The sequence below is a fragment of the Microbacterium sp. AC035 genome, assembly GCF_979258485.1.
The window spans coordinates 2,258,388-2,316,058 of record NZ_OZ409858.1 but is presented as its reverse complement, the minus strand read 5'-3'; the positions used below and the strand labels follow the sequence as shown (position 1 = coordinate 2,316,058).

Sequence of the window (57,671 nt, the reverse complement as noted above, 5' to 3'; positions counted from 1 at the left end):
CCGGTGTCGTATGCATTTCTTTTTTACGGAGAGTTTGATCCTGGCTCAGGATGAACGCTGGCGGCGTGCTTAACACATGCAAGTCGAACGGTGAACACGGAGCTTGCTCTGTGGGATCAGTGGCGAACGGGTGAGTAACACGTGAGCAACCTGCCCCTGACTCTGGGATAAGCGCTGGAAACGGCGTCTAATACTGGATACGAGTAGCGACCGCATGGTCAGCTACTGGAAAGATTTATTGGTTGGGGATGGGCTCGCGGCCTATCAGCTTGTTGGTGAGGTAATGGCTCACCAAGGCGTCGACGGGTAGCCGGCCTGAGAGGGTGACCGGCCACACTGGGACTGAGACACGGCCCAGACTCCTACGGGAGGCAGCAGTGGGGAATATTGCACAATGGGCGCAAGCCTGATGCAGCAACGCCGCGTGAGGGATGACGGCCTTCGGGTTGTAAACCTCTTTTAGCAGGGAAGAAGCGAAAGTGACGGTACCTGCAGAAAAAGCGCCGGCTAACTACGTGCCAGCAGCCGCGGTAATACGTAGGGCGCAAGCGTTATCCGGAATTATTGGGCGTAAAGAGCTCGTAGGCGGTTTGTCGCGTCTGCTGTGAAATCCGGAGGCTCAACCTCCGGCCTGCAGTGGGTACGGGCAGACTAGAGTGCGGTAGGGGAGATTGGAATTCCTGGTGTAGCGGTGGAATGCGCAGATATCAGGAGGAACACCGATGGCGAAGGCAGATCTCTGGGCCGTAACTGACGCTGAGGAGCGAAAGGGTGGGGAGCAAACAGGCTTAGATACCCTGGTAGTCCACCCCGTAAACGTTGGGAACTAGTTGTGGGGTCCATTCCACGGATTCCGTGACGCAGCTAACGCATTAAGTTCCCCGCCTGGGGAGTACGGCCGCAAGGCTAAAACTCAAAGGAATTGACGGGGACCCGCACAAGCGGCGGAGCATGCGGATTAATTCGATGCAACGCGAAGAACCTTACCAAGGCTTGACATATACGAGAACGGGCCAGAAATGGTCAACTCTTTGGACACTCGTAAACAGGTGGTGCATGGTTGTCGTCAGCTCGTGTCGTGAGATGTTGGGTTAAGTCCCGCAACGAGCGCAACCCTCGTTCTATGTTGCCAGCACGTAATGGTGGGAACTCATGGGATACTGCCGGGGTCAACTCGGAGGAAGGTGGGGATGACGTCAAATCATCATGCCCCTTATGTCTTGGGCTTCACGCATGCTACAATGGCCGGTACAAAGGGCTGCAATACCGCGAGGTGGAGCGAATCCCAAAAAGCCGGTCCCAGTTCGGATTGAGGTCTGCAACTCGACCTCATGAAGTCGGAGTCGCTAGTAATCGCAGATCAGCAACGCTGCGGTGAATACGTTCCCGGGTCTTGTACACACCGCCCGTCAAGTCATGAAAGTCGGTAACACCTGAAGCCGGTGGCCTAACCCTTGTGGAGGGAGCCGTCGAAGGTGGGATCGGTAATTAGGACTAAGTCGTAACAAGGTAGCCGTACCGGAAGGTGCGGCTGGATCACCTCCTTTCTAAGGAGCATCTGACTCTTCGGAGTCCAGAACCCAGATCGAAGGCATACGTTCTTCGCTGGGAGCTCATGGGTGGAACATTTGACATGGTGCGAAGGATGAAGGTTTCTCTTAGTACACCGCTTGCGGTGGGAACGGGGAGGGTTTCGGAGGTCGCATCTGCACGCTGTTGGGTCCTGAGGGACCGGATGCGATCTTCGGATCGTTTCTGTACCTCTGGGCCTCTTGTTGTTTCCCCTGTGGGGGAGGTGAGAAGGGGTACCGCCCGTACTTTGAGAACTACACAGTGGACGCGAGCATCTTGCAGCCGGCTTCGGTCGGTTGCACAAGATGATCTTAAAGATCATTAGTCAATTTCAAGCCAGGCCTTTGTGTCTGGTGTCGATTCTGATTCAAACTCATGTGATTTATCAAGTCTTTAAGAGCAAACGGTGAATGCCTTGGCATCTGGAGCCGAAGAAGGACGTAGCAATCTGCGATAAGCCTCGGGGAACTGATAAGCAAGTTTTGATCCGAGGGTGTCCGAATGGGGAAACCCCGCTGGGCGGCGTGCCGACCTAGTGACTCCCGCCTGAATATATAGGGCGGGTAGAGGGAACGTGGGGAAGTGAAACATCTCAGTACCCACAGGAAGAGAAAGCAACCGCGATTCCGTTAGTAGTGGCGAGCGAAACCGGAACAGGCTAAACCTAGCGTGTGTGATAGCCGGCAGGCGTTGCACGTTGGGGGTTGTGGGACTTTTCAGTCATCTCTGCCGAGATGGCGGCGTTACAAGAAGGTATAGACGAACGGTCTTGAAAGGCCGGTCATAGAGGGTGACAACCCCGTAGTCGAAATGCCTCCCTTGGCGCGAAGAGTATCCCAAGTAGCACGGGGCCCGTGAAATCCCGTGTGAATCTGTCAGGACCACCTGATAAGCCTAAATACTCCCAGATGACCGATAGCGGACAAGTACCGTGAGGGAAAGGTGAAAAGTACCCCGGGAGGGGAGTGAAATAGTACCTGAAACCGTTTGCTTACAAACCGTTGGAGCAGCCTTAGTAGCTGTGACAGCGTGCCTTTTGAAGAATGAGCCTGCGAGTTAGCGATATGTGGCGAGGTTAACCCGTTGAGGGGTAGCCGTAGCGAAAGCGAGTCTGAATAGGGCGATTCAGTCGCATGTCCTAGACCCGAAGCGAAGTGATCTATCCATGGCCAGGTTGAAGCGACGGTAAGACGTCGTGGAGGACCGAACCCACTTAGGTTGAAAACTGAGGGGATGAGCTGTGGATAGGGGTGAAAGGCCAATCAAACTTCGTGATAGCTGGTTCTCTCCGAAATGCATTTAGGTGCAGCGTTGCGTGTTTCTTGCCGGAGGTAGAGCTACTGGATGGCCGATGGGCCCTACAAGGTTACTGACGTCAGCCAAACTCCGAATGCCGGTAAGTGAGAGCGCAGCAGTGAGACTGTGGGGGATAAGCTTCATAGTCGAGAGGGAAACAACCCAGACCACCAACTAAGGTCCCAAAGCGCGTGCTAAGTGGGAAAGGATGTGGAGTTGCCTTGACAACCAGGAGGTTGGCTTAGAAGCAGCCACCCTTGAAAGAGTGCGTAATAGCTCACTGGTCAAGTGATTCCGCGCCGACAATGTAACGGGGCTCAAGCACGCCACCGAAGTTGTGGCATTGACATTATTGGTAGGCCTTCGTGGTCCAGCCGTGTTGATGGGTAGGAGAGCGTCGTGTGGCCAGCGAAGCGGCGGTGTAAACCAGCCGTGGAGGCTACACGAGTGAGAATGCAGGCATGAGTAGCGAAAGACGTGTGAGAAACACGTCCTCCGAAAGACCAAGGGTTCCAGGGTCAAGCTAATCTTCCCTGGGTAAGTCGGGACCTAAGGCGAGGCCGACAGGCGTAGTCGATGGACAACGGGTTGATATTCCCGTACCGGCGAAGAACCGCCCAAGCTAATCCAGTAGTGCTAAGTGTCTGAATCCCAGTGACTGATCCCTTCGGGGTGACGCGTTGGGCCTAGCGCACGACCCCATTCTGGTGCGGTTAGCGTATTAACAGGTGTGACGCAGGAAGGTAGTCCAGCCGGGCGATGGTTGTCCCGGTGCAAGTGCGTAGGCCGAGAGATAGGCAAATCCGTCTCTCACATAGGCTGAGACACGATGCGGATAGAAAGTGGATGATCCTATGCTGCCAAGAAAAGCATCGACGCGAGGTTCAAGCCGCCCGTACCCCAAACCGACTCAGGTGGTCAGGTAGAGAATACCAAGGAGATCGAGAGAATCGTGGTTAAGGAACTCGGCAAAATGCCCCCGTAACTTCGGGAGAAGGGGGGCCTTCGGCGTATTAGGACTTGCTCCGAAAGCGTTTGGAGGCCGCAGAGACTAGTGGGTAGCGACTGTTTACTAAAAACACAGGTCCGTGCCAAGTCGCAAGACGATGTATACGGACTGACGCCTGCCCGGTGCTGGAAGGTTAAGAGGACCGGTTAGCCGCAAGGCGAAGCTGAGAATTTAAGCCCCAGTAAACGGCGGTGGTAACTATAACCATCCTAAGGTAGCGAAATTCCTTGTCGGGTAAGTTCCGACCTGCACGAATGGCGTAACGACTTCCCAACTGTCTCAACCGCGAACTCGGCGAAATTGCATTACGAGTAAAGATGCTCGTTACGCGCAGCAGGACGGAAAGACCCCGTGACCTTTACTATAGCTTTGTATTGGTGTTCGGTGTGGCTTGTGTAGGATAGGTGGGAGACTGTGAAGCATGGACGCCAGTTCATGTGGAGTCATTGTTGAAATACCACTCTGGTCACTCTGGATATCTAACTTCGAACCGTAATCCGGTTCAGGGACAGTGCATGGTGGGTAGTTTAACTGGGGCGGTTGCCTCCCAAAAAGTAACGGAGGCGCCCAAAGGTTCCCTCAACCTGGTTGGCAATCAGGTGTCGAGTGTAAGTGCACAAGGGAGCTTGACTGTGAGACTGACAGGTCGAGCAGGGACGAAAGTCGGGACTAGTGATCCGGCAGTGGCTTGTGGAAGCGCTGTCGCTCAACGGATAAAAGGTACCTCGGGGATAACAGGCTGATCTTGCCCAAGAGTCCATATCGACGGCATGGTTTGGCACCTCGATGTCGGCTCGTCGCATCCTGGGGCTGGAGTAGGTCCCAAGGGTTGGGCTGTTCGCCCATTAAAGCGGTACGCGAGCTGGGTTTAGAACGTCGTGAGACAGTTCGGTCCCTATCCGCTGCGCGCGTAGGAAATTTGAGAGGATCTGACCCTAGTACGAGAGGACCGGGTTGGACGAACCTCTGGTGTGTCAGTTGTTCCGCCAGGAGCACCGCTGATTAGCTACGTTCGGGATGGATAACCGCTGAAAGCATCTAAGCGGGAAGCCGGCCTCAAGATGAGATTTCCATACCTTCGGGTGAGAGGCTCCCAGCCAGACTACTGGGTTGATAGGCCAGATGTGGAAGTGCAGTAATGCATGCAGCTGACTGGTACTAATAAGCCGATGACTTGATAACACACCGTTTGTTGGTGCTACGCGTCCACTGAGTGGTTCTCGATGTACGGTCGAGAACCGCATGACAATGACTTTGTTATGTGTTTTGATTGAAACATCTATAGTGTTTCGGCGGCCATAGCGTGAGGGAAACGCCCGGTTACATTCCGAACCCGGAAGCTAAGCCTCACAGCGCCGATGGTACTGCAGGGGGGACCCTGTGGGAGAGTAGGACACCGCCGGACTTCTTTTAGACAGAAAAGCCACCCAATGTTGGGTGGCTTTTCTGCGTTAACGTGCGCACACGACAGATGCCGGGCGTACAGGACACGTGATGCTCGCGGTCGGCGATCGACGCCATACGTCTCGCCTCACGCATGACGCTCGAGTCACCGCTTGAGTCGTGATTCGAGCACCGCCGCCGTCTCGTGTACAGCCTCTGCGAGGGTGCTCTCGTCGAGATCCGCTCCCGCCCAGGTCACGGCCACAGCTGCGACGGGCCAGCCGGCGTGATCGCAGACCACCGCGCCGACGCTGCGCAGGCCCTCCGCCACCTCGCTGTCTTCGGTCGCATAGCCTCGTGCCCGCACTGTGCGCAGCACCTCGCGCAGTTCGCTCGGCGTGCGCGGCCCTAACCCGGTGCGATCGGGAAACGCTGAGGCACCCGGGTAGAGCGCGCGCACCTGCTCGCGAGGGAGCGCCGCCAGCATCGCCCTACCCGATGCCGTCAGGTGTGCAGGAAGCCGAACTCCGACGTCCGTGATCAGGGCCTGACGCCGTGGCGCCCGCTCCTCGACGATGTAGAGCACGTCGCCGCCGCTCATCACCGCGAGGTGGGTGCTCTCACCGAGCCTGTCCGACAGCGCGGCGACGAGAGGACGCCCCAGACGCGCGAGCGGCTGCTGCCTCGCGTATCCGCCGGCGAGCTCGAAGGCTGACGTCCCGAGCCCCCACCGACGGTCCTCCTTCATGTGCAGCACGAAACCGTGAGCGGCGAGCGTCGTGAGCAGGTGATACACCGTCGATCGGGGCAGCTCGAGTTCCCGGGCGATCGCCGATGCCGCGACCGGTGCGGGTCGGCCGGCGAGATATCGCAGGATGCGCAGGGTGTTATCGGCCGCGGGCACCTGCACGGCGGCGTCCGATGTGTCTGGGATCACAGACACAGGATCCCATGAACCGCTGTCGCCCGCGACCCGGCGGGTGTGGAATCGAGACATGACCGAACTGCTCCCCGTCCTCGTCGGCGATGCCCCCCTGAGCCACGCCGATGTCGTCGCGGTCGCTCGCCACGACGCTCCCGTCACGATCAGCCCCGCAGCTCTCGGTCGGGTCGACGAGACCCGCCGCGTGATCGACGGCCTCGCTGCCGACCCCCATCCGCACTACGGCGTCTCCACCGGATTCGGCGCACTCGCCACGACCTTCATCGCTGCGGATCGCCGGCTGCAGCTGCAGGCGAGCCTCATCCGCTCGCACGCCGCCGGCACGGGCGCCGAGGTCGAGCGCGAGGTCGTGCGCGGACTCCAGCTGCTGCGCCTGCAGACCCTGACATCGGGGCGCACGGGCGTCCGCCCCGTCGTCGTCGAGACGTATGCCGCGCTGCTGAACGCGGGCATCACACCGATCGTTCGTGAGTACGGCTCGCTCGGTTGCTCCGGCGATCTCGCGCCGCTCGCGCACATCGCGCTCGCGACGATGGGAGAGGGCGACGTCCGCGACGCGGAAGGACAGCTCATCCCGGCGTCCGATGCTCTGGCAGCTGTCGGCATCGAGCCGCTCACTCTCGTCGAGAAGGAGGGCCTCGCTCTCATCAACGGCACTGATGGGATGCTGGGCATGCTGGTGCTCGCGCTGCACGATCTCGAGACGCTGCTGATCACCGCCGACATGGCCGCGGCGATGTCGGTGGAGTCGCAGATGGGGACGGATGCCGTGTTCGCGGCCGATCTCATGGCACTGCGCCCACAGTCCGGCCAGGCTGAATCGGCGTCGAACCTGCGGTCGTTCCTGCGCGAATCGCCGATCGTGCACAGCCACAAGGGCCCCGAAGACGGCCGGGTGCAGGACGCGTACTCACTGCGCTGCTCGCCTCAGGTCCACGGAACCGCGCGCGACACGATGGGCTACGCCTCGACCATCGCCGAGCGCGAACTCGCGAGCGTGATCGACAACCCGGTCATCACCCTCGACGGCCGCATCGAGTCGAACGGCAACTTCCACGGCGCACCCGTCGCGGCCGTCCTGGACTTCCTGGCGATCTCCGTCGCCGACGTCGCCTCGATCTCGGAGCGTCGCACGGACCGCGCACTCGATCCGGCACGCAACCACGGCCTCCCGCCGTTCCTGGCAGACGAGGTCGGCGTCGACTCGGGGCTGATGATCGCTCAGTACGCCTCCGCAGGCATCGTCTCCGAGCTCAAGCGCCTCGCCGTGCCGGCATCCGTCGATTCGATCCCGTCATCGGCGATGCAGGAGGACCACGTGTCGATGGGGTGGGCTGCCGCCCGCAAGCTCCGTCGGGCGATCGATGGACTGGGTCGCGTCATCGCGATCGAGATCCTCACCGGCGCCCGCGCGCTCGACCTGCGTGCTCCGCTGCAGGCAGGGCCCGCCACGGGAGCCGTGCGCGACCTGGTGCGCACCGTCGCCGCGGGTCCCGGCCCCGATCGATTCCTCTCCCCAGACATGGAAGCCGTGACCGCACTCGTGCAGTCCGGCGCAATCGCCCGCATCGCAAAGGAGCACGCGCATGACTGACACCACGACGCCCGACACGACCATGACCCCGACCGCGGCCGCGGCGGGGCCGCGCGTGGTCCGCGCCGCCCGCGGCAACCAGCGCACCGCCAAGAGCTGGGGCGCCGAGGCAGCCAAGCGGATGCTGATGAACAACCTCGATCCCGAGGTGGCTGAGCACCCCGAAGACCTCGTGGTCTACGGCGGCACCGGCAAGGCCGCGCGCAGCTGGGAGGCGTACGACGCGATCGTCCGCACCCTCGACGAGCTCGAGCCCGACGAGACCCTGCTCGTGCAGTCGGGCAAGCCGGTCGGCGTCTTCCGCACGCACGAGTGGGCACCCCGCGTGCTGATCGCGAACTCGAACCTCGTGGGCGACTGGGCGACCTGGCCCGAGTTCCGCAAGCTCGAAGAGCTCGGCCTGATCATGTACGGCCAGATGACCGCCGGGTCGTGGATCTACATCGGAACCCAGGGCATTCTGCAGGGCACCTATGAGACCTTCTCCGCCGTCGCTCGCTCGCTCGGCCGGGACTCGCTCAAGGGCACGCTGACGCTCACGGGTGGTGCGGGCGGCATGGGCGGCGCGCAGCCGCTTGCCGTCACGCTCAATGACGGGGTCGTGCTGATCGTCGATGTCGACGAGTCGCGCCTCGCACGCCGGGTGCAGCGCGGATACCTCGACGAGTACACGACCGACCTCGATGCGGCCGTCGCCCGGGTCGTCGAAGCCAAGCAGGCCGGCGAGGCGCTCTCGGTCGGCGTCGTCGGCAACGCGGCAGAGGTCTTCCCCGAGCTGCTGCGCCGGGGCGTGCCGATCGACATCGTCACCGACCAGACCAGCGCTCACGACCCGCTCGCCTACCTGCCGGTCGGCATCAGCGTCACCGAGTGGAAGGCCGAGGCCGAGCGGGATGCCGAGGAGTTCACCCGCCGCTCTCGCGAGTCGATGGCGCAGCACGTCGCCGCGATGGTCGCGTTCCAGGACGCGGGGGCAGCGGTCTTCGATTACGGCAACTCGATCCGGGCCGAGGCACAGTTGGGCGGCTTCGACCGCGCGTTCGAGTTCCCCGGGTTCGTGCCGGCATACATCCGTCCGCAGTTCGAAGAGGGCCGCGGGCCCTTCCGGTGGGCCGCACTCTCGGGCGACCCCGAGGACATCTACAAGACCGACCGTGCGATCGCAGAGCTGTTCCCCGAAGACAAGGCTCTGCACCGCTGGCTCGAGAAGGCGGGCGAGAAGGTGCACTTCGAGGGCCTGCCCGCCCGCATCTGCTGGCTCGGATACAAGGAGCGTCACCTCGCCGGTCTCAAGTTCAACGAGATGGTCGCCTCGGGTGAGCTCTCGGCACCGATCGTGATCGGCCGCGACCACCTCGACTCGGGATCGGTCGCGTCACCTTACCGTGAGACCGAGGCCATGAAGGACGGTTCGGATGCCATCGCCGACTGGCCGCTGCTGAACGCACTGCTCAACACGGCATCCGGAGCGTCGTGGGTGTCTCTGCACCACGGCGGCGGTGTCGGAATCGGGCGCTCGATCCACGCCGGCCAGGTCAGCGTCGCGGACGGCTCGGCTCTGGCTGCCGAGAAGCTCGAACGCGTGCTGACCAACGATCCAGGCACCGGTGTGATGCGCCATGTCGACGCCGGGTACGAGCATGCTCGGGACATCGCCCGTGAGCGCGGCCTGAAGGTGCCGATGCTGTGAGCACCTCTCTGATCACGAACATCGGAGAGCTGACGACCAACGTCGGCTCCTCTGACGGCGACCGCTTCGGCACGCTGCACGATACCGCGGTGCTCATCGACAGCGGGCGGATCGCCTGGGTAGGCTCGGCGGATGCCGCGCCCGTGGCCGACGAAATCCTCGACGCCGGTGGTCGCGCGGTCATCCCCGGGTTCGTCGACAGCCACAGCCACCTCGTGTTCGGCGGAGACCGCGCCGCCGAGTTCGAGGCGCGGATGGCCGGGCAGAAGTACGCCGCGGGTGGCATCCGCTCGACGGTCGCCGCGACGCGAGCGGCGAGCGACGATGAACTGCGCGTGCGACTGCGGGGATTCATCGACGAGATGCTCGCGCAGGGCACCACGACGCTCGAGATCAAGAGCGGATACGGGCTCAGCGTCGCGGTTGAAGAGCGGCTCGTGAGACTCGCCGCCGAGGTCACGCCGGAGGTCACCTTCCTCGGGGCGCATGTGGTGCCGGCGGAGTACGCCGACCGGGCGGACGAGTACGTCGACCTGGTCACGGGGCCGATGCTCGACGCGTGCGCGCCGCACTCGAAGTGGATCGACGTGTTCTGCGAGACCGGGGCGTTCTCGGTCGAGCAGTCGAGGAGGGTGCTCGAGGCGGGAATCGCGAAGGGCCTCCTGCCCCGAGTGCACGCGAGTCAGCTGGGCCCGGGCGATGGAGTGCGCCTCGCCGTCGAGCTCGGCGCGGCATCCGTCGACCACGGCACCTACCTGACCGATGCCGATATCGCGGCGCTCGCCACCTCCGATACGGTGCTCACCCTGCTGCCCGGAGTCGAGTTCTCGACCAGGCAGCCCTATCCCGACGCGCGTCGACTCATCGACGCGGGCGTCACCGTGGCGATCGCGTGCGACACGAACCCGGGGTCGAGCTTCACCTCATCGATGCCGTTCTGCATCGCGATCGCCGTGCGCGACATGGGCATGACGCCCGCTGAAGCCGTATGGGCGACGACCGCCGGGGGAGCGAGGGCGCTGCGACGCGACGACGTCGGCGTGATCGCGGTGGGAGCGCGCGCAGACCTCGTGCTGTTGAGCGCACCCACGCGTATCCATCTCGCGTATCGACCGGGAGTGCCCCTCGTCGATCAGGTGTGGAAGGACGGCGTCGCGGTCCTCGCGGCGTCCGCGACGACTTCAGGAACGGAGAACCATGGCCCTCTCGCACGATGACCTCTGGCCCCGTGCCGGATCCTGGCCCGCCTTCGCCGCCGGAGACGACGCGGATGCTGTGCTGGTCGGCGTCCCGACCTGGCGCACCTCGCTGTCGCCGACCGGCGCGCATGCGACGCCCGCGGCGATCCGGGAGGCGCTGACCCGCTACAGCGCGACGCTCATGGGTCCGCCGGTCATCGACCTCGGGGAGGCGCTGCGCGTGCTCGACGCCGGGGATGTGACCGAGCCCGATGGGGAGGCCGGTGTCGCGGCGAGCGTCGCGCGCGTGCACGAGCTTGCCGAATCCGCGCGTCTCGTGATCGCGCTCGGCGGCGACAACGCGCTGACCTATCCGGTCGCGCGAGGAGCCGGGGCCACAGGGCTGATCACGATCGATGCGCACTTCGACCTGCGCGACGGCATCTCGAACGGGTCGCCGGTGCGGCGGCTGGTCGAGGACGCCCCCGACGGAGAGCGGATCGACCCGACCCGGATCGTCCAGATCGGCATCGCGGACTTCGCGAACTCCGCCGCTTATGCCGCGCGCGCAGCCGGGTGGGGCATCCGGGTGATCACCCTCGACGAGGTGCGGCGCCGCGGGATCTCCGAGGTCGTCGCGGAGGCGACGAGCATCGCCGGAGCGGGTGCCGCCGCCCGCATCCACCTGGACGTCGACGTCGACGCCGCCGATCGCGCCGCAGCGCCCGGCTGCCCGGCATCCGTCCCCGGTGGGTTCGCCGCGTGGGAGCTGCGCGCGCTCGTCCGCTCGCTCGTCGCTGATCCGCGCGTCGTGAGCGCCGACATCGCCGAGGTCGACGCCACCGCCGACACCGACGACATGCGCACGGTCAGGCTCGCGGCGCTCTGCGTGCTCGAGATGCTCGCGGCCCTCGCCACGCGCTGACCGCGGCTGCTAGTCGCGGAGCGTCCACGATGCTCTGCGTCGTCGCGACTTCGTCGCCATGAAGGTCAGGAGACCGGCCAGGCCCAGGAGGCAGAAGGTCCCCAGGGTAAGCCGGATGCTCGGCGCCCACCCCCACAGCTGCATCGACGGATCCATGAGCCCGAAGACTCCGTTCAGCAGCAGGAATCCGGCTCCCGCGCCGAGCAGACCGGCGAGGGCGACGAGCAGCCACAGCATCCGGCGCGTCCAGGAGCGCGGGGCGAACTGGTCTGCGTAGTGCTCGGGTGAGCCGAACGCCTCGAGCGGGTCCTCGCCGGATTCCGCGAGGTGGCTCCGCACCTCCCGGACGATGAGATCCACCTCATCGCTCGGCACGTCGCGCAGCTCGAGCTCGTCCTCGAGGGCCGTGCCGTAGTCATCGTCCCGTGTGCCGCTCATCGTGACTCCTTCTTCTCGCCGAGGACTGCCATCGTCCGGGTGGTGAAATCCGCCCAGGCAGCCCGGTGCTCATCCAGCGCGTGTCGGCCCGCGTCTGTGACCGAGTAGTACTTGCGTCCCGGCCCTCCGTCGCCGTCCCGCCAGGTCGAGGCGAGCGAGCCGTCCTGTTCGAGCCGCGCGAGCAGCGGGTAGAGCGTGCTCCCCTTGATGGTGCCGAACCCCGCCGCAGCGAGACGCTGCGCGATCAGATAGCCGTAAGCATCCTCGTCGCTGACGAGTGCGAGCACGGTGCCCGGAAGGGCGGCCCGGATCCAGTCGCTGGGCCACTGCGTCGAATTCATGACTAGATCATGGCACGGACTAGTCAGAATCTCTACCTAGTGGACGGACAGGGATCGATACGGACCTGCGGGAACCTCAGACGCCGGGTATCAGCAGGTGCGCGATCGTGAAGATCGCGAGGCCCGCGAGGGCGCCGACGAACGTGCCGTTCAGGCGGATGTACTGCAGGTCGCGGCCGACCATGAGCTCGATCTTCTCGGTCGTCTCGACCGGGTCCCAGCGCTCGACGGTGTCGGTGATGATCGACGCGATGTCGTGGCGGTAGCGGTCGACGAGGAAGACGGCGGCATCCGACACCCAGGTGTCGACGCGGTGCTGCAGCGCGGCATCCGTCGTCAGCCTGTCGCCGACCTCCTGCAGGGCCTGAGCCGCGCGGACCCGCAGCCCGCTCTCGGGGTCGGCGAGGGCGGTGAGCAGTCCGTTCTTGGCGGTGTTCCACGCTTCAGCCGCGAGAGCGCCGACTCGGGGGCTGTCGAAGAGCGACGACTTGGCGTTCTCGAGCTTCGCCCTCGTCGCCGGGTCGTTCTGCAGGCTGTCGGCCAGACGGGCGAGGTATCCGTCGACGGCGATGCGGGCCGGATGCTTCGGGTCGGCCTGCACGGCGCGCACGAACTTGACCGCCTCGTTGTAGGCGGTGTCGTCGACGAACCGGTGCGCGAGCTTCGGCACCCACCCGGGGAGCCGTCGCGAGATGAGCCCCGAGAAGGACTCGGCGTTGGCGTCCAACCAGCGGGCGATGCTGTCGGCGGCGAGATCGACGGCTCCGTGGTGGGCGTCTGCCTCGACGATCTTCTCGAGCCAGGCGCCGGCGGGCGGTCCCCACTCGGGGGAGACGAGGTGCTCGCGCGCGAGGTCGGTGATGAGGTCGCGCACGTCGTCATCGCTCAGGGCGTTGAGAACGGCGGTCGCGATCGTCGCTCCCTCGGCGCCGACGCGCTCGGCGTGGGCGGGTTCGCTCAGCCACTCGCCGGCACGCTTGGCGATCGCGGTGCTGGCGAGCTTGGTGCGGACGACGCTCGCCTCGAGGAAGTTCGTCTCGACGAACTCGCCGAGGGTGCGGCCGATCTCGTCCTTGCGGTTCGGGATGATCGCGGTGTGCGGGATCGGCAGTCCGAGCGGCCGACGGAACAGCGCCGTCACGGCGAACCAGTCGGCCAAGGCGCCGACCATCCCGCCCTCTGCCGCTGCCCGGACGTAGCCCAGCCACGGCTGCCGCTCCTGGAACGCGAACGCGAAGACGAAGACGACGGCCATGAAGATCAGCGCGCCGAGCGCCACGGCCTTCATGCGTCGGAGGGCGCGAAGTCGTTCCTGGTCTGCGGGCGACAGGAGCTCCATCGGGGTTCGCGGCATGACGTCATCCTTTCACGGGGAGTCCTCCGTGAGGTCGGCGAGCACCACCATTGCAGGACACGAGTACCCTCGAAACGTGATCGAAGACATCAAGAAGCGTGCACTGCACCGCACCAGCATCCTCGAGGGTCAGATGCGCGGCGTCGCGCGGATGATCGAGAACGAGGAGTACTGCATGGACATCATCACGCAGTCCCGCGCGATCCAGCGCTCACTGGAGTCCCTCAACCGCCTGCTGCTCGAGAACCACCTGCGCACGCACGTGACGCACATGTTCGACGAGGGCGGGGAGGAGCGCGACAAGGCCGTCGACGAGCTGCTCAAGGCGTTCGACTTCGACCGCAAGTAGAGCCGCGCTCCTCCGTCATCATCGCTTGCCGTCGAAGACCTCGCCCTCCATCGCGTCGTAGCCCTCGGCCTGCGGGTCGCCGTGCGAACCGCCCGACAGCGCGTACTCCTCTTCGGGCGAGAGGATGAGGCGGTGTCGGAAGAACAGGCCGAATCCGAGCAGGATGATCGCGTAGACGATCGCGATCGCGATGATCGCCGGGCCGAACGTCGGGTTCAGCAGGAATCCCACGAAGATCAGCACGGCGATCACGAGTGCGATCACTGCGCCGGGGATGCCCCACGGGCTGACGTACGGGCGGTCGACGTTCGGGAACTTCTTGCGCAGGATGATGAACGACACGAGCTGCAGCCCGTAGGCGACGACCGCACCCCAGACGGCGATGTTCAGCACGATCGCACCGGCGACGGTGCCCGCGCCCTCGGAGTCGACGGCGGTGAGCACGTCGAGCACGATCAGGGCGACGAAGCCGATCGCGGCGCCGACCGTGAGGGCGACCCACGGCGTCTGGCGCTTGCCGGTGAGTGAGAGGAAGCGCGGGTAGTACCCGGCGCGAGACAGCGAGTACATGTTGCGTCCGTAGGCGAACATGATGCCCTGCAGCGAGGCGAGCAGGCCGATCAGCGCGAACAGGGCGAGCACGGCGGCGAGCTGGTCGCCGACGATCGCGCGGAAGCCGTCGAGCAGAGGCTCGCCGGCCGTGCCCGTCGCATCGGCGCCGAGCACGCCGGTGTTCAGGAACAGCACCAGGAGGCCCGTGACGATGAGGGTGCCGCGAGCCCAGAATCCCGCCTTGGGGATGTCACGCGTCGGGTTGTGCGACTCTTCCGCAGCGAGCGGGAGCTCTTCGATGCCCAGGAAGAACCACATCGCGAACGGCAGGGCGAACAGGATCGGCAGGACGCCGTGGGGGAGGAAGGTCGACTGGCCCTCGTCGGGGACGATATCCCACAGCGCATCCCACGAGAACGCGCCCGAGAAGATCGCCATGGCCGAGAACACCAGGATGATGCCGATCGAGATCACCGACACGATGATCGCGAAGCGGAACGAGATGGCAGCGCCCGCGGAGTTCAGGGCGATGAAGACGATGTAGAGGATGAGGTACCAGACCCATCCCGGTAGCTCGAGGCCCAGCAGCTCGCTCGTGATGCCGTTGGCATACGACGCCGAGAAGTAGACGATCACCGCCGTGGTCGCGACGTACTCGATGGTCTCCGCGGCACCGGTGACGAGGCCGCCCCAGGGGCCCATGGCCGAGCGGGCGAACGAGTACGCGCCTCCGGTGTGCGGCATCGCGGCCGCCATCTCTCCGATGGCGAAGATCATCCCGTAGTACATCGCGACGAGGATCGCGAAGGCGATGAGCATCCCGCCGAAGCCCGCGAAGTCGATGCCGAAGTTCCATCCCGAGAAGTCGCCCGAGATCACCGCTGCGACGGCGAGCCCCCAGAGACCCCAGACTCCGGCCGACCTCTTCAGGGTGCGTTTCTCGAAATAGTCACTCCCGGCGCGTGTATAGGTCGCTCCGGCGACCTTGCGGGATTCATTGCTCTGCTGGGACATCCGCTCTCCGTTCGCATGCGTGCAGGCGCCGGGTGCACCTTGCGGACGATTGTGACAGTCAATGGTGGTTTCGTCTACCTTTAAACCTCGAGGTGATCTACTCTGAGGGCGAAGCCGGTCGGCCGATCGCTTCACGGCACGAGAACGGAGCGTCACATGGCGGGCAACCTGAGCATCGAACAGCTGGATGCCGGCATCGCCGCCGGCGAGATCGACACGGTGATCGTGGCCTTCGCGGATGCGCAGGGGCGACTGGTCGGCAAACGCGTGTCGGCACGGCTGTTCCAGGAGGACATCCTGGCTCACGGCGCCGAGGCCTGCGACTACCTGCTCTCCGTCGACGTCGACATGAACACGGTCGACGGCTACGCGATGTCGGGCTGGGACCGCGGATATGGCGACATGGTGCTCAAGCCCGACGCCGAGACGCTGCGCAACATCCCCTGGCTCGACGGCACGGTGCTCGTCATGGCCGACCTCGTCTGGCAGAACGGCGAACCGGTCGGACCCTCGCCCCGCGCGATCCTCGACCGGCAGCGCGACCGTCTCGCCGAGCGGGGCTGGACCGCGTACTCGGGCACGGAGCTCGAGTTCATCGTCTTCGACAACACCTACCGCGACGCCTGGGCGCGCAAGTACGAGGGCCTGACGCCCGCGACCGACTACAACGTCGACTACAACCTGCTCGCCTCGACGCGCATGGAGCCGTTGCTGCGCGACATCCGCAACAGCATGGACGGCGCCGGTCTGTACTGCGAGGGCGTGAAGGGCGAGTGCAACTTCGGCCAGCAGGAGATCGCATTCCGCTATGCGGAGGTACGAGAGACCGCCGACCAGCACGCGATCTACAAGAACGGGGCGAAGGAGATCGCCGAGCAGCACGGGCAGTCGCTCACCTTCATGGCCAAGTTCAACGAGCGCGAGGGCAACAGCTGTCACATCCACCTGTCGCTGCGGGATGAGTCGGGCGCCCCGGTCATGGCGGGGGACGGCGAGCATGGCTTCAGCCCGGTGATGGAGCACTGGATCGCCGGCATCCTCGCGACGCTGCGGGAGTTCACCCTGCTGCTCGCGCCCAACATCAACTCGTACAAGCGCTTCGCGAAGGGCAGCTTCGCCCCCACCGGCGTCGCCTGGGGCATCGACAACCGCACGTGCGCGCTGCGCGTCGTCGGGTCGGGCTCGGGGCTGAGGGTCGAGAACCGCGTGCCCGGCGGAGACGTGAATCCCTACCTCGCCATCTCGGCGATCATCGCCGGTGGCCTGCACGGCATCGAGAACGAGCTGCCGCTGCCTGAGCGGTTCACCGGCAACGCGTACGAGGCGGGCGTCGACCGTCTGCCCACGACTCTTCGTGAGGCGGCGAAGCTCTTCAGCGAGTCGACCATCGCACGCGCGGCCTTCGGCGACGACGTCGTGGAGCACTACCTGAACCAGGCCCGCATCGAGGTCGAGGCCTACGACGCGGCCGTCACCGACTGGGAGCGCATCCGTGGCTTCGAGCGCCTCTGACCCCGCGCCGCTGATCGGCGTGACCACGTACCTCGAGCGCGCGCAGCAGGGGGTCTGGGATGTCCGCGCGGCGTTCCTGCCCGAGCAGTACCTCACGAGTGTGACCTCCGTCGGCGGCATCGCGCTTCTTCTTCCCCCGCAGGATCCGGATGCTGCGGATGCGGCGATCTCGGGCATGGACGGCCTCGTGCTCTCCGGGGGCGCCGACGTCGCCCCCGAGCTGTACGGCGAGGACCGGCATCCGCTCACCGACCCCGCCAGGGTCGATCGCGATGCGTGGGAGATCGCCCTCTTCCAGGCGGCGGAGCGCCGTGGCATCCCGGTGCTCGCGATCTGTCGTGGTCTGCAGCTCGTGAACGTCGCCCGCGGCGGCACCCTGCAGCAGCATCTGCCCGAATCGCTCGGCACCGAGAAGTACCGCATCGGCGGGGGTGTCTTCGCCGAGAACGACGTCGAGGTGTCGACCGAGACGCCGCTCGCCGACATCATCGGCGAGACCGAGATGCGGGTGCACAGCTACCACCATCAGGGCGTCGATCGCCTGGGCGAGGGGCTGGTCGCGGCGGCGCACTCCGACGACGGACTCGTGCAGGCCTTCGTCGACACGTCGGCCGGTCACATCGTCGGCGTCCAATGGCACCCCGAGGAGAACGCCGAGGATCGGCGACTCTTCACCGATCTCGTCTCACAGGCCCGTGCGTTCGCCGCACGGCGGAAGGAGGACGCCCGATGAGCGCGTTCACAGTCATCAACCCGTCGACCGGCGCGGCGATCCGCGAGGTCACGCGCGCCGACATCGCAGAGACGGATGCCGCGATCGCGCGCGCCGTCTCGGCTCAGCGCCGGTGGGCGGCGCTCGCGCCCGTCGCGCGGGCCGATGCGCTGCGTGCCTTCGCGCGCACGGTCGAGGCAGCGGTCGAAGAGCTGGCTCAGCTCGAGGTGCTGAACTCCGGGCACCCGATCGGCTCTGCCCGGTGGGAAGCCGGTCACGTCGCCCAGGTCCTCAACTACTACTCAGCCGATCCCGAGCGGCTCTCGGGGCGTCAGATCCCGGTCGCGGGCGGACTCGATGTCACCTTCCACGATCCGTACGGCGTGGTCGGCGTCATCGTCCCGTGGAACTTCCCCATGACGATCGCGGCGTGGGCGTTCGCGCCGGCGCTCGCCGCAGGCAACGCCGTGGTGCTGAAGCCCGCCGAGCTCACGCCTCTCACCGCCATCCGCCTCGGCGAGCTCGCCCTCGAAGCGGGCCTCCCCGAGGGGCTCTTCGAGGTCGTCACCGGCTCGGGCTCGGTCGTCGGGCAGCGGTTGGTCGAGCATCCGGATGTCCGCAAGGTCGTGTTCACGGGATCGACCGAGGTCGGTATCGAGGTCGCAGCAGGCTGCGCGCGTGCGCTGAAGCCGGTCACCCTGGAGCTCGGCGGCAAGAGCGCCAACATCGTCTTCGCCGACGCCGATCTCGAGAAGGCCGTCGCGGCTGTTCCCGGGTCGGTGTTCGACAACGCCGGGCAGGACTGCTGCGCGCGCAGCCGCCTGCTCGTGCAGCGCTCGGTGTACGACCGGTTCCTCGAACTGCTCGAGCCGGCGGTCAAGGCGTGGCGGGTGGGTGACCCGTCGAGCGCGGATACCGACATGGGGCCGCTGATCTCGGCGGCGCACCGCGAGACGGTATCGGGGTTCCTCGACGATGCCGACATCGCGTTCCGGGGCAGCGCTCCCGAGGGCGACGGCTTCTGGTTCGCGCCGGCCGTGGTGTTGGCCGACCCTGCCGACCGGATCGCCCAGCACGAGGTGTTCGGCCCCGTCGTCGCGGTGATACCGTTCGAGGACGAGGCCGATGCGATCCGGCTGGCGAACGACACCGCCTACGGCCTTGCGGGCTCGATCTGGACCGAGAGCCTCGGCCGCGCCGTGCGCGTCTCGCGCGGAGTGCAGAGCGGCGTGCTGTCGGTGAACTCGCACTCCTCGGTGCGCTACGCGACGCCGTTCGGCGGCATGAAGGCCTCGGGCCTCGGGCGGGAGCTCGGACCGGACGCCGCCGAGCACTTCACCGAGACGAAGAACGTCTTCTTCGCGACCGACGAATCCTGACCCGTATCCCCACCTGCAACGGAGAACACACATGACCATCGATCTGACCCAGCGCCTCAAGGACCGTGTCGCCATCATCACAGGCGGCGCGAGCGGCATCGGCTTCGCCACCGCCCAGCGGTTCGCCGCAGAAGGCGCGTTCGTCGTCATCGCCGACGTCGACCCCGCCACGGGCGAAGCGGCGGCGGCCGAGGTGGGCGGAGCGTTCCGCCTCGTCGACGTCGCCGATGAGACCAAGGTGAACACACTCTTCGACGGCGTCGCCGAGGAGTTCGGTCGCATCGACATCGCGTTCAACAACGCGGGCATCTCACCCGCCGACGACGACTCGATCGAGACGACCGAGCTGCCGGCCTGGGATCGCGTGCAGGACGTCAACCTCAAGAGCGTGTACCTCTGCAGTCGTGCGGCGCTTCGTCACATGGTGCCGGCGGGCCGGGGATCGATCATCAACACGGCATCCTTCGTCGCCCTGCTGGGGTCGGCGACCTCGCAGATCAGCTACACCGCGTCGAAGGGCGGTGTGCTCGCGATGTCACGCGAGCTCGGTGTGCAGTTCGCGCGACAGGGAGTGCGCGTGAACGCCCTGTGCCCCGGACCCGTGAACACCCCGCTGCTGCAGGAGCTGTTCGCCAAGGATCCCGAGCGCGCACAGCGCCGACTCGTGCACGTGCCGATGGGGCGCTTCGCGGAGCCGTCGGAGCTGGCCGCCGCCGTGGCCTTCCTCGCCTCGGACGACTCGTCGTTCATCACCGCGAGTGCCTTCGTCGTCGACGGCGGCATCACCAACGCCTACGTCACCCCGCTGTGAAGCGGGATCATGTCGCTGTGACAGGCTGAGAAGCATGAGCGAGCACCCTTCCGACGGCGATCTCGTCGAGGTGCGCCGGGCCGTCTACCGGCCCCTGCGCCGAGGCAACGCGCTCGAGGATGCGGTCGCTCGACTCGTGCAGACCATCCGTCTCGGCGTCGTCGCGCCAGGGGAGTCGCTGCCGCCCGAACGAGAGCTCGCAGCCTCGTTCGGGGTGAGCCGCGACACCGTGCGCGAGGCGATCCGCGAGCTCGCCGACACCGGATACCTCGTGCCCAAACGCGGGCGATACGGCGGCACCTTCGTCGCCGACCCGCTGCCGCAGCCCTCGGATGCCGGGGCCGTGACCGCTGCCGAGTTCGACGACGTGCTGGGTCTGCGTCGGGTGCTCGAGACCGGGGCGGTGCGGGCGGCCGCGAGCCGGACGCTGGATGCCGCGACCCGCGCCGACCTGTGGGCGCGGCACGAGGCTGCACTGCCCGCCGGGCCCGAGGAGTACCGCCGCCTCGACACCCTGCTGCACCTCGCGATCGCGGAGGCCGCCGGCATCCCGTCGCTCGTCGCACTCGTGGCCGAGAACAGGGCAGACGTCAACGCCTGGCTCGACACGTTCCCGCTGATGCCGCGCAACATCCAGCACTCGGGCGAGCAGCACGAGCGCATCGTCACGGCGATCCTCGCCGGGCGCCCCGACGTCGCGGAGGCCGCGATGCGCGATCACCTCGCAGGGTCCGAGGCGCTGCTGCGCGGATTCCTGATCTGAATCCGCGCAGCAACGGCTGCACCTCACGGCACGGTCAGCTCACAGCACTTTCAGCTCGCTGCGGCCTCGTCGGCGACCGACAGGGCCTCATCGAGCACGGTGAGACCGCGCACGAGCTCCTCCTCGCTGATCACGAGTGGCGGCGCCACGTGCATGCGGTTGAAGTGCGTGAACGGCCAGACGCCGGCCTTCTTCGCGGCGGCGGCGAAGGCGGCGACGGGCGCAGCATCCGCTCCACTCGCGTTGAACGGCACGAGCGGCTCGCGCGTCTGCTTGTCGCGCACGAGCTCGACAGCCCAGAAGAGGCCGCGGCCGCGCACCTCTCCGACGCTCGGGTGGGTGTCGACCCATGAGCGCAGAGTCGGCTCGACGATGCGGTCGCCGAGGTCGCGCACGCGCTCGAGGATGCCGTCGCGACGGAACACCTCGAAGGTCGCGACACCGGCGGCGCACGCGAGCGGGTGGCCCGAGTAGGTCAGTCCGCCGGCGAAGGGCGTGGTGTCGAACGCCTTCGCGATGCGCTCCGAGATGACGACGCCGCCCAGCGGCACGTAGCCCGAGTTCACCCCCTTGGCGAAGGTGATCAGGTCGGGCCGGCCATCGTACGCGTCGATCCCGAACCACTCGCCGAGCCGACCGAAGCCGACCATGACCTCATCCGCGATGTAGACGATGCCGTAGCGGTCGCACAGCTCGCGCACGCCCTGCAGGTAGCCGGGCGGCGGCACGAGCACTCCGTTGGTGCCGACCACGGTCTCGATGATGATCGCCGCGATGGTCTGCGGGCCTTCGAGCTGGATCGTCTGCTCGAGGTGGGCGAGTGCGCGCTCGGACTCCTGCTCCGGGGTCTCGGCGTGGAACGGCGAGCGATAGAGGTAGGGTCCGAAGAAGCGCACGGCTCCCGAATCGGGAGTGCCGTTGGCCCAGCGCCGAGGATCACCCGTCAGAGAGATCGCGGTCGAGGTGGACCCGTGATAGCTGCGGTACATCGACAGCACCTTGTGGCGCCCCGTCGACTGACGGGCCATGCGCACGGCGTACTCGTTGGCCTCGGCGCCGCCGTTCGTGAAGAAGACCTTCTCGAACCCCTCGGGTGCGACCTCGACGATCAGTCGGGCGAGCTCACCGCGCACGTCGTTCGCCATCGCGGGCTGGATGGTGGAGAGCCGCCCCGCCTGCTGCTGGATCGCTGCGACCAGATCGGGATGCTGGTGCCCGAGGTTCAGGTTGACCAGCTGACTCGAGAAGTCGAGGTAGGCGTTGCCGGCGTAATCCCAGAACGTCGAGCCCTCGCCCGCCGCGACGGGAAGCGGGTCGATCAGGCCCTGGGCGCTCCAGGAGTGGAAGACGTGGCCGCGGTCGTCGGCTCGAACCTGCGCCTCGGCCTCGGGGGCCGGGAGCGGATGCGATGCGCCGTGCCGGTCGATGAAGTTCGTCATGTCTCGTGTCTCAGTTCTCGGTGTCTGCTCGGGAGCTCAGTGGTTGCTCGGGAAGCCCAGGTCGATCTGCGAGGGCGTGTGGTCGGGCCAACGCGTGGTGACCACCTTCGACCGAGTGTAGAAGTGCACCGACTCGGGGCCGTAGATGTGCGAGTCGCCGAACAGCGAGTCCTTCCAGCCGCCGAACGAGTAGGCGCCGATCGGCACGGGGATCGGCACGTTCACGCCGACCATTCCCACCTCGATGTCGAACTCGTACTGGCGGGCGGTGCCGCCGTCGCGCGTGAAGATCGCGGTGCCGTTGCCGTACGCATTCGCGTTGACCAGCTCGACGGCCTCGGCGTAGGTCTCGACGCGCACGACCGAGAGCACCGGTCCGAAGATCTCGTCGTCGTACACCTTCATGCCGGGGGCGACCTGGTCGATGAGACTGACTCCGATGAAGAAGCCCTCCGAGTCGAACTGCTTCGTCGTGCCGTCGACGACCACGGTGGCACCCTCGGCGGCCGCTCCGGTCACGTACGAGGCGACGCGGTCGCGGTGCTCGCGGGTGATGAGCGGACCCATCTCGCTCGCGGCATCCGTGCCGGCGCCGATCGAGAGTCCGTCGATGCGTGAGGCGATCGCGGCGACCAGGTCGTCGGCGATGTCACCCACTGCGACGAGCACCGAGACCGCCATGCAGCGCTCACCGGCCGAGCCGTAGGCGGCCGAGATCGCGGCATCCGCTGCGGCGTCGATGTCGGCATCCGGCATGACGACCATGTGGTTCTTGGCGCCGCCGAGCGCCTGGACGCGCTTGCCGGCGTTCGCCGCGCGCTGATAGATCGACCGGGCGATGGGGGTCGAGCCGACGAAGCTGATCGCGTTCACGCGCGGCGACTCGAGCAGAGCGTCGACGGCCTCCTTGTCGCCGTGCACGACGTTGAGCACACCATCGGGCAGACCCGCCTCCTGGAAGAGCTTCGCGATCCAGACGGCCGCCGAGGGGTCTTTCTCACTCGGCTTGAGCACGACCGTGTTGCCGCAGGCGATCGCGGAGGCGACCATCCACAGGGGCACCATCACGGGGAAGTTGAACGGGGTGATCGCGGCGACGACGCCGACCGGCTGCTTGACCGAGTGCACGTCGACGCCTCGCGAGACCTGCTCGCTGCGCTCGCCCTTGAGCAGGTGCACGAGACCGGCGGCGAACTCGACGTTCTCGATGCCGCGCGACACCTCGCCCGCGGCATCCGAGAGCACCTTGCCGTGCTCCGAGGTGACGATCGCGGCGAGCTCGGGAGTGCGCTCCTTGAGCAGCTGACGCAGGCGGAAGAACACGTCGGCGCGCTTGATGAGGCTCGTCTCGCGCCAGGCGGGCAGAGCGGATGCCGCGGCGGCGATCGCCTCGCCGACCTCGGCCGTCGAGGCGAAAGCGACCTGCTTCGTCACCTCGCCGGTGGCGGGGTCGAAGACCTGACCCGTGCGTGCCGCCTCAGCGGTCTCTGCTCCATTGATGATGTGACGGACGATGTCCACGGGGCTCCCTCGCGGTGGGTGATCCGTATCGAACACTCTGACCGGGGTTCGATACGCTGGCTTTCTCCAATGATCACAGAGCGCAGGGAGCTGATCCGGTGTCAGACCGTAGCGAGATCGTGCGGAATCGGACAGAGCGTCCGACCGGCGGCGTCTTCGTGAGCGTCGCGGACGTGCTGGCCGAGGCCGCGGTGCAGGCAGGAGAGCCCGACGTGCTCGTCGGCGGTGCAGCGCTCGATGCTGCGGTGCGCTGGGTGCACGTCTCCGACAGTGTCGGTGTCGCGCGGCTGCTCGACGGCGGCGAGCTGCTGCTGACGACCGGGGCCGGGTGGCCCACCGACGATGCGGGGCTGCGCGACTTCGCGTCGAGCCTGCATCGGGCGGGCATCGCCGGGATCGTCTTCGAGGTCGGAACAGCTCGCGAGACCGTGCCGCAGCCCGTGGTCGACATCTGCGCGACCGTGGGACTCGCCCTCGTCGCTCTGACCCGCGAGGTGAAGTTCGTCGCCGTGACCGAGTCGGTGCACCACGCGCTGATCGCCGCCCAGACGCAGGCGCTGCACGAGCGACAGCGTCTGCACGAGCTGTTCACCGCGCTGAGCCTGCAGGGTGCTCCGGCCGATGTCGTGGTGGCTGAGACGGCTCGAGCGCTCGGCGCCCCGGTGATCCTCGAGAATCTCGCGCGCGAGGTGATCGCGACCGAAGCCCTCGGGATGCCGGTGGCTGAGGTTCTCGACGGCCGCATCGATGCCGAACAGGTGGCAGTTCAGGCGCGAGGCGTGCGCTGGGGAACGCTGCTCGCTCTGCCCGGCCCGGCGCACCCGGCGGGCCGACACACGGTGCTCGAGCAGGGCGCGACAGCCCTCGCATTCGGCTGCATCGCCGACGGCGGCGACGCCGAATGGTCGCTGCTCGCGCAGCGCGCCGTCATCGACGACCTCCTCGGCGCGCGTTTCGCGAGGGCGGACGACATCGACGCACGCCTGCGCGCAGGGGGTTTCACGCTCGCCGATCGTCAGTGCCACGGCATCGTGGCGCGGGGTGCGCGATCGATCGGCGAGCTCGCCTATCGTGCACGGCAGGCCGGATTCGCGGTCGCGGCCGCCCGAGTGGCAGACGACGATGTCGCACTGCTGTCACTGCCGGCATCCGCTGTCCTCTCCGACGAGGTGGTGCTGCGCATCGCCGGCGCCGATCGGGCCGTCTTCGTGGGGCCGGTCGCCGATGACGTCGTCGGACTTCTCGGCTCTCTGCGTGCCGCGCGCGACCTGGCCGACAGCGATCGGGCCGAGTCGGGTGCCCGAGTGCGCCGAGTCGACGACCGCCCGCTCGAACGGCTCGTCGCCACGCTGCGCGACGACCACCGACTGCACGAGCACAGCGAGCGGATGCTGGCGCCGCTCATCCGGCACGATCGGGAGCGCCGCGGCGACCTGCTCGATGTGCTCGCCGCCCTCGTCGCCCATCCGGGCAACCGCTCGGCGGCGGCCACGGCGAGCCACCTGTCGCGGTCGGTCTTCTACCAGCGCCTCACGCTGATCGGCGACCTGCTCGGTGCCGATCTCGACGACGGCGAGACGCTCGCGGCACTCCACCTCGCACTCCTCGCGAGGCGGCGCACCGCGGCATCCGGCTGAGTCAGAACTCCCCGGTCAGAGCACCGGAGTCGGAGCAGCGGGGTCAGAGCACCGACTGCGCGTCGGTGAGGACGCTCCGCAGGATCTGTCCGATCTCGCGGAACTCGGCGGGGCCGACCGTGAGCGGAGGAGCGAGCTGGATCACGGGGTCGCCGCGGTCGTCTGCTCGGCAGTAGAGCCCGGCCTCGAACAGTGCGGGGGAGAGGAAGCCGCGCAGCAGCCGCTCGGACTCGTCGTCGTCGAACGTCTCGCGCGTCGCCTTGTCCTTCACGAGCTCGATGCCGAAGAAGTACCCGTCGCCGCGGACGTCGCCGACGATGGGCAGGTCGAGCAGCGTCTCGAGCTCGGCTCGGAACAGCGGCGAGTTCTCGCGCACGCGCTCGTTGAGTCCTTCCTCGTCGAAGATGGCGAGGTTCTCGAGTGCGACGGCAGCCGAGACCGGGTGCCCGCCGAACGTGTAGCCGTGCGGGAACGAGACGTCGCCCTTCGAGAACGGCTCGTAGATCCGGTCGCTGATGACGGTGGCGCCGATCGGCGAATAGCCGCTCGTCATGCCCTTGGCGCACGTGATCATGTCGGGCACGTAGCCGAGGCCGGTGCACGCGAAGGTGTGACCGAGGCGGCCGAACGCGCAGATGACCTCGTCCGAGACGAGCAGCACGTCATGGCGGTCGCAGATCTCGCGCACCCTGGCGAAATAGCCGGGAGGGGGCGGGAAGCATCCGCCCGAGTTCTGCACCGGCTCGAGGAACACCGCGGCGACCGTGTCTGCACCCTCGAACAGGATCATCTCCTCGATGCGGTCTGCCGCCCAGCGCCCGAAGGCCTCGAGGTCGTCGCTCGGACCGCCCATCTCGGCCGCGCGGTAGAAGTTGGTGTTCGGCACCCGGAACCCGCCGGGGGTGACCGGCTCGAACATCGACTTCATCGCCGGGATGCCGGTGATCGCCAGTGCGCCCTGCGGGGTGCCGTGATAGGCGACCGAGCGCGAGATGACCTTGTGCTTGGTGGGCTTGCCCATCAGCTTCCAGTAGTGCTTCGCGAGTTTGAACGCGGTCTCGACCGCTTCGCCGCCTCCGGTCGAGAAGAAGACGCGGTTCAGGTCGCCGGGTGCCTCGTCGGCCAGGCGGTCGGCGAGCTCGATGGCCGCCGGGTGCGCATACGACCAGAGCGGGAAGAACGAGAGCTCGGAGGCCTGCTTCGCTGCGGCTTCGGCAAGGCGGCGGCGTCCGTGCCCGGCGTTGACGACGAAGAGTCCGGAGAGGCCGTCGAAGTACTCCTTGCCCTTCGAGTCCCAGATGCGGTGGCCTTCGCCCTTGACGATGATCGGCACGCCGCTCTTCTCCATGGTCGACTGCCGGGTGAAGTGCATCCACAGGTGATCCTTGGCCATGGCCTGAAGCTCGGCCTCGGACGGAGTCGTGCGTTGCGTGCTCATCGGGTCCCCCAGTTGTAGAGCTGCTTCTGCAGCTTGGCGTAGATGAAGGTCTCGGTCGACAGCACCCCGTCGATCGGACGGATGCTGTCGTTGATCAGCGCGAGGAGGTCTTCGTCGTCCTCGCAGACGACCTCGGCGAGGATGTCGAAGGAGCCGACCGTGATCACCACGTAGTCGATCGCGGCGATCTCGGCGATGGCCTCTGCGACCACACGGGTGTCGCCCGAGACGCGGATGCCGATCATGGCCTGTCGCGGGAAGCCCAGCTGCATCGGATCGGTCACGGCGACGATCTGCATCACACCTGACTCGGTGAGTCGCTGCACCCGCTGGCGCACGGCGGCCTCGCTGAGTCCGACTTCGCGCCCTATGTCGGAGTACGAGCGCCGCCCGTCTTCCTGCAGCAGCTCGATGATCGTCTTCGCGACATCATCCAGAGGGGGGTGCTTTTTCGACGGCGTCATGATGCGATCCTCGCACCGGAGCGGGCTGCCTTCAACCGATTCCGCAGATTTTCCGAAGCTGCAGCGGGCAAACCGCAGAATATCGCGGTCAGGAGTCGAGTGGACCCAGCCAGGCGCTCGCCGCGGTGGAGTGCGCCGATTCGGGATCGGAGGGGTGGAAGGCCCCCGCCAGGACGTCGCGGTAGAGCCGCGACAGCTCGTTCGAGGAGAAGTACGAGCCGCCGCCGGCCACCAGCATCGCCTGGTCGACGACGTGCTTCGACATCGTGACGGCTCGGTGCTTGACACCCGACAGCAGTGTGAACCACCGGGCGCCGTTGTCGACCCGCTCGTCGACGTCTCGGGCGAGCGCGGCGATCTGCGGAGGCAGGGCGTCGTACGCCAGCCCCATGTCTGCGATGCGCCAGCGGATGTCGGGATCCTGGCTGTATGCGGCGCCCGTCTTCTTCGAGCGGCGCTTCTGCGCGGTCAGCACGGCGAGATCCAGGGCGCGGCGTGCGACGCCCGTGTAGACCGAGGCGAGCAGGATCTCGAAGACCGAGAAGATCCCGAACACGATCGGGTCGGGGTTCGGGCCCGGATCGATGCGGCGCACCACGTGCGCGGCATCCGCAACGGCCCCATCGAGTCGGGTCGTGCGACTCTGGGTGCCCCGCATGCCGAGAGTGTCCCAGTCGTCGCCCGTGACCACCGCATCGGTGCGGTCGACGAAGGCGAACACGAGCTTCGGGGCGTCGGCGCTCGTCGTGTCGAGTCCGTGCAGCCCGAGCTTCGTCCACACGGGGGCGAGCGAGGTGAAGATCTTGGTGCCGGTGAAGGAGTAGCCGCCGTCGGCGGTGGGAACGGCATCCGTGTCGCTGCCGAACAGGACGAGGTCGTTGCCGCCCTCGCTGATGCCGAAGGCGAAGACCTCTCCGGCGACCGCTCCGTCCTGCACGAACTCGAGGCCGGGGACGCCGCGGTCGGAGAAGACCTTGGCGACACCGGTCCAGACGAGGTGCATGTTGATCGCGAGCGCGGTGGCCGGGGCGGCGGTCGCCAGGCGCTGCTGGAGGATCGCCGCCTCGGCGAGTCCGAGCCCCGCGCCCCCGCGGTCGGCAGGAACGAGGATCGACAGATAGCCGGCATCGCGCAGCTCGTCGAGATCCTGCTCGGGGAAAGTGTTCTCGCGGTCGTGGATCGGAGCCCGCTCGCGGATGCGCTCGAGCAGGTCGTCAGGAAGATACGTGGTCGGGTCGAACGTGCTCACGCGAGCGCCTCTCTCAGCTGTCGGACGGTCTCTTCAGGCTTGTCGCGGTGCAGCGAATGACCGGCTCCCTCGACGACCGACATGGTGACGCGAGAGTTGGAGGCGAGCACCGCGGCTGCGACCTGGCCGGTGAAGATGCTGTAGACCGCGGGATCGGAGGCGATCACATGGGTGGGAACGGCCAGCCGTGCGGCATCCGCGGTGACATCCCACGGGGTGTTCTGCGCACTCGTCTGCTCGACTGCCCACGCACTCGCTCTGTGCACGGCGTCGACCTTGAGCTCCCAGTCCTGCGGGTGCCAGTGCGGGTGCTCCTGCCGGACCAGCTCGACCCTGTTGTCGGCGAAGGCGCGCTCCTGGCTCCGGCGCACGATCGCTGCGTCCCGACCGCCGACGAGGATCGCCGGGTCGAGCAGCACGAGACGGCGGGTCCACTCGGGAGCGGATGCGGCGGCTGCCGTGCTCGCCGCGCCGCCGAGCGAGTGGCCGACGACCGCGTCCCACGAGCCGACTCCCTCGGGCACGGTCGCGATGAGGTCTGCCGCGTAGGCGGCGACCGAGTAGTCGAGGACGCGAGGCGCATCGCCGTGGCCGCGCAGATCGACCGCGGTCGCGTGCCATCCCTCGTCGGCGAGGGACGTGCCGACCCGCCACATGAGAGCCGCGGACGAGCCGAGGCCGTGCACGAGGAGGACGCGGCGATCGGAGGCCGGATCACCCCAGGAGATGCGGGGCAGCGTGAGCGGTGCAGGCATGCAGCAAGCCTACGACCGGCGTCGGCTGACCGGCCCTGTGTGCGCGGGTCAGCCGAGAGGAGGCAGGTCGCCGTGCGTCGTCAGCACGCGCGCAGCGGCGGTATGCCCGGCCGAGAGGCGCTCGGCGAGCTCTGCGCCCTCGAGAGTCGCGGCGAGGAACCCGGCTGCGAAGGCGTCGCCGGCGCCGACCGGCTCGACGACCTCGACCCGAGGGGCTGGCACGAACACCGGCTCGTCGTCGCCGTGGAACGCCGTCGCGCCGATGTCGCCGTCCTTGACGATGAGCAGCCCGCAGTGCGGAAGGTGGGCGCGGATCTCGGCGGGAGTCGCGGTGCCCCAGATGCGCTCAGCCTCATCGCGGCCGACGAAGGCGATGTCCGCGGCATCCGCGAGGCGGGTCAGCGTCGCGGCCGCATCCTGCATCGTCCACAGCGCGCGGCGGTCGTTCACGTCGAACGAGACGAGGGTGCCGGCTGCGCGAGCGTCGACGAACAGCTGATCGACCATCGCGCGGCAGGTGGGCGAGAGCGCCGGGGTGATGCCGGTCGTGTGCACGATCCGGACGCCGGCGAGCTGTGCGGCGTCGAGGAAGCCGGGCTCCATCAGCGACGCGGCCGACCCGCGCCGGTAGTAGTAGACCGACGATGACTCGGTGCCCGGATCCTTGAACATGACGCCGGTCGGCGCACCCGCATCCGTCGTCACCCAGAGGTCGACGCCTCGACGTTCGAGCTCGGTCGAGATGCGCACCCCGATCGGGTCGTCGCCCAGGCGCGACGCCCAGGCGGCCCGGTGCCCCGCCGCGACGAGTCCGACGGCGACGTTGCCCTCTGCGCCGGCGAGCCCCAGTGCTGCCGTCTCGGTCTCGGCGAGAGGTGCGCCCAGGGCGGTGACGAGTCCCATGGACTCGCCGACGCAGACGACCTCGGGGGCGGTGGATGCGGGGGAGGACGCTGAGCTCATGAAGGGGTGACCGCCAGGGGTTCGGTATCGGGGTGAGGACTCGCATCGCGATGACGCAGATCGGGGAAGGAGCGCACGAAGACGATCGAGACGACGAGGCCGGCGGCGGCGAAGAGCGTCGCGGCGAGGTAGGCGCCGCGAGGATCCGTCGCATCGACGAGGAAGCCCGCGACTGCAGAGCCGGCGGCGGCGCCGATCAGCTGACCGGTGCCGGCCCATCCGAAGGCCTCGGCGGTCTCGCTGAACTTCACGCTCGCGGTCGTGATGGCGAACAGCACGGCGAGAGCCGGAGCGACTCCGATGCCTGCGACGATCAGGGTGCCGCCGAGCCAGAACTCGTTCAGGGAGAACATGGTGAGTGCGAGACCGACCGTGACGATGGTGAGGCGGCGGGCCATCGCCCAGGGCCCGATCGGGATGTGTCCGAACGAGAGTCCGCCGGCGAGGCTGCCGACGGCGAACACCGCGAGCACGAGGCCGGCAGCCAGGCTGCCGTGCTCGAAGGTCGCGACGACACCGACCTCGACGGCCGAGCACGCGCCGATGAGCAGGAAGCCGATGACGGTGGCGAGCAGCACCGGCGGCTTGAGGACGACCTTGCCGAGGGCGCTGCGACTGCGCGGGATGCGCACGCGGCCGACCTCGGGGGAGAGGATGAACCACGCTCCGCCGCCCACCAACACGACCGCCACGAGCAGCAGACCCACGGCGGTGCCGATCTGCGTCGACACGAGCGTGATCACGACGGGGGCCAGCACCCAGATGATCTCCTGCAGCGAGGCATCGAGAGAGAAGAGGGGTGTGAGCTGTGTCGAGTTCACGAGCTTCGGATAGATGGTGCGCACCGCGGCCTGCACCGGCGGCGTCGAGAGGCCGGCGATCATGCCGAGGACCATGTACCCGGGGACGTTGAGGGGGAGCAGTGCGAGGCCCAGCACCGCGACCACGCACACGCTGAGTGTGAGGGTGAGCACGCGGCGCATTCCCCAGGCGCCCATCCACCGGCTCGTGATCGGGCCGGCGACGGCCTGCCCGACGCTGGTCGCAGCGAGCACGAGGCCCGCCGAGCCGTATGAGCCGGTCTGCTGTTCGACGTGCAGCAGGATCGCGAGCGAGGTCATCCCGTTGGGGAAGCGAGCGGTCAACTGTGCAGCGATCATGCGCGCCACTCCGGGCGTGCGAAGAAGGTCCCGATATCCCGCCACGGGTCAACGCTACCGGGAGCCGCGGACGCCCGTCTAAGCCGCTCCTCCCCGACACGCCGCGACACGCCCAAACCGAGTTTCCACAGAAAATCCGATGTCGGAGGCGGGTCGTATGGTCCGACCTGTGGATGGATCTCTCACAGGTCGTTCCCAGCCGCGATTTCTCGCGGTTCGGGGGTGCTCTCGAGGGCCCTGAGCCTGTGGAAGAAACGGTGGAGAACCTGTGTTGTACCAGTGGAGAGCGGTGGAAAACTACACGTATGTAACTACTACCCCTAGTGGTCACCCTGAATGTCCGTACCTATATGTAGTATTGAGATCCCGGTGAGGGTCTACCGGAAAACAGCCTGATTCAGATGCAGGCCAGAGATGTGAGGGGAAGCGAAAAGATGTCGATCACGGTCTACACGAAGCCGTCCTGCGTTCAGTGCAACGCCACCTACCGCGCGCTCGACGCCAAGGGCATCGAGTACGAAATCCTCGACCTGTCGGAAGACGCCACTGCGCTCGAGCAGGTCAAGGCGCTCGGCTACATGCAGGCGCCCGTCGTCGTCACCGACGAGGGTCACTGGTCGGGCTTCCGTCCCGACAAGATCGACGAGCTCGCCTCGCGTCTGGCGTGATCCGCCATGAGCGCCGTCGCGACCGCCGCGCCGCTCCTGGTCTACTTCTCGAGCGCCTCGGGTAACACCGCGCGCTTCGTCGAGAAGCTCGGGCTCCCGGCCCGACGCATTCCCCTTCTCCGACAGCAGGAAGATCTCGTCGTCGACGAGCCCTTCGTGCTGGTCACCCCCACCTACGGCGGGGGCGAGGGGCGCGGCGTCGAACGAGGCGCGGTGCCCAAGCAGGTCATCCGGTTCCTCAACGACGAGCGCAACCGGAAACACATCCGCGGAGTCATCTCCGCGGGGAACACCAACTTCGGCGACTCGTTCTGTCTCGCCGGTGACATCATCAGCCGCAAGTGCAACGTGCCTCACTTGTATCGGCTCGAGATCTTCGGCACACAAGACGATGTAGATCGCGTGAGCGACGGATTGGAGCGACGGTGGGTACCGCAGTTGACGAGCAGGCAGGAACCGACTCAGTGACAGACACGGTGGCGTTCAAGATGAACCCGACCTACGAGGGCCTGGACTATCACGCTCTCAACGCGATGCTGAACCTGTACGACGCGAACGGGAAGATCCAGTTCGACGCCGACAAGCGGGCGGCGCGCGAGTACTTCCTGCAGCACGTCAACCAGAACACGGTGTTCTTCCACTCGCTCAAGGAGCGTCTCGACTACCTCGTCGAGAAGGAGTACTACGAGCCGGCCGTGATCGAGCAGTACTCGCTCGAGTTCATCCAGAAGCTCAACGACCTCGCCTACGGCAAGAAGTTCCGCTTCGAGACGTTCCTCGGCGCGTTCAAGTACTACACGAGCTACACGCTCAAGACGTTCGACGGCAAGCGCTACCTCGAGCGTTTCGAAGACCGCGTCGTGATGACGGCCCTCGGTCTCGCCGGCGGCGACGAGAACCTCGCAGTCGCACTGGTCGAGGAGATCATCTCCGGCCGTTTCCAGCCCGCGACGCCGACCTTCCTCAACTCGGGCAAGGCACAGCGCGGCGAGCTCGTCAGCTGCTTCCTGTTGCGCATCGAAGACAACATGGAGTCGATCGCCCGCGGCATCAACTCCGCTCTCCAGCTCTCCAAGCGCGGCGGCGGCGTGGCGCTGCTGCTCTCGAACATCCGCGAGGCCGGCGCACCGATCAAGCAGATCGAGAACCAGTCGTCCGGCATCATCCCCGTGATGAAGCTCCTCGAAGACAGCTTCAGCTACGCCAACCAGCTCGGCGCCCGTCAGGGTGCCGGTGCGGTGTACCTCAACGCGCACCACCCCGACATCATGCGCTTCCTCGACACCAAGCGCGAGAACGCCGACGAGAAGATCCGCATCAAGACGCTGTCGCTCGGCGTCGTGGTTCCCGACATCACGTTCGAGCTCGCGAAGAACGGCGAGGACATGTACCTCTTCTCGCCGTACGACGTCGAGAAGGTCTACGGCGTTCCCTTCGGCGACATCTCGGTCACCGAGAAGTACCGCGAGATGGTCGACAACCCGCGCATCAAGAAGACCAAGATCAACGCGCGCGAGTTCTTCCAGACGATCGCCGAGATCCAGTTCGAGTCGGGCTACCCGTACATCATGTTCGAGGACACGGTGAACAAGGCCAACCCGATCAAGGGCCGCATCAACATGTCCAACCTCTGCAGCGAGATCCTGCAGGTGAACACGCCGACCACGTACAACGACGACCTCTCGTACGACCAGATCGGCAAGGACATCTCGTGCAACCTCGGCTCGATGAACATCGCGCTGTCGATGGATGCCGATGACCTGGGCCAGACGGTCGAGACGGCGATCCGCGCGCTGAGCGCGGTCAGCGACCAGAGCCACATCCGCTCGGTCCGCTCGATCGAGGACGGCAACGATCGTTCGCACGCGATCGGCCTGGGACAGATGAACCTGCACGGCTTCCTCGCCCGCGAGCACGTCCACTACGGGTCCGAAGAGGGCATCGACTTCACGAACATCTACTTCTACACGGTGCTGTTCCACGCGCTGCGCGCCTCGAACAACATCGCGATCGAGCGCAAGCAGGCGTTCGACGGCTTCGAGGACTCGACGTACGCGTCGGGTGAGTTCTTCGACAAGTACATCGAGCGCGCCTGGGTGCCCGAGACCGAGAAGGTCAAGGAGCTCTTCGCGGGCAAGCACATCCCGACGCAGGCCGACTGGGTGGCGCTGAAGTCGTCGATCCAGGAGCACGGCATCTACAACCAGAACCTGCAGGCGGTGCCGCCGACCGGCTCGATCTCGTACATCAACAACTCCACGTCGTCGATCCACCCGATCGCGTCGAAGATCGAGATCCGCAAGGAAGGCAAGCTCGGCCGCGTCTACTACCCGGCGCCGTTCATGACGAACGACAACCTGGAGTACTACCAGGACGCATACGAGATCGGCTACGAGAAGGTCATCGACACGTACGCCGCCGCCACCCAGCACGTCGACCAGGGCCTGTCGCTGACGCTGTTCTTCAAGGACACCGCCACGACGCGTGACATCAACAAGGCTCAGATCTACGCATGGCGCAAGGGCATCAAGACGATCTACTACATCCGTCTGCGTCAGATGGCGCTCGAGGGCACCGACATGACCGAGTGCGTCTCGTGCATGCTCTGATCCGGCCCTGACCACAAGAAACGACGAAGAACATGACTCCTCACCCCCCGATCAAGCTGGTCGACAGCGTTCAGGCGATCAACTGGAACCGCATCCAGGACGACAAGGACCTCGAGGTCTGGAACCGTCTGGTGAACAACTTCTGGCTGCCCGAGAAGGTGCCGCTGTCGAACGACGTCCAGTCGTGGAACACGCTGACGCCCGAAGAGCAGCTGTTGACCATGCGCGTCTTCACCGGTCTGACGCTGCTCGACACGATCCAGGGCACCGTCGGCGCCGTGTCGCTGATCCCCGACGCGATCACCCCTCACGAAGAGGCCGTGTACACGAACATCGCGTTCATGGAGTCGGTGCACGCGAAGAGTTACTCCTCGATCTTCTCGACGCTCGCGTCGACGAAGGAGATCGACGAGGCGTTCCGCTGGTCCACTGAGAACCCGAACCTTCAGAAGAAGGCTCAGATCATCATGGACTACTACCAGGGCGACGACCCGCTCAAGCGCAAGGTCGCCTCGACCCTGCTCGAGTCGTTCCTGTTCTACTCGGGCTTCTACCTGCCGATCTACTGGTCGTCCAAGGCGAAGCTGACGAACACGGCCGACCTCATCCGCCTCATCATCCGCGACGAGGCCGTGCACGGGTACTACATCGGCTACAAGTTCCAGAAGGGTCTCGAGAAGGAGACCGAAGAGCGCCGCCAGGAGCTGAAGGACTACACCTTCAACCTGCTGTTCGAGCTCTACGACAACGAGGTGCAGTACACGCAGGACCTCTACGACGGCGTCGGCCTGACCGAAGACGTCAAGAAGTTCCTGCACTACAACGCCAACAAGGCGCTGATGAACCTCGGCTACGAAGCGATGTTCCCCTCGACGGTCACGAACGTGAACCCGGCGATCCTGTCGGCGCTCTCGCCGAACGCCGACGAGAACCACGACTTCTTCTCGGGTTCCGGTTCCTCCTACGTCATCGGCAAGGCCGAGGCCACGGAAGACGACGACTGGGACTTCTGAGTCCCGCGCTGAACATGATGAGGGGGCGGATGCTGCGGCATCCGCCCCTTCGTCGTCCCCGGGCGCTCGCCGCGATTTCGGTGAGCGGGCAGTGCACGATGGCAGTCACGGCGCAGCGCCGCCTCAGTCGCGCTCGTCGGCCAGGCGGGCTCGTCGCTCCTCCTCGCGCTTCGAGTAGGTGGCGGCGCGGATCGCATCGTCGGACTCCAAGCCCGTGCCCAACGCCCCGCCGAGGGTCGCCGCCGACGCGACGAACCAGGTGAGTACGAACAGGTCGCCGACTTCGACGGTTCGGCCGAGAGATGCACTCATCACCGCCGTGTCGAGCACGAAGAGTGCCCAGGCCAGGTTCACGACGTACAGCGCCAGATAGCAGATGACGATGCCGATGGTCAGAGTCAGCAGCGTCGAGGTGTTGTAGAGACGGGATCTCTCACGGGCCTGAGGCGAGTCGTCGTCTGGACGGTCCCAGAGCCTGCCGTCGATCACGATCCAGGCGATGATGATCGCGATGGAGGCCACCGTCGCCGCGACCAGACGCCAGCCGGACAGCGAGCTGGCGAGCGACCACACCGTCGGCTCGATCGTCGCCACCGCGCCGGTCGCGAGGGCCGCGACCAGCGCGGACTTGAGCCCGGCGGCGAGCAGCCATGGACGATTGGCGAGCACCATGCCCAGAAGCACGCGCCCACGGGCACTGAGTCCGGGGAGCAGCAGGCGCTGCTCCTCAGGCGAGGCGGGCTCAGCCATCCCGTCGACGAGCCCCCGCACCGCGTGGCGGGCGCGGCTCTGCACCCGAAACCCGCCCAGAGCGGGCAGCGACAACACTGCGGAGTGGCGTCGAGGATCGATCGCCGCCAGCAGATAGCGGCCGTCATCATCCCGGAGCGGAAGCTCGGTGACGCCGATGACGAGATCCCAGCGGTTCTGGTCGGCGTGTGCACGAAGGCGCTCCAGGGCGACATCGACGTCCTCAGACCCGAGGGTGAACGGCTCGCTCACGAGTTCGACGATCCAATCGTCGGCCGCGGCGGCGAGCGGCGGCGTGAGGTCGGTCATCCGACGCGCGACCGTCGTGGGTGAAGCAGGATCTGCCACGAGGCCCACTCGGATCGGCTCCATCTCCGCAACCTACACCCGCCTCTCGTGCGCCGCATCGGCATCCGCGATGTGCGGAGCTTTTCAGTCGCCGGCGGAGGTCAGTCCCCAGAGGCCTGCGCACCCTGTCGACGCCCTCGTGCTCGTCTGGGTGAGCGGATCTCGGAAATTCTGTAAGGAAGTCGCGTCAGCTGCAAAGAGGCGCGGGCGCGGGCGTTGGTCGTGCGTCGCTGGCAGAGAGACATTGGATACGTGCAATGACTGTTGCCCGGATCGGATCAGAATGAAGAACAAGCTCCTCGCCATCGCCGCCGCGGTGATCCTCATGGCTGGGGTGGCCTCACCCGCGCAGGCAGCCGAGCCTGAACTCCATCCCGATGTCGAGTACGCCATCGACGCAGTCCCCGGCGGCATCGTCGTCGACGAGACGACGGTGGTATGGCCGGCGCTGGGCATGGTGCTCACGGCCGCGTCCGACATGAGCCGCTCGGTGGGCACCTGTGCCACAGGAAACTACTGCGCCTACGCCGGACCGGGGCGCACGGGCACGAAGATCAGCTTCGGGATCTGCACCGTCGTCAGCACCTCCGCTCTCGCGAGCGTCGGCTCCATCGCGAACGCCCGCTCGTCGGGTTCGGTGCAGGCGCGCAGCGCTGCGGGCACCATTCTCGGCACAGCGGCCGCGGGAACGGGTGTCGATGTCGGCGCCGGCACCAGCACCCTGCGCTGCAACCTGTGACGGCCGGGTAGCCTGCGAAGACCACCCGCCCATCCACGCCGACGAAGGAAAGGGTCGCCGATGCTCCGACACGCATTCGGCGCTGTGGTGTTCGCAGGCAGCGCGACCGGACCGGTCGACGTCCTGCGAACCGCCGGAATGTTCGGCCGACCCCGGGAGAGTTCCGCGACGTCCGCGACCGGCCACGGACCGGAATCCAAGGAGGTCGTCTACCGCAAGGTCTTCAACGACCATTGGCCCAGAGTGCGTCGGCACATCGAATGCTACGTCGACAACCACGACGAAGTGGATGAGCTGACCGCTGAGGTGTTCGTCGTCGCGTGGCGCAAGCTCGACCCGGCTCGGCCGATGCCTCTGACGTGGCTGTTGCGCACCGCGAACAACAAGCTCCGCGACCGCACCCGCCGAACTCGTTCGCACGACCGCGCGCTCGAGGCACTGACACGAGGACTCGCCGACCCTGCCACGCCGCTGGACCCCCTGGAGGCGCTCGCATTGCGGCAGGCGGTCGCGTCGCTCAGCGCTCGCGAGCGCCAGGTGGTGGTCTTGACGTACTGGGATGAGCTGAACGCGGGAGAGGTCGCGGATGTGCTCCGCACGAGTCAAGCCGCGGTGTGGACGACGCTGACGCGTGCCCGACACAAGCTGCGCGTCCTTCTCGAGGGCGGTGAGTCATGAGCGTCTCAGACGTCGAGATCGACCGCCTGTTCCGTGCGATGAGCCCTGCGTCGGATCTCGCCGACCGCCCGTCGCTCTCTGCCGCGGAGATCGCGATACGGGAGGGCATCATCCGCGGCACCTTCCGCCGCGCTCCGCGCCGCTCACGACGGGGGATCGTGTGGGCCGGCGTGACGACGGCGACGGCCGCGATGGCGGTCGCCGTGCTGGTGGCGGTCACCGTGCTCACTCCCTCTCAGCCGGCGATGGCGCTCACCCCGCCGCCTCTCTCTTACACGGCCGCGCCTGCGCTGGCCGAGGTGTTCGCCGACGCACAAGACGCACTGCAGGCGCCGCCTGACGTCGAGCAGGAATCCCGCGTGCGCTCGGTCGCATGGGGATGGAACGTCGACATGGGGGACAAGCGGGTCGAGATCGTCCCGCAGGAGATCACCTTCACGTGGGCCCCCGGAGAGACGGCGACGTCGACCATCATCGCGGGCGACTCGCTGTGGCCCGACGGCAACCGCCCTGAGGGGGTCGAGCCGAGTCCGTACGAGCCCGGTGAGGTCATCGACACCGTCGTCACCCCGCCTGAGGAGTTCACCCTCCCGCCTGCGGCGCAGGAGCTCCGTGGCAGTTCCCGGGAGGATCTGGAGAGCGCCCTCGCCGTGTTCGGCGCGACGCCCGAGTCGTCGTCGGGCGAGCTCGCCGCCGCGATCATGGGCCTGTTCGGGTACTGGACCCTCAACGACGAGCAGCACGCGACGCTGCTGGAGATCCTCGCCGATGCGGACGGCATCTCGGTGCGGGGCGAGACGAACGACCGGCTGGGACGAGATGTCATCGGCCTGCAGATGTCGTCTGTCATCCCCGAACGCGTCGAGACCCTGTTCGTCAGTGTGGAGACAGGGCGCATCGTGGGGGTCGAGAGCGAACTCGTGAAGTCTCTCGACGGTCTGCCGACGGGTGTCATCCTCTACACGATGTGGGACGCAGACGAGGCCGACAGCCGCTGAGAGCGGCGAGCTCCGCACGTTCTCCGGCCGTCTGAGGCCCGTTCCCCCTTTCCACGCCGCGTCGGTCTCGCCGCCGAGCTCAAGGGGTGAAAACAGGGGGTGAATTCAGCCCGTTCGGCCGGGCAGGAACCCGCCCGCACGGCAGTCTTGCCGAGGCCCGATTCGAGCGCGCAGTCAGTCGACAGCGCTCCGGGATGCCGCCGAAGGGGGTGGCGGGCCCCGTGTGCGCGAGCGCGCACCGGATGCGACAAGGGGAGAGCAGTCGTGATTATTCGTGGTGCGCGAAAGCGCCATCAACCGACCGAGACAGATAAGGCGACGCCACGCTGGGGGAGGACTGCGCGCAAGCTCGTCAGCGGCCTCGTCACCACTGCGGTCGTCGCGTCGTCGATGGTCTTCATCGGCGGCACGGTCACGGCCGCCCCCGCTGCAGCCGCGGACCCGTTCCTCTGCACGCCCGGGGCGGTCTTCGTGCAGAGCTCGACGGAGATCCGCGAGTTCGCAGTGAACGAGCAGGGAGGCGCACCCGGTGAGGGCGGCACCCTGGGCACGGTCAGCTTCGGCACCGACCACTCCGACAACGGCCTCGGCATCTCCGCCGGCGGTCGCTACGCGTACACGGTCACGAACACCTCGTCGAACAAGGTGCTGGCGAAGCACGACCGGGTCGCCGATCAGACCACGCGCACCTCGTTCACGCTCAGCTCCGCCGTCCTGCGTGGTGCCGTGAACCCGGCGACCGGGGTCTACTACTTCGCGAGCGGCACCGCCAACAACGCGATCAACATCTACGCCTGGAACGAGGGCGTCACCCCGCAGACCTACGTGCAGGTCGGCACGCTGCGTCCCACCGCAGGCAGCAGCGCCTTCGGGTCGAACGGCGACATGGCCTTCAGCGCCTCTGGCCAGCTGGTGCTCGTCGCCGACCAGGACATCTACGCCGCCGACCTGCCCACCGAGCTCGTCTCGAGCACCGCCACCATCGACGCCAAGCAGGTGCACGACCTCGGCGACGGTGTGCAGGGCAACGGCATCGCCTTCGGCAACCTGGGCCACATCTTCGTCTCGGTCTCCGGCGGAGGCAACCGCATCATCGAGGTCGACCTTCCCCGTGGTGAGACGGTCAACACGACCCCGCTCGGCAGCTTCTCGCCGACGGACATGTCGAGCTGCACCTTCCCGAACACCCTCACGCTCAAGAAGGACCTGCCGGAGGGACGCCACGCACCGACCGACCAGTTCGCGCTCAGCATCCAGTCGCCCGCCGGATACAGCGTTCCGCAGACCTCGGTCACGACGACCGGTGACGAGCCGGGCGTCCAGCGCGACTACGCCGGCCCGGTCTTCACGAACCAGGGAGACACGTTCGATCTCGCAGAGGCCGCCTCGGGCTCCGCCGATCCGACAGGCTACGACACGTCTCTCGTCTGCGAGCAGGTCAACGGAGACGGCACGACCACTCCTGTGGCCGTGAGCGCCACGGGAGAGGTCACCCAGCCTGCCGGCCCTCTCGGTACCGACGTCACCTGCGTCTACTCCAACGTCCGCCTCGCGCCTGGGCTCGACCTGCGCAAGACCTCCGACCCGGCCGACGGCACAGTCGTGCAGTCGGGGCAGCGGATCACCTATCAGGTCGCGGTTGAGAACACCGGGAATACGGTGCTCGATGACGTCGAGGTCGCCGACGACCTGAGCGGCGTCCTCTCGTTCGCCGAATATCAGGACGACCTCTCGACGACCGTCGACGGCATCGAACTCGTCGAGAGCGGCGCGGCCATCGCCGACGGCATGCTCACGTGGACGGGAGCCCTCGACCCGGGGCAGATCATGACGTTTACCTACTCGGTGATCGTCGACGACGGTGTCGAGGGCGAGAGCATCGCCAACAGCGTCACCGCCTCGGGCACCCCTCCCGGTGGTGACCCGATCGTTCCGCCCGCCGTCACGACCGAGCACCCGGTCGCGGGCTTCACCGTCATCAAGACCGCCGACCCCGCCTCGGGCACCGTGGTGCAGCCGGGCCAGGTCATCGACTACACCGTCACCGGTACCAACACCGGCGCGACCACTCTCTCCCCGGCATCCATCGCCGACGACCTCGCCGAGGTGCTCGCGCACTCCGAATACAATGCCGACATCGCGACCGCGATCGACGGCATCCCGGTGCTCACCGGGGCAGCCACCCTCACCGGCACCGGCACCGACCTCGCCTGGAGCGGCACGCTGCAGGCTGGCCAGGTCGTGACGATCACCTACTCGGTGACCGTCGATGAAGACGCCTCAGGCGAGGTGCTCAGCAACGTCGCCTCAGGCACTGCCACCCCGACGACGCCGAACCCTGCCGACCCGACGGGCCCGCAGATCCCCGGCGAGCCGATCGTCCCTCCGACGGCGGTCACCGAGCACCCCGTGCTCGGATCGGGCTTCACCATCAGCAAGACCGCCGACCCCGCATCGGGCACCGCGGTGTCGGCCGGTGACACGATCGAGTACACGGTCACCGGAACCAACACCGGCGACACCGACCTCTCGCCGGTGACCATCACCGACGACCTCGCAGCCGTGCTCGATGACGCCGCGTACAACGACGACGTGACGGCCGACCGCGGCAGCGCGGATGTGGCCGATGGCGCGCTGACCTGGACGGGCTCCATCCCGCAGGGTGAGTCCGTCACGATCCGCTACTCGGTCACCGTCGACGCCGGCGTCGAGAGCGCTCTGCTCCGCAACGTCGTGAACGGCGAGGCCACACCGCGGATCCCTGTGGACCCGAGCGACCCCGAGGGTCCGTCCACTCCCGGCACGCCGATCACGCCGCCGCAGGTCGAGACCACGCATCCCGTCGTCGACACCGGCTTCGAGGTCACCAAGACCGCTGACCCGGCATCGGGAACGGCCGTGAGCCCTGGCGACACCATCGAGTACACGGTCACGGGAACGAACACGGGCAACACCGTGCTCGACCCCGCAGCGATCACCGACGACCTGTCGGCCGTTCTCGCGAGCGCCGCCTACAACGGCGACGTGTCGGCGACGACAGGCACGGTCGACGTGACCGGATCCCAGCTCAGCTGGACGGGCGCGCTCGGTGCCGGCGATGACGTCGTGATCACCTACACGGTGACCGTGGATGACGACGCGACCGGTGTGCTGCTGCGCAACGTCGCCGAGGGAGAGGCCACGCCGCTGATCCCCTCGGACCCGACCGATCCTGACAGCCCGACCACCCCGGGTTCTCCGGTGTCGCCGCCCCCTGCGACGACCCAGCACCCCGTGGTCGCGCCCGGCTTCGCGGTCAGCAAGACCGCCGACCCGGTCACCGGCACCGCCGTCGACCCCGGCAGCGTGATCGAGTACACCGTGACCGGCACGAACACGGGTGACACCGTGCTCGACCCGGTGGAGATCTCGGACGACCTCGCCGGTGTGCTGGTGAACGCCTCGTACAACGACGATGTGGGTGCCACGCGCGGCACCGCCACGGTGGCCGACAGCGCCCTCGCCTGGACCGGTTCGCTCGAGCCGGGTGAGAACGTCGTGATCACGTACTCGATGACCGTCGACGGCGACGCCGGTGGCGAGACCATCACGAACACGGTGACGGGCGAGGCGACCCCGCTGGTGCCGACCGATCCGAGTGACCCCGAGAGCCCGACGGCACCGGGCACGCCGATCGTCCCGCCGACCGTGATCACCGAGCACCCGGTCAACGTGCCCGGCTTCGAGTTCTCGAAGGCGGCCGATCCGGCATCCGGAACCGCGCTGGATCCGGGTGACGTGATCACCTACGTGCTGACCGGCGTGAACACCGGTGAGACGGCGCTCGACAGCGTCGAGATCGTCGACGACCTCTCGGGCGTCCTCGATCACGCGTCGCTCGACGGCACTCCCGTCGCGACGATCGTCGGCGGCGCGGCTGCTCCTGTCGTGGTCGACGGCGACGAGCTCTCCTGGACGGGTGCGCTCGCGGTCGGACAGACTGTCACCATCACCTACTCGGTGACGGTCGGACCCGATGCCGCCGGCGAACTGCTCGAGAACTCGGCGACCGCCGTCGCGACGCCTCCGGGCGGCGAGGAGATCACACCTCCTCCGGTCACGACCTCGAACCCGGTCAACGAGCCCGGCTTCTCGGTGTCGAAGACCGCCGCTCCCGCTCCGGGCACGACCATCGACCCCGGCACCGTCGTCACCTACACGGTGACGGGCGTGAACACCGGCGAGACCGTGCTCGATCCCGTCGCCATCCTCGACGACCTGTCCGGAGTGCTCGACGACGCCGAGTTCAACGACGACGCGCTCGCCGTGGTCGACGGTTCGCCGGCGGCTGCTCCGACACTCGCGGGCGAGACGCTCTCGTGGACCGGCGCGCTCAAGATCGGCGCGACAGTCACGATCACCTACTCGGTGACGGTGAACGGGGATGCCGGTGGCGAGACGCTCGAGAACTCGGTGACGGGCAGCGCGACTCCTCCTGGAGGAGTGCCGCCCATCGAGACGCCTCCTGCAGTCACGGTGAACCCGATCAACGAGCCCGGATTCGAGCTCGTCAAGACGGCCGACCCGGCCTCGGGAACCCGTGTCGACCCGGGAAGCGTCATCACCTACACAGTGACGGGCATCAACACAGGTGACACCGCGCTCGATCCTGTGACGATCAGCGACGACCTCTCGAACGTGCTCGCGCACGCCGAATACAACGGCGATGCGTCGGCCGCTGTGGAGGGCGCGCCCGTCGCAGCCCCGACCGTGCAGGGCGACGAACTCTCGTGGCAGGGTGCTCTCGCGATCGGCGAGCGGGTCGCGATCACGTACTCCGTGACGGTGGATGCCGACGCGGGCGGTGCGACGATCTCGAACGTCGCCGAGGGCAGCGCCATCGCCCCCGGCGGTGCGGAGCTCACGCCGCCTCCGGCGTCGACGGAGCACCGTGTCGCGGCTCCTGGTTTCACTTTCGCGAAGACCGCGAACGTGAACTCCGGGACGGCCGTTGCCGTGGGCAGCGTGGTCACCTACACGCTGACCGGCGTCAACACCGGTGAGACCGACCTCGACGAGGTCGTCGTCAGCGACGATCTCGCCAAGGTGCTGGACCACGCGGCACTGACCGGCGTCGTCACCGCGACGGTCGGCGACCACGAGGTCACGGCGCCCGTGGTGACGGGCACCGAGCTGCACTGGGTCGGCGCCCTCGCCGAGGGCGAGACGGTGACGGTCACCTACTCGGTGACCGTGGATGCCGATGCTGCCGGTGCCACGCTCGAGAACGTGGCCACGGCGCTGGTGACGAGCCCGGGGGACGAGCCTCTCCCGGTCGTCGAGAGCGCCACGGTGCATCCGGTCCAGTCACCGCTGGCGATCACGGGCGGTCAGCTCGCACCCTGGGTGCTGGTGCTCGCGCTGACCCTGCTCCTGGGGGAGCAGCGCTCCTGATCCTGCGCCGTCGCGCAGCGATCGGCTGAGCGACCCGCACGAAGAGCGACCCTCGGCACCTACCCCCTCAGGTGCCGAGGGTCGCTCGGTGCCGTGATCCGATTCCTGCGGCGGTCGAGGCTCAGTGGTCGGAGAGCAGGTCGTGCTTCGCGGCCTGTTCGATCGCCTCGGCACGATTGCGCGCATCGAGCTTGCGATAGATGCTCCGCAGCTGCGTCTTGAGGGTGTTCTGCGACACGTTCAGGTCGGCCGCGATCGACTGCAGGGACGCACCCGAGGTGAGTGCGCGCAGCACGACGAGCTCACGGGCAGAGAGACGCGGGCGATCGGATGTCGGAGGAAGCACCGCGGTCACGAGGCGCCCGGAGTCGCGGGTCGCCAGTGAGTCCTGCAGAAGCTCGACGTCTTCGGGGCCGAACAGAGAGACCGGCGTCGTCAGCTCTCGATCGTCGAGTTGGATTCGCAGGGAGGCCGCCGCCTTGCCGGCCGCGGTCGCACCGGCGGTTCGCCGCAGGGCGGCGACCTGGACCGCCGCGGCCTCGGCGCGCTGACGCGCGGTCTGGGGCACCTGTCTCGTCTGCGCCAGCATCCGAGCCGCTTCGGAGGCATCTCCCTCGAACAGAGCGAGGCGCGCGCGTTCGACGATCGTGCCGAACTCGTCGGGCTTCGCATCATGGCGCAGCGTCGAGCGAGCCGCGGCGACGTCGCCGACGGCGAGATGCAACAGCGCCCGCGCGCGGCTGAGCACGTGCCGTGCGTGGGCGCTCGCCGTCTCGCGCTTCCGCAGTCTGCGCAGTGACTCCAGCTGCTCGAGTCCGGCCGCGGCTCTGCCCTCGTGCAGAGCGACCCATGCCTCAGCGAGCCCCATCGTCGCCCAGTGCTCGCTGGTCGAGCGATGAGGGCCGAACACTCGGACGTGCTCGCAGGCGGCGGCCACGTCGCCGTCTTCGACGGCGAGCAGCGCCTCTGCGACGCGGTAGAAGGTGCCGCGGTAGCCGTCGCGCTGCTGTTGCTCCCACGAGCTCTCGCGGATCAACTCGGCGTAGTGGCGCGCCTCCGGGATGTCGCCGTTCAGAGCGTGGATGCCGCTGAGCAGCGCGATGCTGTGGAAGGCCTTGCTCAGGTCGCGCGACGCCGCCAGCGCCGCCGCGTTCTCGAAGCACTCGATCGCGGCATCCTCTCGTCCGCCGTAGTAGAGGGAGATGCCGAGATGCGTGCAGAGCAGCGGCATCTCCAGGGCATACGGCTGCCACACCGATTCCGGCGTCTCACGGTAGAGGCTCAGTGCTCGGGCGGCGACCTGAGCGGCGCGCTCCGACATCCCGATGACTCGCAGAGCGGCGCTCTCGGCGGCCCAGATGAACACTCGTTCGGTCGTCGGCACATCATTGCGTCGCGAGTTGGCCGCCGAGATCGCCACCCGCATCAGCTGCAGGCCGCGCAGACGCCTCAGCTTGCTGGCGTTGTAGCAGATGGCCAGCAGCATGGCGATGAGCGGCTGGTCCTTGAGGCGTGACACCGGAAGCCGGCGCAGCAGGCGGACTGCGGCAGGTCCGTGGTGGTCGAGCAGCTGGCTCCACCCCGACATGATCACGTGCGACGCGAGCGGGAGATCGTCGTATTCGATGGCGAGCTGCAGTGCATCCATCGGTGCTCGCCGCTGGAGCGCGCCCTCGACAGCCAGGTTCATGAGGCGCGAGAGCTCATCGGCGTGCGACCGCACGAGCTCGCGGCGCAGCAACGTGCGGACGACCGGGGCGAAGGAGAACAGGCGGTCGGCCGACCAGCTTCCGAGACCGAAGGCCTCCGCGTCGTCGAGGGCGTCCTCGATCTCGTCCACACCCGACAGTGCACGCGCCGAGGCGATGTCGACGGCATCGGCGACACTGATGCGCACCAAGGCCGCGAGGCCGTCGGCGTCGATGCCCGAGCGTTCGAGGCGTGACTGCATGTACTCCTCGACCGCGGGTGAGGCGGCCTCGATCGCCGAGGTCGGGTCGTCGCCGCGAGCCGACCGCTTCGAGGCCGCGTGGATCAGCGCAGGGAACCCGCCCGTCGCCTGGAGGATGTCCGCTGCGTCGGATTCGCCGATCCCCAGAGCACGCGAGATCTCCTCGGCGTCGAAGAGCAGGTCGTCCGGTCCTATCAGCGTGCGATCGATCACCAGGCTCAACCCGTCGCCGTCGAAGGCGCTGCGCCGGTTCGTCGCCACGATGACGCGTGCACGAGGCGCCGCGGCGACCGTCCGGCACAGGTCGAAGATGCTCTCCGGCGACAGGCTCGCGGCATCGTCGAGCACGAGGACGAGCTTCTCCGCCGTCTCGTTCAGGCACTGTGCGACGTCGGTCCAGGGGTGCAGGAGCTCGTCGCCGGACGAGACGGTCAGACCCTTGCGAGTCAATGCGCGGAGAGCGTCGCGGGCGAGTTCGTCGCTGCCTGACCCTCTCGCATCGACCGTGACCCAGACGATCGTCGACGTGGTGGCCCGCGCCCATTCCACGAGAGCGACCGTCTTCCCGAGCCCCGATGCGCCGCGCAGCACCGTCAGGGGACTGCGGTTCTCCAACGCGGCGACGAGTCTCGGGCGCGGGGTGACATCGCTCGGCATGCGGGGGACGTCCACATGCACGGGCGCGGCGGATGCTGGCATCGTCTCCTCCCCGGATGGTGTGCGTCTCTACGATATTCCGAAAGATCGGTGAGGGAGGGACATGGGTGGTCTTGGCGCGGCAGAGAGCGTCGGTCGCGAATCCGCACGGCGGGTGCGCGGATCTAGGCTGGTGAGATGCATGAGGCTCGACCGAGAACCGTGAGGCGTGCGCCGACGAGTGCCCTGCTGATCAGCGCAGCGTTCGCTGCCGTTCAGGCGCTGATCTTCGTCATGGTCGTGCCCATCACCTCTTTGCTCGCCGTGTCGTCTCCGCCCGCGTACGCACTCGTCGCCGCCGTGCACACCGCGATGCCGCTGCTCGCCCGCGTGGTCACCCGCACGCCCGGCATGGCCACGTTCACGGCAGCGGTCACGGGGCTGTTGACGTCGGTGATCTCGCCGATCGGCCCGATCGCGGCGGTCCCGATGGTGTGCGCCGCCGTCGCGCTCGATCTGGTCCTGCCGCTGCAACGGGGAAGAACGGCGAGCGCACGCCGCGTCCTCCTCGCGGCTGCGGTCGCCGGTGTCGTGCTGTTCCTCGTCGCGCTGCCGGTGTTCTCGCCCGAGCACCTGGTGCCCTCAGTGCTGCTGGCGACGCTCGGCGCCCGTATTGCCGGCGAGCTGGCGGTGGCGGCAGGAGTGATCGGAGTGCGCCGACTGCTCGTGCGCGCCGGGACGATTCGGTGAGGGATGCCCTCTTTCGGCGGCGAGAAGAATACTTCTCATCTGCATCAATGTGAAGTATTCTTCTCATGTAGATGAATGTGAAGTATCCTGCACAAAGGAGGATTGGCAATGCAGATGCCATCGAGTACTGCCTTCGCAGCATTCGTGCGCAGCCAGCGCTTGCGGACGAACCTCACGCAGGACGAACTCGCGAGGGCTGTGCGCAAGAGCAGGCGCTGGGTGCACGACCTTGAGATGGGCAAGGTAGACCCCTCGCTCAGCGCGGCGGTCGATGTTGCTGCGGCGCTCGGCTTCACCGTGTCCCTGGAGCGCAGCGAACGTTCTGACGTCCTTGACGGACTGTTTGAAGACCTGTGATGACCGACGTTCTCGATGTCTGGCTGGACGGCCGCTTCTCGGGACAGCTCCTGCGCGGCGAGCAGGATCAGGTGGAGTTTCTCTACGACGAGGAATACGTTTCTGAGCGGAACTCGACGCCCCTGTCGTTGAGCATGCCCATGTCTGCCCTCGCGCACGGCCCCGACGTCGTGATGCCGTGGCTATCGAACTTGCTTCCTGACGCCGATGAGGTGCGAAGCCGGTGGGCGGCGAAGTTCGGCGAGCGGCGTATCGATCCGTTCAGTCTGCTCGCCCACATGGGAGAAGACGCGCCCGGCTCCGTGCAGGTCGTCCCCGAGAGTGTGGTGCCTTCGGACCCCGGTGAGCTGTCCCCGCTCACGGACCGCGATATCGCGAGACGCGTGCGCGCCATCTTGGATGATCCGGATCACTGGGTCGACGACGGCGACGATGACGAGAGCCGATTCTCACTCGGCGGCAATCAAGGCAAGTTCGCACTTGCCCGAATCGGCGGCGGATGGTTCGAACCGAACGGGCGCGCGGCCAGCACACACATCGTGAAGCCCGGCATGGTGCTCGCTTCGGGTCAGACGGACGCGCACGTCCAGGCCGTGGAGTTCGTGACGATGCGCGCCGCGCGCGCTCTCGGCATCCGTGCAGCGAAAGTCGAGATTCTCGACTTCGAGGGCCTCCCCGCATTCGTCACAACGAGGTTCGACCGCAGGCTCGCCTCAGACGGCACGGTGGTGCGCGTGCACCAAGAGGACTTCTGTCAGGCGTTGGGCGTCTATCCCTCCCGCAAGTACGAGGAGGACGGAGGTCCGACGATGGCCGACATGGTGGAGCTGGTGGAGAGCGCTTCGTCCCCGGCGTATCGCGTCGACGACAAGCTCGAGTTCGCCCAGCTGTTCGCGTACAACCTGCTCGTCGCGGGCGTTGACGCGCATGCGAAGAATCACAGCCTGCTGCATGCCGGCAACGCCACCAGACTCGCGCCCGCGTATGACCTCATCTCGGCGCACGGCATCTGGCCAGAAGATCGAGTCACGTACAAGTCCAGCGCTGCGGTGAAGTACGGCAAAGAGCGTCCGTATCGGAAGATCACAAGCCGCAATCTGATGCGAACCGCTGACGTTCTCGGAATCCCGCGAGGAGCCTTCGTGACCAACCTCAGCACGATGTCGCGGGCGCTCCCCGATGCGGTTCAGGGGGCCATCGACGAGGTGCCCGTCGGAATGGTGACGCCGCAGCTCCGCGCCATGCCGACCCGCATCGGCTCCTTCGCCGAGCGGTTCGTTCAGCAGATTCAGCGCGATGACCTGAGCTATCAGAATCTGCCACGCTTCGAAGGCTCCCACGCGATCGGCCGGCCGTTCACGAACCGCGTCTGGGAGCCGGGGGAGTGGCGCGCCGGCCGCTGGACCACGGGGCATTACAGGGGTCGATCCGGCGGATAGTCGAGGGTCGAGGGCAGCGCCTGGCATCACGGCAACGAAGGGGCGGATGCCGCGGTATCCGCCCCTTCGCTCACGCCGTCGGCGCTCAGGCGGGAGCGTCGTCCGGATCGAGTGTGCGAAGGGTGTCGCGCTCGACATCGTTGTCGGCGGTCAGCTGGTCCTCGGTGTTCTCGTCTCCGCCGAGCGCGGCGTCGCGGTCGGGGCTCGCATCACCCTGGATCGCTCCGCGGGGCGATTCGCCGTGTGAGCTGTCGCCCTGGATCGCGCCACCCTGGGCTGCGCCCTGAGCGTTCTCCTCGTCGGCGTCGCCCTGAATGGCTCCGCGAGGTGACTCACCGTGCGAGCTGTCGCCCTGGATGGCTCCGCCCTGGTTCGAGCCCTGGGCGTTGCCGTCGAGCCCGTCGGGGTGGCGTTCCGAACCAGTCGACGACTGGCCGTCGGGTGCGGTGTTGTGCTCGGGAATCGCCTCGGGTGATCCTTCGGCGGGCTGCTCGGCGTGCGGGGTGCGTCCTGTGTTCTGGTCCATGTCGTGACGGTACGTCTGCTCCGCATGCGCGTGGAGGGCATTGACAAACAGCGACCACGCGTTCCGAACTCGGGTCAGTCCTTCTTCGACGTGCGGATCGGCGTCGTGACGGCCGCCTCGTCGCTGAACTCGACCGGGTCTGCCTTCTCGAGGATGTCGGCCTGGTCGACGACGTTCACGGGGCGCGTCTCGTCGAGCGTCATCAGGAACCGGCTGCCTTCCGAGCGGTGCAGTCGGCCCGAGGTGAAGACCCAGATCGCACCGATCGCGCAGGCCACGAAGCCGGCGGTGCCACCGAGCATGATCGCCATGCGCGGGCCGAACGTGTCGGCCACCCACCCGGCGATCGGGGCGCCGACCGGGGTCGAGCCCATGATCACCGCCATGTACAGCGCGAGCACGCGTCCACGCAGCGCCGGGGCCGTGGTCATCTGCACGTAGCCGTTGGCGGTCGTGAGCAGCGTCACGATCATGAAGCCGGTGAACGTCAGTGTGATCGCATAGGTCAGATAGGTCGGCATGGATGCCGAGATGAAGGCCGCGATTCCGAACCCGCCCGCCGCGAAGATGACGACGCGCACGCGAGCGCGGTCGCGTCTGGCTGCCAGCAGCGCCCCGGCGAGCGAGCCGATCGCGAGCACCGAGCTCAGCACTCCATAGCCGTCGGCACCAGCCCCGAACTCGATCGCCATGGTCGAGGCGAAGATCGGGAAGTTCATGCCGAACGCGCCGATCAGGAACACGGTCACGAACACGACTCGCAGGTCGCTGCGCCCCCACACATAGCGGAAGCCCTCGGCGAGGCCGCCGGGACGGCGGTTCTTCAGCCGAGGGGCGAGCTGGCCGGTGCGCAGCAGCATCAGCGCGACGAGCATCGCCAGGAAGGTCACCGCGTTCGCGATGAACACCCACCCCGAGCCGATCGCGACGATCAGCAGACCGCCGACAGCCGGGCCGATCATGCGGGCCAGGTTGAAGGATGCCGAGTTGAGGGCGACCGCGTTCGACGTGTCGCCGGCCGAGACCATGTCCGAGACGAACGCCTGCCGCGCGGGTGCGTCGAAGGCGTTGACGACACCGAATACCGCGGCGAAGCAGAACATCATCGGCAGGGTCATCACGCCGTTCAGCAGCAGCACGCCGACCGCTATCGCGAGAAGCAGCAGGGCGGATTGGGTGGCGAGCAGGATCCGGCGCCGTTCGAAGCGGTCGGCGACCCATCCGGTGAGGCTGACGAGCACCAGGGGCGGACCGAACTGCAGCGCCATCGTGAATCCCATGGCGGCGGCGTCGTTGTCGGTGAGCTCGGTGAGCACGACCCAGTCCTGGGCGGTCGCCTGCATCCACCCGCCGATGTTCGAGACCAGGGCCCCGGCGAACCAGATGCGGTAGTTGATGTTCGAGAACGAACGGAACATCGCGCTCATCGGTCGACCACCTTCCGCATCAGGGCGCTCGCCTCTCGCAGCGTCGTCAGCTCCTCCTCGGTGAAGTCGAGTTCGCCGAGCATCTCGGCCAGCAGCTCGTCTCGCCGACGGATGGTCTGCGCGACGATCTCGGTGCCCGCCTCGGTGATGTCGACCTGCACGCGACGGCGATCTTCGGCATCCGGAGTGCGGAGCACGAACCCCTGCTCTTCGAGCCCGTTGATCATGTTCGTCATCGAGGGTGCGGTGACCCGCTCGCGATCGGCGAGGGCCGTGATCGTGCGGCGGCCGTGCATGCGCAGCGTCGCCAGCACCGCGAGCTGCGCGTCGCTCATCGCGTCGACGGCGCGGGCCGAGCGGAGGCGCCGTGCGAGTCGGAACGTCGCCATGCGCAGGTCTGTCGCGGTGAGGTGGAGGGAATCATCGGTCGCAGACATTACTTAGACAGTCTAAGTAATTGTGGGCGCGATGGGAAGCGCGCGTCCGGCGGGCCACCGCCGACAGGCCAGAATGGACGCATGACCCGACCCGTTGCCTTCGAGCTCGCCGTGCAGGACCCCACCGGAGTGCGCATCGCCGGGACCATCGGCGCAGCGCGCGTCGAATTGGCTCAGGCGCTCGCTCTCGGCGGCCTCACCCCGTCGCCGGCGACCCTCGACCTGTCGATCGATGCAGCGCGAGCCGTGGGCGTCGAGGTGCACGTGCTCGTCCGCCCCAGGGCCGGCGGCTTCCGCTACACCGCCGACGAGATCATGATCGCCGAGAGCGACGTCCGCCGTGCGATCGAGGCGGGCGCCGACGGTGTCGTGATCGGTGCCCTGGATGACGACGGACTGCTCGACATCCCCGCCATGCGGCGACTGCGCGACGCCGCAGACGGCGCATCCGTCACCCTGCACCGAGCGATCGACGTGACCCCCGACCCCGTCGCGACGCTCGTTGCCGCCCGCGATCTCGGCCTGCGCCGGGTGCTCACCTCGGGCGGCGCCTCGGTCGCGATCGACGGCATCGACACACTGCGCGCGCTCGTCGCCGAGGCAGCCGGAGAGATCGAGATCATGGCGGGCAGCGGAGTGGACGCCGCCAGTGCGGCCGACCTGATCGCCGCCGGCGTCGACGCCCTGCACTTCTCCGCGAAGCGCATGGTGCACGAAGACGGCGGCGTGCGCATGGGATCGGCCTCCGACGGCGTCGGCGGATACGAGGTCACCGACCTCGAGATCGCCCAGGGCGTCATCGCCGCAATCTCGGGCTGAGGCGCGTCGGGCGTTCGGCCTGACGCATGTCATGCACTCTCAGTAGGGTGGGGGCGTGACCGATACGCGTGAATTCACGGATGCCGACGGCATCGCCATCGTCTACGACGTGCACCCGGCGGTGGGCGATGCGCGGGGTGTGGTGCAGCTGCTGCACGGAGTGGGCGAGCATGCCGGTCGCTACGGCGCACTGATCGCCGCGCTCACCGAGGCCGGATTCATCGTCTACGCCGACGATCACCGTGGGCACGGCCGCACCGGCATCCGTCAGCACGGGGGCCCTGCCAAGCTCGGCCGCCTCGGGAAGGGCGGCCTGCGCGCGGCTCAGGCGGCGGTCTGGCAGCTCACCGGCATCATCAAGGACGAGAACCCCGACCTGCCGCTCGTGCTTCTCGGCCACTCGTGGGGCTCGTTCCTCGCGCAGATGCTCGTGAACGACCACCCCGAGGCCTGGGATGCGGTGATCCTCTCGGGGTCGGCGCTGCGCACCCCCGGATCGCTCAACGCCGCTCCGCTCAACGCCCGCTGGGCGGCTGACGATGCCACCGGTCTCGAATGGCTGAGTCGAGACCCTGCGGTGTGGACATCGTTCGACGAGGATCCGCTCACCACCGACGTCCCGCTGCTGAAGCTGTTCGGACCCGTCGAGGCGGCGAAGCTCTACGGACGACCGCGCAAGGACCTCGGCCGCGACATCCCGCTGCTGCTGCTCGTCGGCCGCGACGACCCGGTCGGCGGCCCGCGCAGCGTGCACAAGCTCGCCGACGAGTACCGCACGCGATCGGGGCTCACCGACATCACGACGCTGGTCTACCCCGATGCGCGTCACGAGATCTTCAACGAGCTGCAGCAGGACGAGGTCAGGGCCGACATCCTGTCGTGGCTCGACACCCGCATACCTCCGCGCTGAGCGCGGGCATTCCTCGTTTGCCGCTAGGGAACAAGCAGAGGCAAGCGCCTGTTGCGAGCAATCAAGGGGTTTGACTGGACGACGGAAGCCATCCCGCACGGACGCCGATGATTGCGGCGGTGCGACATCACGACTTGTGGGGCAGGACAGTTGCCTCGTGGTGAGGTAGTGGGTTTTCATACCCTATGCTCTGACTGTGATCGCCGCTGACCCCTATGTGTGGACTCCGAGCGACCACTTCGGTGCGTGGCAACTGATCGTCGGTGTGCTCGGACTCGGATTCGCGGGATGGCAACTGATGCGCACAGCGAACGCAACTGTGAAGTCGACGGAGTTGCTAGAGCGTCGCCTCCTTAGTAACGACCTGTTAGTGATGCTCCCGGAGCTCAACGGGTTAGAAGACGATGTGACAAGTGCGATCAAGACCGGTGACCGGGAACTGGTGGCGAACGCGTTGCTTGCCTACTATCGACGGGCCTCCTTGATACTGGGACATCTGAAGTCGGACGATCTGTTGAAGGGCGAAAAGCTGGTGCGGTTGATTCGAGCCGCGTCGAACGCGGCATCGTCGGCGAAGGGCGAGCTGCTCGACGGTACGGATGAGATTGCGGATGTTGTGAGACTCGCTCGCGAAAAGATCGCGCGTGTTGGTCCTGAAGCAGGCGAGCTAACCGCGCGCCTTCAGAGAGGAAAATGAACTTATGGCTACGAATACGGAGATCACGGCGATCGCCGACTCCTTGATCGAGAAGACGATGGCTCACGAACTGGACTGGTCAGCGTCTGAAGATGCTTACGAGTATGAGGCCTCCTCAGGACGCTTCGTGTATTACATAAAGTCGCGCGACGAGGATGACCGCGCGCCCTATCGACTTCAGATCGTCCTTCGAGCTGAGGGTGAAACGGAACAGCCCATACTCGCGGAGGCAGGTACGATCTCCGGGACGAACACTACGATCGGTCAGAAGCTAAATGGTGCCCTTCGTGACCTTTACGATGTGGCGAAGCTAACTGCTCTCGGTGTCGGGACGTCACTCGCGGACGAGGTGCTGAAGGATCTCGGCGGAGAGTAGCCGCTCCAAAGGTGCTCAAGTGTCTTCGCCCGCACATTTGATCTCAGGCAGCCCGGACCAGGGCTGCCTCTCGGCCGGGGAAGCTCGTCGACAAGTGGTAGTGGCCGCTCGCCTGGCGCTTCGCCGCGACGGGTGAGGCTTTGTCTTGTGAACCCCAGACGCTGATTCAGCCGCTGTACCTGAGACGTCTGATCAGATGGTTCACTCGCACGGTTGCCGCCGCACTCGGCAGCGGAGTGAGGATGAAGATGCCGCTCCAAGAGGCTTTCTCGATCCCGAAAGACGGCGAGTGTTCCTAATCCACACCACTTCCGCGTCGACATCGTGTATGAGTACCAGTGCAGAGCGCGCACCGTCGCGCGTCGGCGTGTTACGCCCCGTGAACCCGCGTTACAGCGGGTGAATCCGAATGACGCATCACCGGCATGCCGGCCACTCTTCCGCATAGATTCGCGGCGAGAGGCAGGTGCGGGGTGGGTTTCGAAGACGAGTGGCGTGCATGGCATGACTCGCGAGAGCGCTATGCCGGCGCCGACTACGGCCCGGCCGCGCTCGAGTCGACGAACTGGCTCATCACCGAACCCGCTGCCGTCGAGGGGGTCCCCGGACTCTGGGCGCTCACGGGAGACGGGGGCATCCGCGGCAGCGATCTCGGCACAGCCGGTTCAGTCGTCACGCTGAGGGGCCGCGAGACTCTGCGGCTCGGGCACCGCGAGCTGCGCGTGTTCGACAGGCGAGGCGAAGTGGCTCTGCGGGTGTTCAACCCGAGACGGCCGGAGCGGGAACGGTTCAGCGCGATCGACGCGTACCCGCCGCGGAAGGGGTGGCAGATCGCCGCGGTGTTCGAGCCGACGCCGGGAGAGACGATCACCGTGACCTCGATCGACGGTCGCTCGCACGAGTCCGACCTGGCCGGCCGGCTGAGATTCACGCTCGACGGGGTCGCGGTGACGCTCACCGTCACCCGCAGCCTGCAGGGCGGGCTCAGCGCGGTCTTCGCCGACGGAACCAACGGCACCGAGACCTACCGGTTCCGCTTCCTGCCGATCGAGGAGCCGGCATCCGACGGGTCGGCGGTCATCGACTTCAACCGGGCATACCTGCCTCCGTGCGCCTTCTCCGACCAGTTCGTCTGTCCTCTGCCGCCGGCGGGCAACCGCTTCTCGGCTCCGATCCGCGCCGGCGAGAGGGCGGTCGTGCTGGGGCGCTGAATCCGCGGCGCACCGCGCCTGAGCGACGGGCTCGCCTTAAGCTGTAACCGTGCACGGTGAATTCAAGGTTCCAGGAGGAAAGCTCGTCGTCGTCGACCTCGAGGTCGAAGACGGCAGGATCGCCCGCTTCCGGCTCGCCGGCGACTTCTTCCTCGAACCCGACACCGCACTCGATGACATCGACCGGGCGGTCACCGGTCTGCCGGTCGAGACGGATGCCACGGCCATCGCCGCTGCAGTGCGCGGCGCTCTGCCCGACGGTGCACAGCTGCTCGGGTTCACTCCCGAAGCGGTCGGCACGGCCGTGCGTCGAGCACTCGTCACGGCACCGGGATGGAACGACTTCGACTGGGAGATCGTGCACGAGAAGGCGGTCTCGCCGCGCATGAACCTCGCGCTCGATGAGGTGCTCACCTCTCGGGTCGGTGAGGGGCGCCGTCGTCCGACGCTGCGCATCTGGGAGTGGGACCAGTCGGCCGTCGTCATCGGCTCATTCCAGTCGTACCGCAACGAGGTCGACCCCGAAGGCGCTGCCCGCCACGGCTTCGACGTCGTGCGCCGCATCTCGGGCGGTGGCGCGATGCTCATGGCGGCGGGGCAGATCATCACCTACTCGCTCTATGTGCCGGCGTCGCTCGTGCAGGGCATGACCTTCGCCGACTCCTATGCCTTCCTCGACGACTGGGTGCTGCAGGCCCTGCGCTCGCTCGGCATCGACGCGATCTATCAGCCCCTCAACGACATCGCCAGCTCGTCGGGCAAGATCGGCGGAGCCGCGCAGAAGCGCCTCGCCAACGGGGGAGTGCTGCACCACGCGACCCTGTCGTACGACATCGACGGTCAGATGATGACCGAGGTGCTGCGCATCGGTCGCGAGAAGCTCAGCGACAAGGGAACCACCTCGGCGGCGAAGCGGGTCGATCCGCTGCGCAGCCAGACCGGACTCTCGCGGGCCGAGATCATCGAGCGGTTCAAGGACACGTTCCGCTCGCTCACCTCGGCGGAAGACGGCGCGATCAGCGCCGACGAGTACGCGGATGCCGAGGCGCTGGTCGAGTCGAAGTTCGCCACGGACACGTGGCTGCATCGGGTTCCGTGACCGACCCCACGCCTGCGCTTCCGCGGGAGCCTGCTCCGGCGGATCCCGCCCCCGTCGATCCCGCTCCCGTCGATGCCGCTCCGGCAGATCCCGCTCCCGTCGTACGCGGCGACGTCTCGATCATCCAGGGTGACAATCTCGCGGTCGCCGCGACGCTGCCCTCTGCATCCTTCACGCTCGTCTACCTCGATCCGCCGTTCAACACCGGTCGCACGCAGGAGCGGCAGGTGGTCACGGCCCGGCGCACGTTCACGACTCAGGATGGATCGGATGCCGACGTCGCCGCCGCCCCGGAGTCCCGCGGGTCGGAGGCCGGGATCGATCCGGCCGTGCTGACTGCCGAACCGGTGGCGGCGCAC

The 57,671-nt window shown here is 66.9% G+C and carries 47 protein-coding genes and 3 rRNA genes (1 of these 50 only partly in view); 32 read left to right on the top strand and 18 right to left on the bottom strand.

The annotated features are described in order from the left end of the window. Positions 1–22 precede the first annotated feature (22 nt). From ACZ0AA_RS11230 to rrf, 3 genes are all read left to right on the top strand, one after another. Positions 23–1,547, top strand: a 16S ribosomal RNA gene (locus ACZ0AA_RS11230). Positions 1,548–1,955: 408 nt separating this feature from the next. Further along, positions 1,956–5,059, top strand: a 23S ribosomal RNA gene (locus ACZ0AA_RS11225). A gap of 106 nt (positions 5,060–5,165) precedes the next feature. Then, a 5S ribosomal RNA gene (rrf, locus tag ACZ0AA_RS11220) occupies positions 5,166–5,282 on the top strand. The 16S, 23S and 5S rRNA genes sit together here, the layout of an rRNA operon. A gap of 144 nt (positions 5,283–5,426) precedes the next feature. Here the strand turns inward: rrf and ACZ0AA_RS11215 are convergent. Continuing rightward, the gene (locus ACZ0AA_RS11215) at positions 5,427–6,203 is read right to left on the bottom strand and encodes an IclR family transcriptional regulator (protein ID WP_463513839.1); all 777 of its coding nucleotides are present in this window, start codon (positions 6,201–6,203) and stop codon (positions 5,427–5,429) included. Positions 6,204–6,255: 52 nt separating this feature from the next. Between ACZ0AA_RS11215 and hutH the strand changes: the two genes are divergently transcribed. Genes hutH through ACZ0AA_RS11195 form a run of 4 tightly spaced genes read left to right on the top strand, consistent with a single transcriptional unit; the run spans position 6,256 to position 11,590 of the window. After that, a complete protein-coding gene (gene hutH, locus ACZ0AA_RS11210; protein WP_400866967.1) occupies positions 6,256–7,797 on the top strand; it encodes a histidine ammonia-lyase in 1,542 nt (513 codons plus the stop codon). Beyond that, entirely contained in the window at positions 7,790–9,487 is a 1,698-nt protein-coding gene (gene hutU, locus ACZ0AA_RS11205) for a urocanate hydratase (protein ID WP_463512924.1), read from the top strand. The genes hutH and hutU overlap by 8 nt, the downstream gene beginning before the upstream one ends. Continuing rightward, positions 9,484–10,704 carry an imidazolonepropionase gene (gene hutI / locus ACZ0AA_RS11200; RefSeq protein WP_463512923.1) on the top strand — a complete coding sequence of 407 codons (1,221 nt, stop codon included), beginning with the start codon at positions 9,484–9,486 and terminating at the stop codon, positions 10,702–10,704. Before hutU ends, hutI begins: the two co-directional genes overlap by 4 nt. Beyond that, positions 10,685–11,590, top strand: a complete 906-nt coding sequence (locus ACZ0AA_RS11195) for an arginase family protein (RefSeq protein WP_463512922.1) — start codon at positions 10,685–10,687, stop codon at positions 11,588–11,590. The genes hutI and ACZ0AA_RS11195 overlap by 20 nt, the downstream gene beginning before the upstream one ends. Positions 11,591–11,599: 9 nt before the next feature. Here the strand turns inward: ACZ0AA_RS11195 and ACZ0AA_RS11190 are convergent, their stop codons facing one another. The 3 genes from ACZ0AA_RS11190 to ACZ0AA_RS11180 all read right to left on the bottom strand — a co-directional run bounded on the left by ACZ0AA_RS11190 (position 11,600) and on the right by ACZ0AA_RS11180 (position 13,723). Continuing rightward, a complete protein-coding gene (locus tag ACZ0AA_RS11190) occupies positions 11,600–12,028 on the bottom strand; it encodes an HAAS signaling domain-containing protein (RefSeq protein ID WP_463512921.1) in 429 nt (142 codons plus the stop codon). Continuing rightward, positions 12,025–12,369 carry a PadR family transcriptional regulator gene (locus ACZ0AA_RS11185; RefSeq protein ID WP_463512920.1) on the bottom strand — a complete coding sequence of 115 codons (345 nt, stop codon included), beginning with the start codon at positions 12,367–12,369 and terminating at the stop codon, positions 12,025–12,027. The genes ACZ0AA_RS11190 and ACZ0AA_RS11185 overlap by 4 nt, the downstream gene beginning before the upstream one ends. 76 nt (positions 12,370–12,445) lie before the next feature. Then, a complete protein-coding gene (locus tag ACZ0AA_RS11180) occupies positions 12,446–13,723 on the bottom strand; it encodes a DUF445 domain-containing protein (protein WP_400866950.1) in 1,278 nt (425 codons plus the stop codon). A gap of 76 nt (positions 13,724–13,799) precedes the next feature. On the opposite strand from ACZ0AA_RS11180, the gene ACZ0AA_RS11175 reads away from it, so the two are divergent. Continuing rightward, the gene (locus tag ACZ0AA_RS11175) at positions 13,800–14,072 is read left to right on the top strand and encodes a metal-sensitive transcriptional regulator (protein ID WP_042537810.1); all 273 of its coding nucleotides are present in this window, start codon (positions 13,800–13,802) and stop codon (positions 14,070–14,072) included. An 18-nt stretch (positions 14,073–14,090) separates the two neighbouring features. Here the strand turns inward: ACZ0AA_RS11175 and ACZ0AA_RS11170 are convergent, their stop codons facing one another. Next, on the bottom strand, positions 14,091–15,638 hold the full coding sequence (locus ACZ0AA_RS11170; RefSeq protein WP_463512919.1) for an amino acid permease: 1,548 nt from the start codon (positions 15,636–15,638) through the stop codon (positions 14,091–14,093). Between the two features lie 156 nt (positions 15,639–15,794). Between ACZ0AA_RS11170 and ACZ0AA_RS11165 the strand changes: the two genes are divergently transcribed. From ACZ0AA_RS11165 to ACZ0AA_RS11145, 5 genes are read left to right on the top strand one after another with little or no spacing between them, the layout of a single operon-like run. Further along, positions 15,795–17,150 (top strand): glutamine synthetase family protein, encoded by a 1,356-nt coding sequence (locus ACZ0AA_RS11165; protein ID WP_463512918.1) that lies wholly within the window; start codon positions 15,795–15,797, stop codon positions 17,148–17,150. Next, on the top strand, positions 17,131–17,883 hold the full coding sequence (locus ACZ0AA_RS11160; RefSeq protein ID WP_400866942.1) for a gamma-glutamyl-gamma-aminobutyrate hydrolase family protein: 753 nt from the start codon (positions 17,131–17,133) through the stop codon (positions 17,881–17,883). The genes ACZ0AA_RS11165 and ACZ0AA_RS11160 overlap by 20 nt, the downstream gene beginning before the upstream one ends. After that, positions 17,880–19,241: an aldehyde dehydrogenase family protein gene (locus tag ACZ0AA_RS11155; RefSeq protein ID WP_463512917.1), complete on the top strand. Its 1,362-nt coding sequence runs from the start codon at positions 17,880–17,882 to the stop codon at positions 19,239–19,241. The genes ACZ0AA_RS11160 and ACZ0AA_RS11155 overlap by 4 nt, the downstream gene beginning before the upstream one ends. A 31-nt stretch (positions 19,242–19,272) precedes the next feature. Continuing rightward, entirely contained in the window at positions 19,273–20,052 is a 780-nt protein-coding gene (locus ACZ0AA_RS11150) for a 3-oxoacyl-ACP reductase (protein ID WP_400866936.1), read from the top strand. 34 nt (positions 20,053–20,086) lie between these two features. Further along, positions 20,087–20,815 (top strand): FadR/GntR family transcriptional regulator, encoded by a 729-nt coding sequence (locus tag ACZ0AA_RS11145; protein WP_463512916.1) that lies wholly within the window; start codon positions 20,087–20,089, stop codon positions 20,813–20,815. Between the two features lie 50 nt (positions 20,816–20,865). Here the strand turns inward: ACZ0AA_RS11145 and ACZ0AA_RS11140 are convergent, their stop codons facing one another. After that, positions 20,866–22,254: an aminotransferase class III-fold pyridoxal phosphate-dependent enzyme gene (locus ACZ0AA_RS11140; protein WP_463512915.1), complete on the bottom strand. Its 1,389-nt coding sequence runs from the start codon at positions 22,252–22,254 to the stop codon at positions 20,866–20,868. A 36-nt stretch (positions 22,255–22,290) separates the two neighbouring features. Then, positions 22,291–23,775 (bottom strand): CoA-acylating methylmalonate-semialdehyde dehydrogenase, encoded by a 1,485-nt coding sequence (locus ACZ0AA_RS11135; RefSeq protein WP_463512914.1) that lies wholly within the window; start codon positions 23,773–23,775, stop codon positions 22,291–22,293. Between the two features lie 98 nt (positions 23,776–23,873). Here ACZ0AA_RS11135 and ACZ0AA_RS11130 point away from each other — a divergent pair, with 98 nt between their 5' ends. Further along, positions 23,874–25,412 carry a PucR family transcriptional regulator gene (locus tag ACZ0AA_RS11130; protein ID WP_463512913.1) on the top strand — a complete coding sequence of 513 codons (1,539 nt, stop codon included), beginning with the start codon at positions 23,874–23,876 and terminating at the stop codon, positions 25,410–25,412. Positions 25,413–25,455: 43 nt separating this feature from the next. Here ACZ0AA_RS11130 and ACZ0AA_RS11125 read toward each other — a convergent pair whose 3' ends face one another. From ACZ0AA_RS11125 to ACZ0AA_RS11100, 6 genes are all read right to left on the bottom strand, one after another. Beyond that, positions 25,456–26,850, bottom strand: coding sequence for an aspartate aminotransferase family protein (locus ACZ0AA_RS11125; protein ID WP_463512912.1), 1,395 nt, complete (start codon positions 26,848–26,850; stop codon positions 25,456–25,458). Further along, positions 26,847–27,314, bottom strand: coding sequence for an Lrp/AsnC family transcriptional regulator (locus ACZ0AA_RS11120; RefSeq protein WP_400866920.1), 468 nt, complete (start codon positions 27,312–27,314; stop codon positions 26,847–26,849). The genes ACZ0AA_RS11125 and ACZ0AA_RS11120 overlap by 4 nt, the downstream gene beginning before the upstream one ends. Before the next feature lie 88 nt (positions 27,315–27,402). Next, complete coding sequence (locus tag ACZ0AA_RS11115) at positions 27,403–28,563, bottom strand: acyl-CoA dehydrogenase family protein (RefSeq protein ID WP_400866917.1); 1,161 nt, start codon at positions 28,561–28,563, stop codon at positions 27,403–27,405. Then, positions 28,560–29,318, bottom strand: a complete 759-nt coding sequence (locus ACZ0AA_RS11110) for an alpha/beta fold hydrolase (protein ID WP_400866915.1) — start codon at positions 29,316–29,318, stop codon at positions 28,560–28,562. The genes ACZ0AA_RS11115 and ACZ0AA_RS11110 overlap by 4 nt, the downstream gene beginning before the upstream one ends. 48 nt (positions 29,319–29,366) lie before the next feature. Beyond that, positions 29,367–30,281 carry a sugar kinase gene (locus ACZ0AA_RS11105; protein WP_400866913.1) on the bottom strand — a complete coding sequence of 305 codons (915 nt, stop codon included), beginning with the start codon at positions 30,279–30,281 and terminating at the stop codon, positions 29,367–29,369. Continuing rightward, positions 30,278–31,486, bottom strand: coding sequence for an MFS transporter (locus ACZ0AA_RS11100; protein WP_463512911.1), 1,209 nt, complete (start codon positions 31,484–31,486; stop codon positions 30,278–30,280). The genes ACZ0AA_RS11105 and ACZ0AA_RS11100 overlap by 4 nt, the downstream gene beginning before the upstream one ends. A 389-nt stretch (positions 31,487–31,875) precedes the next feature. Here ACZ0AA_RS11100 and nrdH point away from each other — a divergent pair, with 389 nt between their 5' ends. The 4 genes from nrdH to nrdF are packed head-to-tail and all read left to right on the top strand — an operon-like array spanning position 31,876 to position 35,731. Further along, on the top strand, positions 31,876–32,109 hold the full coding sequence (gene nrdH / locus ACZ0AA_RS11095; RefSeq protein ID WP_042537838.1) for a glutaredoxin-like protein NrdH: 234 nt from the start codon (positions 31,876–31,878) through the stop codon (positions 32,107–32,109). Positions 32,110–32,115: 6 nt separating this feature from the next. Further along, entirely contained in the window at positions 32,116–32,577 is a 462-nt protein-coding gene (gene nrdI / locus ACZ0AA_RS11090) for a class Ib ribonucleoside-diphosphate reductase assembly flavoprotein NrdI (protein WP_400866907.1), read from the top strand. 20 nt (positions 32,578–32,597) lie between these two features. After that, positions 32,598–34,718 (top strand): class 1b ribonucleoside-diphosphate reductase subunit alpha, encoded by a 2,121-nt coding sequence (gene nrdE, locus ACZ0AA_RS11085; RefSeq protein ID WP_400867024.1) that lies wholly within the window; start codon positions 32,598–32,600, stop codon positions 34,716–34,718. A gap of 32 nt (positions 34,719–34,750) precedes the next feature. Next, entirely contained in the window at positions 34,751–35,731 is a 981-nt protein-coding gene (nrdF, locus tag ACZ0AA_RS11080; protein WP_311258357.1) for a class 1b ribonucleoside-diphosphate reductase subunit beta, read from the top strand. Between the two features lie 123 nt (positions 35,732–35,854). Here nrdF and ACZ0AA_RS11075 read toward each other — a convergent pair whose 3' ends face one another. Beyond that, a complete protein-coding gene (locus ACZ0AA_RS11075; protein ID WP_463512910.1) occupies positions 35,855–36,853 on the bottom strand; it encodes a hypothetical protein in 999 nt (332 codons plus the stop codon). A 259-nt stretch (positions 36,854–37,112) separates the two neighbouring features. Between ACZ0AA_RS11075 and ACZ0AA_RS11070 the strand changes: the two genes are divergently transcribed. From ACZ0AA_RS11070 to ACZ0AA_RS11055, 4 genes are all read left to right on the top strand, one after another. Further along, positions 37,113–37,568: a hypothetical protein gene (locus ACZ0AA_RS11070; RefSeq protein WP_463512909.1), complete on the top strand. Its 456-nt coding sequence runs from the start codon at positions 37,113–37,115 to the stop codon at positions 37,566–37,568. A gap of 60 nt (positions 37,569–37,628) precedes the next feature. Next, a complete protein-coding gene (locus ACZ0AA_RS11065) occupies positions 37,629–38,246 on the top strand; it encodes an RNA polymerase sigma factor (protein WP_400866900.1) in 618 nt (205 codons plus the stop codon). Further along, positions 38,243–39,244, top strand: coding sequence for a hypothetical protein (locus ACZ0AA_RS11060; RefSeq protein WP_400866897.1), 1,002 nt, complete (start codon positions 38,243–38,245; stop codon positions 39,242–39,244). Before ACZ0AA_RS11065 ends, ACZ0AA_RS11060 begins: the two co-directional genes overlap by 4 nt. A 264-nt stretch (positions 39,245–39,508) precedes the next feature. Next, positions 39,509–44,677 carry a beta strand repeat-containing protein gene (locus ACZ0AA_RS11055; protein ID WP_463512908.1) on the top strand — a complete coding sequence of 1,723 codons (5,169 nt, stop codon included), beginning with the start codon at positions 39,509–39,511 and terminating at the stop codon, positions 44,675–44,677. A gap of 121 nt (positions 44,678–44,798) precedes the next feature. On the opposite strand, the gene ACZ0AA_RS11050 is transcribed toward ACZ0AA_RS11055, so the two are convergent. Next, the gene (locus ACZ0AA_RS11050) at positions 44,799–47,327 is read right to left on the bottom strand and encodes a helix-turn-helix transcriptional regulator (protein ID WP_463512907.1); all 2,529 of its coding nucleotides are present in this window, start codon (positions 47,325–47,327) and stop codon (positions 44,799–44,801) included. A gap of 135 nt (positions 47,328–47,462) precedes the next feature. Here ACZ0AA_RS11050 and ACZ0AA_RS11045 point away from each other — a divergent pair, with 135 nt between their 5' ends. The 3 genes from ACZ0AA_RS11045 (at position 47,463) to ACZ0AA_RS11035 (ending at position 49,810) form a co-directional block, all read left to right on the top strand. Further along, positions 47,463–48,014 carry a hypothetical protein gene (locus tag ACZ0AA_RS11045; RefSeq protein WP_463512906.1) on the top strand — a complete coding sequence of 184 codons (552 nt, stop codon included), beginning with the start codon at positions 47,463–47,465 and terminating at the stop codon, positions 48,012–48,014. Between the two features lie 108 nt (positions 48,015–48,122). Beyond that, on the top strand, positions 48,123–48,371 hold the full coding sequence (locus tag ACZ0AA_RS11040) for a helix-turn-helix transcriptional regulator (protein ID WP_463512905.1): 249 nt from the start codon (positions 48,123–48,125) through the stop codon (positions 48,369–48,371). Continuing rightward, positions 48,371–49,810, top strand: a complete 1,440-nt coding sequence (locus tag ACZ0AA_RS11035) for a type II toxin-antitoxin system HipA family toxin (RefSeq protein WP_463512904.1) — start codon at positions 48,371–48,373, stop codon at positions 49,808–49,810. The genes ACZ0AA_RS11040 and ACZ0AA_RS11035 overlap by 1 nt, the downstream gene beginning before the upstream one ends. An 85-nt stretch (positions 49,811–49,895) precedes the next feature. Here the strand turns inward: ACZ0AA_RS11035 and ACZ0AA_RS11030 are convergent, their stop codons facing one another. The 3 genes from ACZ0AA_RS11030 to ACZ0AA_RS11020 all read right to left on the bottom strand — a co-directional run bounded on the left by ACZ0AA_RS11030 (position 49,896) and on the right by ACZ0AA_RS11020 (position 52,200). Beyond that, positions 49,896–50,336, bottom strand: a complete 441-nt coding sequence (locus tag ACZ0AA_RS11030; RefSeq protein ID WP_400866881.1) for a hypothetical protein — start codon at positions 50,334–50,336, stop codon at positions 49,896–49,898. Positions 50,337–50,410: 74 nt separating this feature from the next. Continuing rightward, positions 50,411–51,754 (bottom strand): MFS transporter, encoded by a 1,344-nt coding sequence (locus ACZ0AA_RS11025; RefSeq protein ID WP_463513838.1) that lies wholly within the window; start codon positions 51,752–51,754, stop codon positions 50,411–50,413. 5 nt (positions 51,755–51,759) lie between these two features. Next, the gene (locus tag ACZ0AA_RS11020) at positions 51,760–52,200 is read right to left on the bottom strand and encodes a MarR family winged helix-turn-helix transcriptional regulator (protein ID WP_400866878.1); all 441 of its coding nucleotides are present in this window, start codon (positions 52,198–52,200) and stop codon (positions 51,760–51,762) included. Positions 52,201–52,281: 81 nt separating this feature from the next. On the opposite strand from ACZ0AA_RS11020, the gene ACZ0AA_RS11015 reads away from it, so the two are divergent. From ACZ0AA_RS11015 to ACZ0AA_RS10985, 7 genes are all read left to right on the top strand, one after another. Further along, on the top strand, positions 52,282–53,019 hold the full coding sequence (locus ACZ0AA_RS11015; protein ID WP_463512903.1) for a copper homeostasis protein CutC: 738 nt from the start codon (positions 52,282–52,284) through the stop codon (positions 53,017–53,019). Between the two features lie 55 nt (positions 53,020–53,074). Beyond that, positions 53,075–53,929 carry an alpha/beta fold hydrolase gene (locus ACZ0AA_RS11010; protein ID WP_463512902.1) on the top strand — a complete coding sequence of 285 codons (855 nt, stop codon included), beginning with the start codon at positions 53,075–53,077 and terminating at the stop codon, positions 53,927–53,929. A gap of 196 nt (positions 53,930–54,125) precedes the next feature. Further along, a complete protein-coding gene (locus ACZ0AA_RS11005) occupies positions 54,126–54,626 on the top strand; it encodes a hypothetical protein (RefSeq protein WP_463512901.1) in 501 nt (166 codons plus the stop codon). A 4-nt stretch (positions 54,627–54,630) separates the two neighbouring features. After that, complete coding sequence (locus tag ACZ0AA_RS11000) at positions 54,631–55,002, top strand: hypothetical protein (RefSeq protein WP_463512900.1); 372 nt, start codon at positions 54,631–54,633, stop codon at positions 55,000–55,002. 473 nt (positions 55,003–55,475) lie between these two features. After that, positions 55,476–56,213 carry a DUF1684 domain-containing protein gene (locus ACZ0AA_RS10995; protein ID WP_463512899.1) on the top strand — a complete coding sequence of 246 codons (738 nt, stop codon included), beginning with the start codon at positions 55,476–55,478 and terminating at the stop codon, positions 56,211–56,213. A gap of 49 nt (positions 56,214–56,262) precedes the next feature. Then, positions 56,263–57,312 (top strand): lipoate--protein ligase family protein, encoded by a 1,050-nt coding sequence (locus tag ACZ0AA_RS10990; RefSeq protein ID WP_400866867.1) that lies wholly within the window; start codon positions 56,263–56,265, stop codon positions 57,310–57,312. A 119-nt stretch (positions 57,313–57,431) separates the two neighbouring features. Continuing rightward, positions 57,432–57,671, top strand: partial view of a DNA-methyltransferase gene (locus ACZ0AA_RS10985; protein WP_463513837.1) — the start only. It continues 690 nt past the right edge of the window; only the first 240 of its 930 coding nucleotides appear in the window; it begins with the start codon at positions 57,432–57,434; the stop codon falls past the right edge of the window.

Excerpts from the sequence above, each read along its gene's own strand:
- hutH (WP_400866967.1), top strand. The coding sequence starts at position 6,256 with ATGACCGAACTGCTCCCCGTCCTCGTCGGCGATGCCCCCCTGAGCCAC.
- hutU (WP_463512924.1), top strand. The coding sequence starts at position 7,790 with ATGACTGACACCACGACGCCCGACACGACCATGACCCCGACCGCGGCC.
- ACZ0AA_RS11195 (WP_463512922.1), top strand. The coding sequence starts at position 10,685 with ATGGCCCTCTCGCACGATGACCTCTGGCCCCGTGCCGGATCCTGGCCC.
- ACZ0AA_RS11190 (WP_463512921.1), bottom strand. The coding sequence starts at position 12,028 with ATGAGCGGCACACGGGACGATGACTACGGCACGGCCCTCGAGGACGAG.
- ACZ0AA_RS11185 (WP_463512920.1), bottom strand. The coding sequence starts at position 12,369 with ATGAATTCGACGCAGTGGCCCAGCGACTGGATCCGGGCCGCCCTTCCG.
- ACZ0AA_RS11180 (WP_400866950.1), bottom strand. The coding sequence starts at position 13,723 with ATGCCGCGAACCCCGATGGAGCTCCTGTCGCCCGCAGACCAGGAACGA.
- ACZ0AA_RS11170 (WP_463512919.1), bottom strand. The coding sequence starts at position 15,638 with ATGTCCCAGCAGAGCAATGAATCCCGCAAGGTCGCCGGAGCGACCTAT.
- ACZ0AA_RS11165 (WP_463512918.1), top strand. The coding sequence starts at position 15,795 with ATGGCGGGCAACCTGAGCATCGAACAGCTGGATGCCGGCATCGCCGCC.
- ACZ0AA_RS11155 (WP_463512917.1), top strand. The coding sequence starts at position 17,880 with ATGAGCGCGTTCACAGTCATCAACCCGTCGACCGGCGCGGCGATCCGC.
- ACZ0AA_RS11150 (WP_400866936.1), top strand. The coding sequence starts at position 19,273 with ATGACCATCGATCTGACCCAGCGCCTCAAGGACCGTGTCGCCATCATC.
- ACZ0AA_RS11145 (WP_463512916.1), top strand. The coding sequence starts at position 20,087 with ATGAGCGAGCACCCTTCCGACGGCGATCTCGTCGAGGTGCGCCGGGCC.
- ACZ0AA_RS11140 (WP_463512915.1), bottom strand. The coding sequence starts at position 22,254 with ATGACGAACTTCATCGACCGGCACGGCGCATCGCATCCGCTCCCGGCC.
- ACZ0AA_RS11125 (WP_463512912.1), bottom strand. The coding sequence starts at position 26,850 with ATGAGCACGCAACGCACGACTCCGTCCGAGGCCGAGCTTCAGGCCATG.
- ACZ0AA_RS11120 (WP_400866920.1), bottom strand. The coding sequence starts at position 27,314 with ATGACGCCGTCGAAAAAGCACCCCCCTCTGGATGATGTCGCGAAGACG.
- ACZ0AA_RS11110 (WP_400866915.1), bottom strand. The coding sequence starts at position 29,318 with ATGCCTGCACCGCTCACGCTGCCCCGCATCTCCTGGGGTGATCCGGCC.
- ACZ0AA_RS11105 (WP_400866913.1), bottom strand. The coding sequence starts at position 30,281 with ATGAGCTCAGCGTCCTCCCCCGCATCCACCGCCCCCGAGGTCGTCTGC.
- nrdH (WP_042537838.1), top strand. The coding sequence starts at position 31,876 with ATGTCGATCACGGTCTACACGAAGCCGTCCTGCGTTCAGTGCAACGCC.
- nrdI (WP_400866907.1), top strand. The coding sequence starts at position 32,116 with ATGAGCGCCGTCGCGACCGCCGCGCCGCTCCTGGTCTACTTCTCGAGC.
- nrdE (WP_400867024.1), top strand. The coding sequence starts at position 32,598 with ATGAACCCGACCTACGAGGGCCTGGACTATCACGCTCTCAACGCGATG.
- nrdF (WP_311258357.1), top strand. The coding sequence starts at position 34,751 with ATGACTCCTCACCCCCCGATCAAGCTGGTCGACAGCGTTCAGGCGATC.
- ACZ0AA_RS11075 (WP_463512910.1), bottom strand. The coding sequence starts at position 36,853 with ATGGAGCCGATCCGAGTGGGCCTCGTGGCAGATCCTGCTTCACCCACG.
- ACZ0AA_RS11070 (WP_463512909.1), top strand. The coding sequence starts at position 37,113 with ATGAAGAACAAGCTCCTCGCCATCGCCGCCGCGGTGATCCTCATGGCT.
- ACZ0AA_RS11065 (WP_400866900.1), top strand. The coding sequence starts at position 37,629 with ATGCTCCGACACGCATTCGGCGCTGTGGTGTTCGCAGGCAGCGCGACC.
- ACZ0AA_RS11060 (WP_400866897.1), top strand. The coding sequence starts at position 38,243 with ATGAGCGTCTCAGACGTCGAGATCGACCGCCTGTTCCGTGCGATGAGC.
- ACZ0AA_RS11050 (WP_463512907.1), bottom strand. The coding sequence starts at position 47,327 with ATGCCAGCATCCGCCGCGCCCGTGCATGTGGACGTCCCCCGCATGCCG.
- ACZ0AA_RS11045 (WP_463512906.1), top strand. The coding sequence starts at position 47,463 with ATGCATGAGGCTCGACCGAGAACCGTGAGGCGTGCGCCGACGAGTGCC.
- ACZ0AA_RS11040 (WP_463512905.1), top strand. The coding sequence starts at position 48,123 with ATGCAGATGCCATCGAGTACTGCCTTCGCAGCATTCGTGCGCAGCCAG.
- ACZ0AA_RS11035 (WP_463512904.1), top strand. The coding sequence starts at position 48,371 with ATGACCGACGTTCTCGATGTCTGGCTGGACGGCCGCTTCTCGGGACAG.
- ACZ0AA_RS11030 (WP_400866881.1), bottom strand. The coding sequence starts at position 50,336 with ATGGACCAGAACACAGGACGCACCCCGCACGCCGAGCAGCCCGCCGAA.
- ACZ0AA_RS11025 (WP_463513838.1), bottom strand. The coding sequence starts at position 51,754 with ATGTTCCGTTCGTTCTCGAACATCAACTACCGCATCTGGTTCGCCGGG.
- ACZ0AA_RS11020 (WP_400866878.1), bottom strand. The coding sequence starts at position 52,200 with ATGTCTGCGACCGATGATTCCCTCCACCTCACCGCGACAGACCTGCGC.
- ACZ0AA_RS11015 (WP_463512903.1), top strand. The coding sequence starts at position 52,282 with ATGACCCGACCCGTTGCCTTCGAGCTCGCCGTGCAGGACCCCACCGGA.
- ACZ0AA_RS11000 (WP_463512900.1), top strand. The coding sequence starts at position 54,631 with ATGGCTACGAATACGGAGATCACGGCGATCGCCGACTCCTTGATCGAG.